The organism is Paenibacillus diazotrophicus, from assembly GCF_042610465.1.
Genome location: NZ_JBGJZN010000006.1, coordinates 346,029 through 403,699, shown reverse-complemented (window position 1 = coordinate 403,699; position 57,671 = coordinate 346,029). Strand labels below are relative to the sequence as shown.

The following is a 57,671-nucleotide window of genomic DNA, read 5'->3' as shown; positions in this document are numbered from 1 at the left end:
CGAATTTCTGGTGGAAGGTATCCAGCGAGTAGTTAACCGACAGGTCACCGGATTTCTCGGTTTTGAGGATTTCTTCCATTTCCTTAGGCATTTGCAGGTCAGGCATTGGAGCATCCTTGATTGGAGGGATTACCTTTGCCACTGTGGAGAACCAGTTCTTGCCGTATTCAGAAGTATACAGCCAGTTGAAGAATTCAATGGTTTCCTTAGCTACAGCGGAATCCTTGTTAATGCGAAGCGCCTGGTCAGCACCGGTAATGATCTGGGATTGTTCTGCTTTGTCACTGACTGGATATCCTGTGATTCCGAGATCAAAGTCAGGGGTAATTTTCTTGATGGCTTCTTCATCCCATGCGCCTTTACCCGTCATAAATGCCGCCTTGCCAAGAGCAAAGTCACTGACTTCCGCATTGCTGTCGCGTTCCAGCGGCTTGTCCGTTCCGTGTTTTACCGTGGTGTCGATGAAGCTAAAGAAATTGTTGTACAGTACAGGATGATCCTTGAAGGTAGTATCTCCGGCGATGAATTTGCCTACAAGTGTCTTAGCATCCATCCCGGCATCCGTAGCTGCTGCATCCACGAAGTGTTGGAAGATATGCTTCCAGACCCACCACTCTTTATAAGCATTGGCAAAAGGCGTAATTCCCTTGGCTTCGAGCTTGGTAATCGCATCATCCAGTTGGGCGGTGGTTTTTGGAACTTCGGTAATACCTGCATCAGCAAGCAGCTTTTTGTTATACATCAGTACGAACAGGTTGCCTTTGACCGGAAGTCCAAGAACCTTGCCGTCAGAGGAAGACATATTGGAGCGGACCGCATCGGTCATTGCAGATGCCAGCGGCTCATTGGTCAGATCGGCACTATATTCAGCAAAGGTGTCGATATCTCCGCCAGCCGTAGTCTGGAAGACGTCCGGAGTGCTGCCTGCGGCAATTTTGGATTTGAGGACCGTATTGTAGTCGGCCTGCATGATTTCCAGGTTGATGGTAACATTCGGCTTAACTTTTTTGTATTCAGCGATATAGGCATTAAAAGCATCCGTGTACTCGGGAGATGCGGTGAACATATTGATGGTCACAGGTTTGGATGAATCGGTTGCTGTATCAGCTCCCTTATTAGCTCCACCTGTGTTGTTAGCGGCATTATTGGTGTTATTCCCGCCACAACCGGCCAGCAGTCCCCCTGCGAGCAGCAGACTCGCGGATAGTGCCATAATTTTCTTTACCTTCATGATGTGTTGCCCCCTTTTCCTCATGTTTCTTGTGGTCTTGGTGTTATTTTAAATAAAAAGAAAAAGGATAAGAATGTACATAAGTGATCTTATGAGGGTAAAAAAGTGGGCTGATGTAACCGTTTCACTTTTCTCCCTCTGCGAGCAGCAGCCGGAATTCAGTAGGTGAACATTCATAGTAATTGCGGAACGCCTTGCTGAAATAGTTCTTGTCCTTATAGCCCAGCCTCTCGGAGATATCCTGGATTTTGAGAGCGGGGTCCGACAGCAGATCTTTGGCTTTGTCCATTCTCACCTTTTGCACATATTCATGAATGCCATATCCATACTGGCCTTTGAACAGCTTCATCAAGTATTCTCTGCTCAGGAAGTACTTATCCGTGAACATCGATATTTTAATATTCTCAAAGTAATGGTTATCAATGTATGCTTTAATATTTTCCAGCACACTGCTCCGGTCTCCGGCCAGCGATCTGCTGATTTCTCCGGCATAGACATCCAGAATACTGCTGAGGACTACCTCGAACTCTCCAAAAGAGGCGAAATCACTGCCAATGCCAAGCCCCCGCAGCCCTTGGCGCCTTCCACTGCGCAGACGTTCCGGGACAGCATCCAGCTCCAGGGCAATATCCCCCAGCAAAATAATAAACTCCTGTATGGTCCGGTCCGCTTCACCAAGGCTGAACTGCTCCGAGGATTTCCACCTGTGCGTAAAATCGCTGAGTATACTCTTGGCATGATTCACATTCCCGCTCTCCAGGCTGCTGCGGATCAGCGGCATCCGCCCTGTAAGAGAAGGGCTGTCCTTGGCGGCTGGCTTGGTATATCCCATATTCGAGACTACGCTGCCCTTCAGGCTCAGCAGATCGATCCCATCCAGTGCAGCTGTAGCCAGCTCATAGGACTGCGCAATCTCCAGACAATCGCTATAAGGCTGCCCAAGCCCGCCGGCACAGATTATCCCGAACAGTTCCTTCAGCGTGGAAGCCGCCTTCTTCATATGATGAAGCGAGAGAAATGCCGCATCTTCCGCATAACTGCCTTGTAAGGTGAAAATAGCGATAAACTCCCGCTCACTCCGGGGACTGGCAAAGCTGAAAGCCTCGAAATGACCGTCGCTATTCTCGTTAATCACATTGGTGACGGCAAAATGCAGCAGATCCCGGTCCTCATGGAACCGGTTATGGCGCACATGCTCCAGATTAAGCATCCGCAGAACCCCTACTGTAAAGTGATTACCGGGCTTGTCCGCACCGATTAGCGGCAGAAATGCCTCATTGGACTGGTTCTTGAAGCTGCGTTCAATGATCGACAGGTACATTTTCTCCTTCAGCTTCGGAAGGGACATATTTAAGGTGATGTTGCGGTTGATGAACTCGCTCTCCTTCTTGCGTTTGGCCTCAAGCACATCGACTGCCTTGCGCAGCGCACTGTTCAGATCCGCACGGTTGACCGGCTTCAGCAGATAATCCACAACCTTGGAGCGGATAGCCTGACGGGTATATTCAAAATCATTGTAGCCGCTAATGACAATCAGCAGCAGATCAGGGAATTCACTTTCAACAATTCTAAGCAGTTCGCTCCCGTTCAGCTCCGGCATTTTCATATCCACCAGGGCCAGATCAATCTTATGACTGCGAAGCATGTCCAGACCCATCTTCCCGTCCGTTGCCTCCAGTACCTGATCTACACCCAGGCCCTTCCAATCTCCAAGAATATTGATCGCTTCGCGCAGCGGCTCTTCATCATCAATAATCAGAACTTTATACATGTTGTCCCAGCCCTCCCCGCGGTAACCGCATATCCATTTGTGTTCCATGCTCATCACTGGCAATGCTAAGCCCGGCTTCTTCACCATATAAGAGCTTCAAGCGCGTATTTAGATTCTTAAGGCCTATGCTCTCCGCATAACCTTCCTCTGCTGACTCTACGCCGCTGTCATCCCACTGAACCTGCAGCGTGCTGATTACCTGCTGAAGGCGTTCTTCTGTTATACCCGGTCCGTTATCCAGTACGGAGATTATGCTGTACTCAGGCGTTATCCGGGCTTCAATCCGGATAGTAACCGTACTGGATACTTTCTCTAGCGCATGCTTGATACAGTTCTCCACCAGCGTCTGAATGGACAGCTTGGGAATTCTCAGTTCGAGCAGGCTGTCATTCCAGTCGTATTCCACCTGCATCCGGTTGCCGAATCGGGCTTTTTGCAGGGCCAGATAACGTTCGATATGCTTCAGCTCCTCCCGTGCCTGGACCACATCTCTGCCGCTGATGCAGTATCTTAAGGTCAGTGCCAGATTATCAACCATCTCAACAATGTCATCATTGTTGTTCTTGAGTGCCTTGGTGGAAATCGCCTGCAGGGCATTATAGAGGAAATGCGGATTGATCTCCGCCTCCAGCGCCTTGAGCACGGCGTTCTTCTCGACAATTTTCATTTTATAGCGTTCATTAATCAGCTCATTCGTGTTCTCTACCATCTTGTTGAAGTGGCGTGACAGGTAGGCGATCTCGTCACTGCCCTCCACAACTGCTTTGGCATCAAAGCTGCCGGTACTGAAGCGTTTCATCTGCAGCGAGAGGTGCTTCAGAGGACTGGTGATCTTGTTGGAAGTGAAGCTGACGAGAATGACGGACACGATCAAAAAGAGCAAGCCGATCGAATAACTCAACTGGCGCGTTGTCGTTGCCGCTTCATAGATCTGCTTGTAGGGAATCGGCTTGATGAGCTTCCAGCCTTCCTTTTGGCTGATGTCATAGATGACCAGATACTTCTGCCCGCTGTCCGACCAGGTCAAACGTCCGCCTTGGGCCGGAGTCAGCTTCTTAAGCAGCCCCGCCTTTTCAGACTTAAGAACAAATTCACGGTCATCCACCACAAACGGTTCATTGTCCGGACTGACATACATTAGATGCTCCCCTTCATTAAAGGGAATATCCTTCATAATCTCATCTGTGACACTGGAATTGAAATACAGGGACAGCACAGCCTGTGGCTCACGGGTCACAATCGAACGAAGCAGCCGGTGATAACCCATGAAGCTTTTCTCCGTATTGACAGGGTAATCGCCACTGCTCTCCTCAGCCGACCGCTTCATCACAAAGGACTGATAAGAGCGGTTAAAAGGGCTGTCCAGCGCACGGTTGTACCACGAAAGATTCTCGATTGACGGGTGCGGTGCCACCCGGACGGTAATATTGTAGTTCTCCTTGGTGACATAATAATATTTGTGCTCCTTGATCACGTACAGGTATATGGCTTCCAGATCATTTCTCGAAAAATAAAGATTCTTCAAATAAGCCTCTACATACATTTTGGACGCATAGTCCCCCGATTCATGCAGGATCGCGTAATTGAACTCATCATAGGAGATCTGCGGCAGTGACAGCTGGCCGATTCCGTCCAGATAACTCTCCAGATTGCGTCCGACCAGGAGCAGGTTGTTCCGGGTGCTGGAGATACTGCTGTTCACCGATTCTTTGCGCAGCATCCCGTAGGAGATGAACGTCAGTGAGGTCACAACGAGAATAATAATAATAGTGAAGAGCAGGATCAGCTTGTTCGCCAGACGGCGCGAAATCCGCTCCAGTAAAGGCTCAAGCAGTTTGTATAGGGTTCTTTTAATGATGCCTTCCTCCTTCTTGCACGGACTTTACGGGAAAATGTTCAGTTCACCTTTTTACCCCTAACTGTACTCTTAAATCCATTTTTGAGTATAGGGGTCTGCTCTATAATACACAATATAGCCTAACCGGAATGGTGATGTGTGGCAAGCCAGTTCAAGACTCCCACCCTATAAATCAAGAAGAGGTGCATCCATGTTAAAAACACTCGGCAGAAGATGGCGCGATAAATTAGACTTCGGGCTGTTCACGCTCCCTGTTCTAATCTGTATCGCTGTTGCGTTCTACATTCCTTTTATCATGACCATCCGGTATTCCATGACAAAATGGAACGGAATATCCAAACATCCCAAATTTGTCGGCCTGGACAATTTCAAAATGATCTTCTCAGGCGATACTAACTTTTCCAATGCAGCCTGGTTCACGGTAAAATATGCAATTCTCTATATTGTGATTGTCAACGTCCTGGCGATTCTGCTGGCCGTGCTGCTCGATATGAAGCTGAAGTCCACCTCATGGCTGAGAGCGGCCTTCTTCATTCCTTACATCCTCAGCCTTGTTATTGTCGGATTCATCTGGAAGTTTATCTTCATGCAGGGCTTCAACTCGCTGGGTGACAGTACAGGCTGGTCAATGTTTGGACTCAGTTGGCTGGGAACACCGGGGCTGGCATTTATCTCGATTCTAGGCGTTTCGATCTGGCAGTCGATCGGGTTCTACCTGGTAATCTATATTGCAGGCCTGCAGTCTGTCCCTGAAGATCTTAAGGAAGCCGCCACGGTTGACGGCGCCGGTCCATTGCGCAGATTCTTCAGCATTACACTGCCGCTGCTTGCACCATCCATCACGATCTCCGTGTTCATGGCACTAACCAACTCGATCAAGGTGTTCGATGTGATTCTGTCGCTGACCGGCGGCGGACCTGGCGGAACCACCTACAGTATCGCATATGATATTTACCGGGATACATTCCAGAACAATCTATACGGTTACGGCACAGCGAAAGCGCTTATCCTGTTCTTGGCAGTGCTTGTCGTGACGATCATCCAGCTGACAGTCTTCAAACGAAGAGAGGTTGAGGCATAATGAAAACTAACAACAGCAGAGCAGGCCGGATCATTCTCGAAGTGGTTCTGGTTATCCTCTCTCTTCTATTCCTTTATCCGCTGTTCCTGACGATTATCAACTCTTTAAAAAGCTTCAGCGAAGTCATGACCGATGTCATCGCGCTGCCGAAACATCTGACGTTCAGTAACTACTCGTATGTCTGGAAATTCATCAACTATCCGAGATTGTTCCTGAACAACTTCATCATTACCGGTCTTGGTCTGCTGGGTATCGTATTCGTCTCCTCCATCGCCGCCTATAAGCTGGCGCGGACGAAATCCAGAGTAAGCGGAATCATCTACTTCCTGTGCATCATGCCAATGCTGATTCCGTTCCAGTCGATCATGCTGACTGTACTGCAAACGGCCAAGAACCTGAACCTCTCCGAGAGCACCTGGGGACTGGGGCTGCTGTACTGGGGATTCGGCGCACCGCTGGCCGTGTTCATCTACCATGGTTTTGTAAAAGGCATTCCGCTGGAAATCGATGAGAGCGCCACAATCGACGGAGCCTCCAGCTTCCGGCTGTTCTTCAGTGTCATCTTCCCGCTTCTGAAATCGGTAACGACGACCATTGTTATTATTGACGTCATGTGGATCTGGAATGACTTCCTGCTCCCGCTCCTGATGGTTAATGGCTCACCGGATACCAAAACTTTGACGCTGGCTGCCTACACCTTCGTTGGACAATATACCTCCGACTGGCAGTATGCGATGACAGCAATGGTAATGGCCGTACTGCCTTCTATCATCGTGTTCATCTTCCTGCAGAAATATATCGTCAAAGGCGTTGTAGCCGGCGCGGTTAAGGGCTGATTAGGAAAAAGGCTGAAAGCAGCTGCTGATAGGTAAAATCAAAAAGCACCGCCAAGGAAGGAAAACCTGCCTTGGCGGTGCTTTTTTGATTCTTCTTGGTTGATATCCTGTAGCTACTTTCGCAATGCCACCCGGTACACCGGAACAGCCGTAACGCTGTGGAACACAGCGGTTGACTCTCCGCTATACTGCTTCTCGACTGCCATCGCGGCATCTGCCGCTATAGTCGTTACCCCCTTGCGCAGCGGTGTGGTCTCGAGAATGATCTCTCCGCTTCCCAGTACATCCCTGAAGCGGGATAAGCCGATCTCCCATGGCGCACCGTTATAGAAATGATCGTGAAAGAGTTGACCAGCCGTAAAGGCATATCCGACATTTCCTGTGTAATCGATATTTAGCAGCACCTCATCCACACCTTCCAGGAGATCCCGGGGAAGCTGAAGCGCTATTTTGTGGTCATGGATCCGGCGGAGGTCCAGCCGGATATCCTTAGCCGGCAGCTCCAGATCGAAGCTGTGAAACCATTCCCCGCTATGCTGCGCGATCGAGCAGTCTGTACGCGCCGTAGTCCACCGGGCAGGCGCAGCAGGGCTCCCGGTATATTCCCGGAAGGAGAAGCTGCTCTGGCCGCTGCTGAAGAATTCAATGCCATCCTGGGTCTGTACAGGCGGAACTTCCGAGAAAATGATCCGTTGCTGCCCCTCATCCTCCATCTCCCAGAGTGTAGCTGCTTCTTTGGCATGCATGGCATAAATCCGGATCTCCCGTGCGCCGTCCTGTGTAATCCGGATCATTCCTGAGCGATCATGCGGGATAACCACCATGTACTTATTATCAAGGCCTTTTTCGACTGTTCCGATATCTGCCGATAGGAATGTAATGCCCGATTGTGCATCAATCAGAAACTCCCCGTCCACACCCTCCGGCATGGAGAAAAAGTACGTAGCCGCTTCTGCAGACTCCACCAACGTCACCGGCTGGGCTGTAGCAAAACGCAGGTTCAGCCCGTCCAGCGCAAAGTTGAACGGAAAGATGAATGAGGCATTTTTACGGACGGTCAGTGAGCTCTTTCTTGGAAATTCAATCGTTTCGTCAGTCAGCAGGATAGCAAACCGGACATCCTCATGAGTCTCCATCACTACATGATCCTGATAGTTATTAACGAACAGGAACCCTGCTGTGCCATCCGTACGGACGGCATACCGCAGCGTATGTGAGTCTTCAGGAGTGATGGTCTCCGCACCTTCCGGCAGAACCGTCGCCATTGGCGCAAGGCGTTCTCCGAACCGGCGCAGGAAATAATGCAAAGGCCGCAGCAGATGTGCCGAATCACGGATCTGTCCGAACTCTCCGATAGGAGCCTGGAAATCATAAGTAATCCTTGGAGTGGTGCTCTCATTCAAGTAACCGGTTCTCCCTACCGGATTCGTGCCGCCATGGAACATATAATAGCCGACAAAATTGCACCCGCCCCCGATCTTCATCAGGCTCATCGCCATCACACTTTCCGGTTCCACCTGGAACCGTGACAGGTACCAGGTCTGCATCCCTCCGCCCATTTCACAACAGGCAAACGGATATTTAGTCTTGGGATAGGGAGGATTGAATTCACCGGTTCCGGCAGCTTCATTATGATAATTCACGAATACATACTCTGGAGTCGGCTTCTGATGCGGATTCTGTTCGCTGATACTCCATGGTGTATAAGCATATCCTCCATATAAAGGAAGTACCTCATCCTCCAAAAATGGTGCAGCTCCCCAGCCTGTACTGGTATAGACCGGTGCAACCATTCCTGCTTCAATGGCATACTGCTTAAGCAGACGCATATGCTCGGAGCCAGCTTCACCGCCAAGTCCGCCGCTGAGGTATTCATCACCTTGGTTCGCGGTCAGCTCCCACAGGGCTGCAGCGGCATTGAACTCGTTCTCCAGCTGAATGCCAATCACAGGCCCGCCGTCCTTGAACATCTGCCCCGCTGCCTGTGCTCCAATCTCATGGAACAGCCTCTGGACATAATTCAGGTAGCCTTCGTCATTGGAACGCACATCGAAGGAACGCCCGAACAACCAGTCCGGCAGTCCGCCGTTACGGACCTCCCCGTGACAGAACGGGCCCACGCGCAGGATAACATATATTTCATTCAGCGCGCACAGCTCTATGAATTTCCGCAAATTACGGTTACCCCGCCATTCAAAAACCCCTTCGATTTCTTCATGATGATTCCAGAAGATGTAGGTGGCGACAATGTTAATCCCGGAAACTTTCATCTTGCGGATTTCTGTCTCCCAGCAGTCTTCCGGGTAACGGGAATAATGGAATTCCCCGCAAATGGCAAAATACGGCTTGCCGTTCAGCTCCATATAGTAGTTCGTGAAGCTGATGCGGTCTCCCTGTGGATGGGTTCCCCCCAGCCGCAGGGTCGCCGGATAAATATCTTTCGGGGCAATGCCCGCTTGGATGGTGTATGCCATATTCAGCAGCTCCTTTTCAAAATAAATAAGAGCTGCTCCAAAGCTAATGCTTTGGAGCAGCCCGGAAGCCGTTACATAAGCTTCACTCTTATTCAGCTATTATTATTTCTGCGCAGCCAGGAAAGCATCGATCTGGGATTGCATTTCAGTCTGGACTTTGTCAATACCAGCAGCTTTCAACTGCTTGATTAGATCTGCCTGACCTTTTTCAACATCATCGATTAAACCATATTCCAATGGAATCGCATAACGCAGCATTACGTTTCCGATATTTGCTACTTCGTTCTTCACTTTAGCGGAATCGAAGACAAAGGTTTCCAGCGGGAAGTGATAGATACTGGACTGCCAAGTGTTGAACATATCATCAGCTTCTTTCGGATATGCAGCATCTTGACGGTTCAGCGGGGAATTCCAGCCCCAGTTGGAGAAGCCCGTATAATTCGCAGCCGCAGGACCAGCAGTGTACTTGTCATCGCCTTGAGGAACATAGTTGGTTCCGGCAATACCGTACATAGTCAAGTCATGAATTTCCTTGTCATTCTGCAGCAGATCAATCAGCATCAGGGAACGTTCAGCGTTCTTTGATGTGGCATGGATGGACATACCGTTCTGGGTGGAAATGGCAGCGATTTTCTTCTTATCCGGTGTAAGGTCGGCAATTCCCAGCTCTACATCCGGTTTGTCGCGGCGCATTTCGGCAAGGTTAGCCGCTACTGTACCCAAGTTATGGGCGTAAGAGGAAACCTTTTCTGCTTTAACATCCTGCCATACATCGTTTTTATTGCTAACTACGTTTTTGGACCATGCGCCATTGTCAGCCAGATCTTTATAGTATTTAAGCAATGATGTGAATTCTGGTGTGTCATAAATGTCGAATACTTTGCCGGTAGCATCATCCAGCTTGTACGCCAGTGGCAGCAGGTTTGCATCCACCAGGTTGAAGTTGTTGTTCTGCTCGAGCAGGGTTTGGTCTAATTCATGGAACTTCCAGCCATCTGCAGGCTTAGCTCCGAAAGCATTCATTCCTTTTTCGTTCTTGGCAATTGTCTTCAAGTAATTGGCATAGGTTTCTGGACTGTTGATTGCCGGGAGATTGTATTTCTTGCGCAGATCTTCACGGTACAACACAACTTTGTCAGTAACCTCAACATTGTTGTTCGGCACCATGTAGAGCTTGCCATCCACTTTCGCTTGTTCCCAGTTCACTTTAGGCATAGCTTCCCAAGTTTTTGGCATGTACTTGGACAGCATGTCATCCGTCAGCTCCAGAAATCCACCTTTGAGTGCCTGATCGTTATAAAATGCCCAGTTCGCTGTGTAGACAAGGTCGAAATCTTCATTGGCTGCGAATTTCAGCGGGTACTTCTGTGTCCAGTCGGACCAGTCAAGGAATTCTGTTTCTACGGTTGCATTGATTTTCTCTTTCAACTTGGTGTTGAGTTCTCCGAAGACTTTATCGTAATCGCCAGGCTGGCCGCCGACTAGAAGCATTTTGAGCTTAACCTCTTTAGAGGTATCCGGAGCGCCAGAATTTGTAGCTGCCCCTTCTGTAGCCTTTGCTCCGGCATTCGTGGCTTCCGCAGCTGTATTGCTGTTATTGCCGCCACCGCATGCGCTCAGGATTGTACCCAATGTCATCATGGTTGCTAGTGTAACGGTAAGTTTCTTTTTCTTGTTTGTCATGACAGATAGTGCCCCCTAAACTAATAATTGTGTGAAATATATTGATAACCGGGTTGCCCGGGTTTATCCTTTGACTGCACCGACAGTGAGTCCTTGCACAAAATACTTTTGAATAAATGGATAAGCGAGCAGGATAGGTCCTGTAGCCACAATGGTCATGGCCATCTTCAAGCTTTCTGTAGGCAGATCGGAATTCACCACGGCACCAGAAGCCATCATTGCTTTACGCATGCCATCCATGTTCCCCAGCATTTTGTACAGGTAGTATTGAAGCGGCATGAGCTCGGACTTAGAAATAAAGAGCAGCGCATTATACCAGTCATTCCAGTAGGCTAGTGCGATGAACAAGCCGATGGTAGCCAGCGCTGGCTTGGACAAAGGCACAATCAACTGCATGAAAATCCGGAAGTCACCCGCACCGTCAATTTTGGCAGATTCCGTAATCGCATCCGGGATACTGCTCATGAACGACTTCATGACGATAATGTAGAACACATTCATCATCATAGGCAGAATCAGCACGAGCAAAGTGTCTTTAAGATGCAGGAAGTTGACGATCATCAGATACCAGGGCACCAGACCCCCGCTGAACAGTGTAGTGAAGAAGAAGAAGAAGGAGAAGCGGCCACGCCATTTAAAGTCTCTCCGGGACAGCACATAGGCTGTCATAGAGGTTAGAAACAATCCGAATAGTGTACCAATGGCAGTAACGGATATCGTCACGCCATAAGCTCTGAGCATATCAGCCGGATATTTAAACAGCAAGCTGTAAGCATCCGTGGAAAAATCAGTCGGGATCAGCTGGAAGCCTTTCTCGATAATCGTGCTCTCCTCACTTAGAGAGGAGGACACCACCAGGATGAAGGGAAAGATACAGAATATAGCAAGTATAGTAAGTGACACATATCCGATAACCGACAGAAGCAGACGGTCTGTATTAACACGCTTGCGCACTTTTGTATTTTGTATTTTTGCAGTAGTGGTACTCATGGCATTACCTCCTTTTCCTAGAATAGGGCACGGTCTTTGTCGTATTTGCGTACAGCGTAGTTAGCCAGCATGATCGTTACAAAACCGAGCAGTGATTGATAGAAGCCTGCCGCAGCGGACATCCCAATCTCATTCGAGGTCGTGAGCGACCGGAATACGAAGGTATCAATAACGTCAGTGGACGAGAACAGCAGACCGTTATTACCGACCATGTTGTAGAACATCCCGAAATCACCGCGGAAGATATTTCCTATAGCCAGCAGAACCAGTATGATCACTGTCGGCATCAGGTTCGGAACGGTAATCTTCATAATTCGCTGGAAAATATTCGCACCGTCAATTTCGGCGGCTTCGTACATTTCTGTATCAATGCCTGTGATCGCCGCCAGATACATGATTGTACCATACCCCAGCGTCTTCCAGGCAGACACAACCACGAGTATAACCGGCCAATAAGCGGCGGTATTGTAAATATCAACCGGCTCCATGCCCAGGCCTTTCAGCAGTACATTAACGGTACCCACATCGAAGTTGAACAGGTTGTACGCGATGGCTCCAACTACAACCCAGGAAATGAAGTAAGGCAGGAACAGCATCGTTTGAGTAATCTTCCGGAACCATTTGCCAGCAACCTCAAACAGCAGGATACCCGCAAAGATTTGAAGCACGTTGTTCACAACAATAAATGCAATATTGTACAGCGCCGTGTTTCGTGTTACGCGCCAGGCGTCACCGGAATTAAAGAAGAAATTAAAGTTATCCAGTCCATTCCAAGGGCTGCCGAATATACCGCCTGTGTAATTGTATTGCTTAAACGCCAGTACAATACCCGCCATGGGCACGTAAGCGAATAACAGGAAAAACAATACCGCAGGAGTCAGCATGAGAAGCAAAGATTTGTGCTTCTTCACATCATCCCAGAATCCGTGTCGTTTCTCTTTCATCTCGAATCCCCTTTCCATGTCACTTTTCTCTATAGCTTTATTATAGAGAACCGCTTACCTGGTGTGGATTCAGCCCATCAACTAAAAGTAATACTTTTTCAACGATCAGTGGAAACATATGCTTTATTAAAAAACAAAAACGTTGCCCGGGGTCAGAAAACGGCCAGGGCAACGTTTTTACGGTTATATTTTATGCTTTTTACGGTATTCTCCCGGAGTCATCCCCGTGATCTGCTTGAATTGGCGGTTAAAATAGATAATGTTCTTGTAGCCCATGCGTTCGGCGATCTCATAGATTTTGAGGGTCGGGTCACTAAGCAGCTCAGATACCCGGTTCGTCTTGCGTTCATTCACGTATTCACTGAAGGGGAGCCCATATTCCTCCTTGAACAGATAGCCCAGATAATTAGGAGTGAAGTCGAAATGAGCAGCTACTTCTTTTAAGGTAATCTTCTTCTCCAGATTCTCCTCCACATAGCGCATGATCTCATCAATCAGCTTGCGCTTCTGCCGCTGCCGCTTCACATATAGCAGCTCCGATAGCTCGAAGAACCTGCGCCGCATCCAGGACAGGATATCGTGGATAGTCTCGAACTGGAACAGGATATCCGGCTGATGGGATTCCCATTGCAGCAGCTCGTACAGATTCTCGTTCTGCTGCTGAAGATCGGCATGAAGCTTCGAGGTAATGCGGATGATCAGCTCGTAGACTTCCTTCCTACCGGCACCGGGAAGATCCTTCGTGAACAATACCATGAGATGATCATCTATCGCAACGAGATCATACTGGACGATAGCCTCCAGCAGCAGATCTACCGTTTGTTCAATTTGCCCGCCGGCTGTTCCCCTTGGAGAAGATTGTATGGTATCGCGGATCAGACGGTTTTTGCCGAGCAGCCACTTTGCACTAAGCGCCGCTTGTGCTTGTTGGTATGACCCGTGCAACCCAGCCTCTTCTTCTGCATACTGTCCAATACCTACAGTCACCGTACATGGAGACGAATCGGCTACCTTGCGGATTAATTCCTCCAGCAGACTCAGAAAGCTCTCCTGCGGAAGTGAGGACAGAATGACAAACCGGGTATGATGTACAGCAATCCAGATCCCCAGCTTGGAAATCTCGACAAAGTCTTTAATCACCCCGGCAATTTGCCGCGTGATGCTCCGGGTATCTTCCTCGGACCAATCCCGCATTTTCCACTCCAGATCATCGATCTCCACGATGGCTGCGGCTGCCCCCTTCTGCAGCAAGGGAGTTAGAAGATTCCGAAGATGCGGCTCCACCGGTTCAGGAGATGCCTCATCGAACCAGCGCAGAAGCAGTTCCTTGTTCACCAGAGACAGGGCTTCAGTGAAAGACCGGTCCTGCTCCCTTTCCTGCTCCATTGTGCTGCACAGTGTGCCAAGCATTTCGTATAAGTCCTTATCCTGAACGGGCTTCAACAAATATCCCGAGGCATTAATCTCAATGGCTTCCTTGGCATAACTGAAATCCTCATGTCCGCTGATGAACACAATTTTGGTCTTAGGACTCAGTGCCTTTGCCTTGCGAGCAAATTCGGTTCCGGTCATAATCGGCATCCGGATATCTGATAAAATAATATCGACCTGTGCTTCCTCCATAATTTTCAGGGCGTTAAAACCGCTGCTCACCGTGCCCACTACAGTAATATTTAATCCGCTGGCAAGCACTCTTCGGCGCATCCACTCCAGATCAATAGCTTCGTCGTCCACCAGCAATACGTTAATGCTCATAGCTTAATGTTCCTCCTGTGTCAGTACAAGTTGCGGGTTGCAAGTTGCAAATTATGGGGTGAATTCATCATCCAGTTCCTCATTGTCCTTCATCCCGGCAGGAAGCAGGAGTTGAACGGTAGTGCCGGCCCCATAGTAGCTCGCAATGGTCACTCCGTAGTTATCTCCGTATCTGAGCTTGATCCGCTCATTCACGTTCTTCACTCCATAACCGCCGGCCTGGCTCGGCCCTTGCATCATACGTTTGATATCCGCAGGACGCATGCCAATTCCATTGTCGATGACTTTCAGTTCAATATTATCCCCGATCAGCCGGCCCGTCAGCCGGATCGCAATCGTCTCTCCAAACCATGCATGCTTAAAAATATTCTCCACAAAAGGCTGCAGTACCAGCTTGATGACCTGCATATGCAGAATCTCCTCGTCTACATCCAAATATACTGTGAACGCATCTGCATATTTGACCCGCTGGATCTCAAGATACGTAGCCACCTGCTCCAGCTCTTTCTCCAGTTCTATGTAGACATTGCCCTGATTCAGTGTTAACCGGTAAAAACGTGAGAGTCCCTGTACCATCCCGGTGACCTTATCAATCTCCCCGAGATTTGCCAGGCTGCTTATTGTAGAAAGGGTATTATACAGGAAGTGCGGATTAATCTGCGCCTGCAGTGCTTCCAGTTCCGCTTGCTTCTTTTGAATGCCCTGTACGTATACGCTGTTGATCAGCTCCTGGATATTGGTTGCCATCACATTGAAAGAGTCCGCAATCTGCACGAATTCATCATTGCCCGAGAAGCGGATCCGCTTCTGGAAGTTCCCTTCCTGGAAGGAACGCACCAGTCCCACGATCCTGCTCATCTTGCGTCCAGACAGCCGCGCTACCACATAACCGATCACCGTCATTACCAGGAAGCTGAGGGTGCATACTGCAATAATCACACGGCGCAGCCTGCCGGCATCCTTGGTCAGATACGTGTAAGGTACCAGAGATTCGATGACAAAGCTGCTGCCGGGGATCTTTTCATGCAGACTGAGAAAATCACTGCCAGGCTCATCGTAATTCGCCTTACCACGTTGGAACAGAATATCGCCGGTGGTCTCCTCCACAAGCCGGAGGGTAATTCCCTCCTCCAGCGGGAAGGTGTCGAAGCCGCCGAACAAATCCTCAAGAGATACGGTAATGCGCACATAGCCGATCACGGTTTTATAATCGCTGAAGTTGACCAGTCTGCGGACATGCGAAAGGTTATCCAGCTTCTGGTCTGTATCAATCTGCAGCCAGAGGTTGTCCTGTTTCGAATCCTTGAGGGACTGGTACCAACCGCTATCAGAGATATCTTTAAGCGGCAGAATGTAATAGTCGCTGCTGTAGATCGGCTCATCCAGATTATCACCGGATACAATATTCAGATCACTGTTCGGCGTATACAGCATGAACCGGATCTTGTTCCCGAACAGCTGCAGCGGCGCGGTGATCTGGGGTACGATCTGGTCGATCATAGCCAGGTAGATCTCAAACGGGGTTCCCTTGAGCTCAAGTGCGCGCTGGAACGGCTGACTGCCGAACAGATTGTCTGACATCCGCTGAATTTCATCCATCTGATAGCGGATATTGTTCCTGGACTGCTCCATTCCCGTCCGGATGTTGGACTCGGCCATCTCCGTCCGTGAATCGGTCAGCATGGAATAGGAGATATAGCCAATAGTCACATCGGTGAGAAGTACCAGCAACAGATAGGGAATCATCATTTTGTAGGTGAAAGGCATATATTTCTTCAGTTTGGGCATCAGGTGCAGAACATCCTTTGGTATGGATTTCGGTATGTCTATATTATCGTCCCCATGGCCAGAAATAAATAGGGAATGGAAAAAGCGCCGGAATTCCTTCCGGCGCTGGTTTTTTTCTCCATCTTCAAATCGTTAATCCTTGCAATACCACCTCTGCCGGTGCAAGTCCGGTGGCTACTGCCCGAACCGTAATGTGACCTGCTTCCGCGGAAGTCTGGATCAAGGCCAGGCACCAGCCATTGAACGCCCGGCGTACGGACGCCTTGTCCGGCTCATGGCTGCTAGGATTGCCGTTGCCTACTCCAAGAAGAATTCCGGAGCCCTCCACTTCGAACCGGATTTCATGATCTGCGGTTGGAACTATGTATCCGCGTTCGTCCACCACAGCCACACGGACCGGAATCGTATCCGAACCATCTGCATCACCCGTAAGCCGGTCCGGGTATAAGCGGATCTGATGCGGTTGGCTGGCCGTAACCACCGCTTTCTCAGCCACAGTCTGGCTATCGCGTTTTCCAACCGCTTTTAACTCCCCAGGTTCATAGATGACTTCCCACGACAAATATCCGGTCCGGTTCACCCGTTGTTCTCCCAGACTTGCGCCATTGAGCATCAGCTCCACTGTATCGGTATTGGAGAATACCCTCACTTCCACGGGCTGCCCCTCCGAACCTGGCCAATTCCAATGCGGCAGCAGATGCACCATCGGCTCATCCTTCCAGACGGCCTGCATGTAGTAATAGCTGTCTTTGGGGAAACCGCAGGTATCCATCAGCCCGAAGTGGGAATTCACACATGGCCACAGATAAGGCGTTGGCTCTCCGCGGTAATCGAACCCGGTCCACATGAATACACCGGTGAGAAAGCGGTTGTTAAGAGCATCACTCCATGCCTGCTGCGGGGTACAGCCCCATGAAGGAATATTCGTGCCGTATTCGGAGCAATAGCCGCGTACCGGGTCATCTTCGTAAATCCCTCTGGTCACTGTGTAGCTCGCGCATTCACTGCCGATCATCAGCCTCTCCGGATGCTGTTCATGGTCCCGGATATCCAGATGATCCCGGTGTCCGTAATTGTAGCCAGTAATATCAACAACCTCATTGTACCCATTCTCATACCAACCATGATTCATAGCCGCTGAGGTCGGGCGCGTGGGATCAATCCGGCGGACCGTATCCGCGAGCGTCTTCAGAATGCGTCTGCCGGTCACAGTTCCTTCCAGCACCTCTTCATTCTCCAGGTTCCAGATGATCACGCAGGGGTGGTTCCGGTCCCTGTAGAGCATCTGTTTCAGCTGCGATAGCCCATTCGGGCTGCTGTCGAGCTTGCGGTTCTCATCCATCACCAGCAGTCCCATCCGGTCGCAGAGATCGAGAAGCTCAGGCGTTGGCGGATGGTGCGCACTGCGGTAGGCATTAGACCCCATTTCCTTCAGCAGCTTCAGCTTATATTCAATCAGGCTGTCCGGCAGCGCCACACCTACTCCGGCAAAATCCTGGTGATTGCAGGTGCCCTTGATCAGCAGCGGTTTGCCATTGAGGAAAAAACCCTCCTCCGGATCAAAATAAATGCTGCGGATGCCAAACACGGTCTCATAGCGGTCAACCTCCGCATCCTCGTACTTCAGAATAGAGATAGCTTTATAGAGATAAGGGGTCTCAGGGGACCATAACTCCGGGTGCTCCAGCCTGAACCTCTGTTCCACTTCAGTCTCGCGGTACCAATCCACATCAGCCTGGACCGATTGGGTATCTATCTTCTTCCCGGCGAAGTCGTATATTTCTGTATGCAGCGAGACCGCCCGCTCTTCTGTGTATTCATTTTGAATACGGGTGCTGACATGCACCTGGGCCTGGTGCTCCCCTACTTCCGGTGTCGTAATATACGTTCCATACTCCGCCACATGCAGCCGGTCCGTCTCTTCAAGCCAGACATGGCGGTAGATCCCGCAGCCTTCATACCACCAGCCTTCATTCTCAGTAGCATCCACCTTGACCAGAATGACATTCAAGCCTTCCTCACCATAGCGGAGCACGTCCGTAAGATTATAAGTATAACCAGTGTATCCACCGCGATGTTCACCGATAAAATGTCCGTTAACCCACACCGTGCTCACCCCGGAGACTCCGTCGAAGGTGATTGTCCACTTGCGCTGTGCACCATCTGGAGGCAGCTTAAAGCTTTTACGGTAAAAGCCGATTCCTCCTGGCAAATACCCATGGCTGCCATCCCTCGAACCGAGCGATGCATCCTGAACATACTGCTGTTCCACGCACCAGTCATGCGGCAGGGATACAGAATTCCATTCCAGCTCCTGATGACTCATCCCTTTATCACTAAAGGCAATATCCAGCCATTCTCCTGCTTGCAGAGAACCATAGTCGGTTATGCCGCCTGTCATTCCTGCCTTCACAGCATATGGAATACGGATATCCCCTTTATAAAAACTCCAATCCTCATCAAACCGGCTTCTCCTTCTGCCCGTTGTCATACTCACTTTAATAACCGCCCCTTTACTAGACTATATTCTCATTGTAGATTAGATTATTAGAATATAGTTAGCACAATGCTAATATGAAACAGCACAAATTGAATGTGAGGGATATGTATGCTTCTGCCTTTTCGCCTATCCTCTGATCCTCTGAACTCAAGGTTACCGCTGGCTCTGTACAACGTAGGCTGCCACGCTCAGCATCCTATCTCCCGCCCGTCCGGTTATCTGGTGCCGCAGTGTTTTATCGCATTCAAAGGCAAAGGCCGGGTTCGCTTCAGGGACGGAAAAAGTCTGATTATGGAAGCCGGCCAGGCGTTGATCCTTCCGGCCGGGCAGCCTCATGAATACTATGCGGTCCCTGGGGAACCCTGGCTGATTGGTTACGTGGGGTTTAAGGGAAGAATCGCGGAAGAAATGCTAACCGGCTGCGGGTTGCCGTTCAGCACAGTGATCGACCTGAAAGACGCCGGAGCCTTAAAGAATCCGCTGAAACAGTTATGGGAGCTTGCGGACCAGTCCGAAGCCTCCCGTGCCGCATACATCTCCGTCAGACTCTATGAATTCTTCCTGCTGCTCTCGGAAACAGCTGATCTCTCCTCCGTTACTGATTCCCTTCCGGCAAACAGTACAGCACAGGAAGCCTTGCGCCGCGCCGCCGGGTATATGCAGGAACACTTCACAGAGAATCTGCAGATGTCCAACATCGCCCATGTTGTGGGTTACTCCGTACAGCATTTCATGCGGATATTCCGCGAGGCCTACGGCATAACGCCTCATGCATATTTACAAGGCCTGCGTCTGAACCAGGCTGTGAGGTGGATGGAGGAACACCCGGATATGCCAATCAAAGAAATCGCCGGCCGTCTGGGGCTGGAGCCCAATTATTTTATCCGCGCATTCAAAAAGATTTATGGGACTGCACCGGGAATGTACCGGGAGAATCTGTGGAATCACACAGGATCTGACACAAACCCAAGGCCGGGCTCTAACACAACCCAAGACACGTGAGGTTTGAGCTGGGGACCTGAATGGAATCACCTGAGCTCTCCTTCCTTGCACAGAAAAAAGCCTGAGCGATTATCCAGCTAATCGCTCAGGCTTAGGGCCGAATGTTCTATTTCGTTCACTAATGATACGTCTTCACAGCTTCTCGCTAACCGCTCCATTCGCCGCAACACGGGCATTGAAAGAGAGCTGGTTCAGCCGCTTAATGGTGTCTTTATTATAAGCCTCTCCCATAAAATTGGGCTGGCCGCCGATAATCTTAACCGGAGTGATTCTGCCGGTTACACCGCTACTACTTACCTCAAAATTAACCAGCATCGAATGGATCGTCTTGTCGCCGCCGCGTGTGGAACGGTTGAACACAAAATTGCCCAGCGAATAATAGATTGGCTTGTGCTTATAGTATTCAATCCCCATTAGGCAGTGGCTATGCGCGCCAATAATGATATCCGCACCGCTGTCGATCATCTGCTTCGCGAGCTTGCGGGCATAATCCTCCGGGTAGTCCTTGAATTCGTTGTTCCAGTGGATATATACAATTGTGTAGTCATTCTCTTTGGCCGATTTCTGGATGGCGCCCATCAGCGGTTCAGGCGTATAGGCTGAAGCTGCACCCGGACTGTTCTTCCCCGCATACCACGAAGGGCTGGAGAGCACACGGCTTACCCCGAGTATGGCGATCTTTTTCCCTTGTACCGTCTGGGTATATGGTTTATAGGCCTCGTTAATGTTCTTGCCTGCACCGGTATGCCCGATCTTGTATTTGTCGAGATGAATGAGTGTATCCAGCATAGCGACCTGCCCGAAATCCAGAATATGATTATTGGCAACGGTCACACCATCAATCCCTGCATAATTCAGTCCCGCAAGCGCTGTTGGCTTGGAACGGAACGCAAAGGTCTTCTCTGCCGCTTTCCCTCTCACCGATACCGGTGTCTCCAGGTTGGCAAAGGCAATATCCGCTTTCTTCAGAACAGGTGCTACCTTAGCAAAAGGAAAGTTCACACCGTACTTGGCGATCTGGTCGCCGACAAAACCATCCAGCAGAATATCTCCTGCAAAAACAAGATTAACCTTCTCCCCGGCGGGAGCAGCTTGACTGAAAGCAGCCGGGGCAGGAATCAGCAAAAGTAATATTATAGTTATGACTGCAAATCTGCGCAAAATCGTTGACCCCTCTCTATCTGTTAACCTCTCATTATTCTACTATATTAGGAGAGGTATAACCAAATAAAGGATAGGTGCTAGATTCTCGCTTTTTTAAGTACGGCCCGGAAACAGTTCAGTCCGCCCCCCTGATCTGTACGCACAGCATCTGCCGGAAGCTTGAAGTTTGTCTCCCCCCAGTACTCGAAACCGGCCTGAAGCAGCACTTCATTCATCCGCAGGAGATTAACGGTCGGATAGTCAAAAGTCAGCACCAGCAGCCCCTCACCATTCAGCGTACGGTGAAACTCTCTAACCGCCCGTACAGAATCCTCCAATGACAGGTGCTCCAGAGCCGAGATACAAAAAATCGTATCAAAGCACTCATTCTCATACGGCAGTGAGGTCAGACTCGCCTGGGCCAGATGGAGACGGTTCGTCCGCGCCGCTCCTGCCAGCTGCGCCGCCTCCTCCCCGACATCATCAGCAATTTCTGCGATAATAGCATCCCGGGACAGAATTCTTGCATCCATGTCACAGGCATGAACCTCCGCACTGTAGCTGGCAAGATAGAACTTGAGCGGATGGGATATTCCGCAGGCGGCATCCAGCACCACATCATGCGGGGATACGAAATTCGTACACCATTCGTATTCATAGGGCCGGCTCCACCAGGATTCCGGCAATTTGTAAACCAGCTTTTCGCGGCGGGCATCGGCATTCACAAAAAAACGGGAAACATACGGATGGGTAGGCATAGGCCAGGACTCCTTTTAGAGGAAATTCGGTAGTGAGAGTATATTCAGGAATCCCTGATTCATGCCTTAACCTTACACCAACCTGCACACTAAGCATTTGTGGACTACACAAACAAGGCCATCCCATCCTCTGAAGGATGGAACAGCCAATGATTCGGACCTGTTTAATATAGATAGAATTCACACATAAAAGGAGAGCGGCTTCGCTTCAACGCCATGCTTCGCAATCAGGTTATCCACCATGGTACCCCATTCCGTATCGATGGTGCACAGCTCCGGGTGCTGATCGAACCACTCCACAGACCGCTTGACCCCTTCGGCAAAAGGAACCGTTGCAGCAAAATCCGGCACCAGCCGCTTAATCTTGCTGTTGTCGAATACACTGCTCACCGCCTGATCACCGATCAGCCCGTCCGCCGTTCCCGGCGGAGTAAAGGCCGTGATGAAATCAGTGGACATATGCACCACCTGTGGTTCTCGCCCAGCCGCCTTCCCGATGGCCGCATAAATCTGGTTCCAGTTCAGCGACTCATCAGAAGTAATATGAACCGCTTCTCCGATCGTCTCCGGTTGTCCCAGCAGCCCCACAAAACCTTTGGCAAAATCCGTATTATGGGTCAGGGTCCATAGTGAGGTTCCGTCCCCGTGAATCACGATAGGTTGACCTTTGCGGATTCGGTCGACCAGCGACCATGGATGCGCCCAGCTGGTTAGGCCTGCCGGTATCGCCGTTACCCCGTAAGTATGGGAGGGGCGGACAATCGTAACTGGAAAACCGTTATTCGTATAGGCTTCCATCAGCAGCTGCTCACAGGCGATTTTGTCGCGGGAATACTGCCAATAAGGATTCGTAAGCGGGGTCTCCTCGGTAATCAGATAATTCTGCTGCGGCTTCTGATAAGCAGAGGCGGAGCTGATGAAGATATACTGCTTGGTCTTGCCCATGAACAGATCCAGATCATTCTGCACATGCTCAGGGGTAAAGGCGATCCAGTCTACCACTACGTCGAACTCGTAATCGCTCAATATCTTTGCGGCTTCCAGCGGGCTCCGGATATCGCCTTGAATTACATGGGCACCTTCCGGCACGAATTCATCCCGCTGGCCGCGGTTGAATAGATAGAGCTCTATACCGCGCTCTACTGCAAGCTTGGAAACCGCTTCGCTAATTAGTCCTGTACCGCCGATAAATAATACCTTCACCGGTAACCCTCCTTTTACTTAGCTGATTATGGCTTCAATCGCTGTCAGAACATCTTCCGAGAGTTCTATGCCGGAAGCCTGCACATTCTCTTCCACCTGCTCAGGACGGCTGGCGCCGACGAGGGCGCTCGCGACATTCGGCTGACGCAGAATCCAGGCCAGGGCCAGATTGCCGACAGAAATATTCAGGTCAGCAGCAATCGCGCTCAGCTCTTGGACCTTGGCGATTTTCTCCTCGGTAATCCCCTTACGCATCCACTCCAGCTTCGCTGCGCGGCTGTCCTCCGGAATATCTGCGACCGAGCTATATTTTCCGGTCAGCAGGCCTTGAGCCAGAGGGGAGAATACGACCTGTCCGATGCCCTTGCGCTGTCCCAGCGGAATAATCTCTTTTTCGATATAACGTTCGAACATGTTGTAGATCGGCTGATTAACGACAATATGGTCCAGCAGATACCGGTCGGCAACAGCCAGCGCTTCTGCCATTTGCGCCGCAGTCCATTCACTTACCCCCACATAGAGCACCTTGCCCTGACGGACCAGATCATCCAGCGCACGGAGGGTTTCCTCAATAGGTGTCTCAGGATCATAGCGGTGGCAATACAGCAGATCCACATAATCTTCTCCCAGACGTTTCAGACTGGCATGGCACTGCTCGGTAATGTGCTTGCGGGACAAGCCCCGGTCATTAGGACCGTCTCCCATTACGCCGTACACTTTAGTTGCCAGCACGTAGGATTCCCTTGGGAAACCGCGCAGGGTATCACCCAGGACCTTTTCGGCCGCCCCTTTTTCATAGACATTTGCCGTATCGAAGAAGTTAACACCCAGACCGTAAGCGGTCTCAATAGCTTTAACAGCATTGTCCCGCTCTACATAACCTCCATAAGTCAGCCAGCTTCCCAAACTGATCTCACTCACCTTAAGTCCGGTTCCACCCAATCTGCGGTATTTCATCTTGTACATGCTCCTCTCTGAATCCGGCCCATGCGCCGGCTGAATATCACTCAAACTCTGCTAAAATAGTTCGTCTATATTATATAGATTAAACGGGTGTTTTCCAAATCGATTTCATTCTCTCGATATTTTTGGGCCATGGGCATATGCCGTGATCATCCTAGGTTGAAGTCCATAGACTGTTGTCGAGATAAGATTAGAGGAGGCTATCCATGGATACAAATTACCAACAACTTGCTTGGAATTGTATGAACAAATATGTAGGTATGACTACGAATGACGGCCAGTCTTTTGACGGGTTTATTGCTCATGTGGATCAAGACTACGTCACACTAGCCATTCCTTCGAACGAAATGATGGGACAAATGAACGGAATGCCCGCCAGTGCATCTACTTACCGGCAATTCGGATATTATCCGGGTTTCTATCCGCGCCGACGTTTTTATCCGAGACGTATACCGTTTGGTGCTATCACTGCTTTGTACCTGCTTCCTTTTTTCATATATTGATGCTACGGGTATAGCTCCTATAGGGGTTATACCCTTACCGTTTGAAATGCAGCAACAATGCACTTTTTACCCTTAAAGGGTCTTGATCATGAGCACATGGGGGATTCCATCTTCCATAAAAACATCTGAGTTCGTCTCATACCCCAACTTCTGATAAAAGCCTTCGGCCTGCTTCTGGCCATGCAGCTTGGCTCGCCGGAGACCCTGTTCAGCCGCCATTTTCTCCAGTGTTGCGATAATAACCGACCCAAGTCCGCTATTGCGGTACGGGGCAAGAAGACAGATCCGCTCCAGCTTGGCCCATCCGTCTACAATCCGCAGTCTGGCCGTTCCCACAGCCGCCTCTTCCTGATAGATCAAGATATGCTCAGCATCCTGCTCATATTGATCAAATTCATCGGCAAGCGGCACACCCTGCTCCTCCACAAACACTTCCCGTCTAATCCTAAAAGATTCCTGAAGTCCTTCTTCGGTCGTAACCCGTTCTATCCGCATATTCTCATTCCTCTCCTTCATTGGTATGCTTAATGCCCGCCCAGAAAATCTCCCAGATATCCTTCAAACGTCGCTCGAATTCTTCCTGATTATAAAAAAACATCTGCATGGAAATCCCGTCTTGTAAACAATAATAAGCCGCGAGCAGACTGTCCGTGCGCTGCCGCCGAATCTCCCCGGCATTCATGCCTTCCTCAAAAATAGCCTGGTAAAAGGCGGAGGACCGCTTCTCCATCATTGAAATCTGCTGCTCTAGCATCTCCTGAAAGAAAGGCGCCGGAAATTGAACACTTCTTATGAAAAAAGAGGTCAGTACCGGATGCTCCACCCTGTAATAGTAGGTCCGGTACATAATCTCACGAAGCCTCACCTCCGCAGATGTGCCAAGGATTTCCTTGAACAACTGATCCAGAAACTCAATATAGTGCCGGGCCATTTCCTGAAAAGCCGCCAGAAACAAATCTTCTTTTTTAGGAAAATAGGTAGCAATCGACTGTTTTTTTATGCCTACCGCCTGGGCAATCCCAGCCAGTGATGCACCCTCAAAACCCTTTTCGGCAAATTGTGCTAAAGCGGCTTGCAGAATAGCATTAGCAGTCATAACAGCACACCTCCCTGACGATCGTCAGGAAATTATTACATGCTTTTTCTGTTTTGTCAACGAACAGAAACGCGGGATACGATGAATAATGGGATTCTAGGATTGTGACCGGGGGCAAACTATCGATTCCGTAATTTTATCAGATATGCTATAATTTCCCTGCCTCTAATCTATCTATTTAATAGGAGATGACCCATTTAATGTTTGCTATCCCGACCAATCGCCTTGTACTGCCGGCTGTCCAATCTATCCTAATTGAAATGACATCCATGCAGCAACGGGGAATCGATCCGGAAGAGTTAATCATCCTAGATAATGGACCTTCCCATGTAGTGAATAAAAACAAGGAAGACATTATGGCACTTCAGAAGACCACTTCCATTCCGATCATTCACCATGATCTCAATGACCAATTAGAGTGGATTCAAGACCTGGCTGAACATGGACAATGGGATCTCGCTGAATTAACCCGATTGCTCTATCCTCACCCGGAGGAAGTCGATTACGGTAAGGTTTTTAATATGCTCTATCTCGCTGCTGCCAGGTACGGGCGGAAGGTCATTCACCGCAGAGATTCGGATTGTTTTGCTCCCCTGGGTGATGAGGACTTGTATCCCGTTTCGGGGGAAATGCAGTTTATCGGCAAAACAGTTGCCGAGGTGCTTCCTATGATGGATACCTGCGAGAGCCTTACTGATGAATTACTGCCAGAAGAAATCTGGATCGCAGGCAGCGATTATATCGGGGATTGGAATGTGACTCTGGAGCTGCTTCAGCAGCATAACACACAGACACTAAATGAATTTCTGACCCTTCTAAGCATTCCTGAAGCCCGGATACCTGCTTATATCGACGCCAAATACAGTGATAGCGAGCTGAACTTCCGCACTCGGCCGTTATTGATCACTTGCGAGAAGCTTCCTGATATCCCTGAGATTGTCCCCACTTATCCTGAATGCGGCAATATTGCGATGATGGAGATTTTTAAGTGGATTCCCAATTTTATCGGCTCCCGCTGTATCGGATTCGATTATCACACTTATATATTGGGCTCGCTGCTAAAGGTTCCCGCGGTCTATCATACCCAGCGCATTATTCATGCCCATGAATACACCCGTAAACAGCAGGACGGGACCTTAAACTATTGGAAAGGTATCGCGAAGCTGGCCGATTACAATTTTTTCATAACGGAATTCCGCTGCAATTATTTGCATCGGCTGGCCCTGCCTGAAGAGAACGGTTTTCATATTCTCCGGGATACTGGCCCCTCCACTTTGGTGAATCTGCTATCCGAATGCCAGATGAACTTGGACAGGAAGACAAGGTTAGGCTTGGTTCACGATCTGGCACACAAAATTCTACTGCCCTCCAGGCTGGCCGAATATCGCTTGGTTGCTGAGGAACTGGAACGTGGTGCAAGCCGTCTGATTGACGAACTCGATGATGATTATACTAGAAGTATTAAGCTGCAAAATATCTGGAGAGAATTAATCCATCTTTCTGAGCAGATGGGAAGCGAATCCAGATGCAACGCATATTGAAACAACTACTGGCCGATTTAGCGGAATCGAAAGGTATCCCAACATATCTTCCTGCCTTAGCTTGCACCTTTCTGATGGGTGTCGGTTTCTCCTTGACCATGACATTCATGCCATTGTTCGGAATGCAGCAAATTGGAATGAGCTCATGGATGCTGGGAATATTTTTGACCGTCTCCTCTATGTTCGAGGTGGGGGTGTCCAGTTGGATCGGCAGGTTATCTGACAGACGGCTTAATCGAAAAATCATACTACTCGCCGCGTCATCAGCAGCAATCATCGGCTATACTCTTTTTGCTGTTTTTGAGAATTATTACACCTTACTGATCGTATCCATTACATTCATTGCTCTGGCGACTTCTGTATTCCCGCAAATATTCGCCTATGTAAGGGATGCAGCCACTGCGGTGAACAAGGACGCAGACATTGCGATATCTCTGCAAAGAACCTTATTTTCCCTTTCGTGGGTAGTAGGCCCGCTGCTTGCTCCCTTGTTGATCAGAAATCGGGATTATAGCCCGTTATTCCTATTTGTGTCAGGTCTCTATGCTGCAATAGCCTTGATTGTATTGGTATATCTGGTTAGATATGATCGTCCTTCCATGACTAGCACGGACCTGAATTTGGCGCAGACCAAGACTACCAAGCAAACGGGACGCTGGCTGCTGTGGGTCTCCGTCTCTGCCTTCATGATTTTCGAGACCAGTAATGCTATGTCAGGAATTGCCTTACCGTTGCTTACTACGGTTGATCTTCGGGCTACAGACCAAACGGTCGGTTGGCTGGTTGGGCTGGGCGCTCTGCTGCAAATCCCGTTTATGCTTGGATTCGGTCTATTGGCTAAACGGTACGGCAATACATATATAATGAAAGCCGCCGGTGTATTTGGCGTTCTTTATTTTGTTTTATCGTCTGGGGCGGATACAACCTGGCAGCTGGCAGCTTGCCAGATTCTGAATGCTGCCTACGTATCCATTGTACTGGGCGTTGGCCTCAATTATTGTCAGGAGCTAATTCCTGAATCCCCTGGAACTGCGACAACAATGTACTCCAATGCTACAACCATCGGACTTATGCTTGGCGGATTCATGGCCGGGAGCATTGGGGAGTGGATGGGGAACCGCGCGATCTTCATTGCCTGTGCCACATTGGCTGGGTTTGGACTCGTGCTTATTAACAGCACAAGCTTCCTAAGTAATAAGAAAGATTCCATGAAGAAGGCTGAAACGTTAGCATAATCCAGTAACTAACCACGAAACCTGCAGGTAAAAATACCGTACTACCGGGTAATTATAGAATAAGACCGCACCAAGCGGTCTATACAACCCTAGAGGAGGTAACATGATGCTAAAAAAAATTCTCGGCAAAGTCCTGCACTCCATGGAACACTCCCAACATGGAAGGCGGAGCAGATCTTCAAGCGGTCATAAAGGGAGGCCTGTGTACGGCAGACATTCTAGCAGTAGTCACGGATACAAGCGCCACTCATCTTCGGACTCGCACCATGGAGGAAATGGACATAAATATTATAAGAATCGCTACGGCAGCTCAAGCTAATGCTTCTTTGTTTGAACACTGTTCCAAAATCACAAGGCGCCTTTCATCTTTTGGATGAAGGCGCCTTTTTTGAAAATCAATATCATTGCAGGCTCTCATGCAAAGCTTCGGCCTCCCGGACAAATATGCCTGTATCCGGATAGGCTTCCTGCTCTCCGAGAAGCCGGGATACGATACGCAGCATTCCTGGCGACAAGTCCAGTTCTTCCCGCCAGCCCCGCTCCGCCTCTCCTGGTTTGGGAGTGAAACCTGAATACAGCATGAACAGCATTAATTGTCCTATGTCATACAGATCCGAGGCGATAACAGGCGGCATCCGTTTCGGCTTCTCCTTCGGCTCCCGTCTCCCAAGCACGGATTCCACCTCTCCGATCCGCCTTGCCAATCCGAAATCAATTAAGTACAATTCTTCATTCCGGAGAATCACATTGGGAATCCTCAGATCCAGGTGAACATATCCGCGCGAATGGACATGGGCTACCAGTTCCATCAGTCTCAAGATTGTGGCAAGACACTCCCGCTCGCCATAGATGATGTTCTCATCGAAGATCATATCCTCCAGCGTTTTACCCTCTATATAATCGGTTACCAGCCAGTTTGAACCCCTCTGCTCAAAGTAACCGCGGCACTTGGGAATGTGGGGATGATTCATGGCCTGTAAAATATCCCGTTCCTTGGTCAGCATACTCCGTCCCACCGCTTTCTTGCTCGGTCTGGACTGCTTGACGGCTAGAAGAGCTCCATTCCTGGTGTCACTGCACCGGTAAGTAAGCCCATAGCTCCCTTCCCCTAATAGGGATTCTATCGTATACCGATCACCGATCCGGCTCCCTTCCGGCAGCGGATAATCGTGCCAGGCCCGAACAAATCCCCGCCACCGTTCAAATGCCATTACTCTTTCACCTCTTCTGTCCTCATCTCGTATAGATTATACCAAGTTTCTGCGACTTGATCAGGATCAGAACTCAGACTGGGTCAATTAAAACGCTGTGATGATTGGATAGATTTGACTTCTTAGATTGAAGTCATAGTTCTGGTCAACAATACCTACCACATCGTTGCTATCATATAGCTCTACCATGAACTCCGCCATTTGTTCGGCAGTGTGGTACTTAGGCATGTTTGCTTTGTAATCAAATTCTTCAGCATCGATTGATTTCTTCACAAATTCCGTTTCGGTTATGGCTGGTGCTAACACTTTTGCTTTTAATTTCGCACCTTTAAGCTCCAGTTCTTTGGCAAGTCCTTCTGTGAAGGCACTGACATAGTATTTCGATGCAGAATAAGCCACACTCCCCACAGCAATCGCATATCCGAGTGCGGATGATACGTTAATTAACTGAGTTCCTTCTATATCAGCATAATCCCGCACAAATAGTGTAGAAAGGATCGTCAAGGATTCAACGTTAACCCGAAGCATAGTTTCAACTTTATCTAAATTCTGTCCTGCTACAAAAGAAGCTTCACCAAGCCCGGCATTATTAATCCATGTTTCAATTTGGTATTCCTTCAAAGTGTTATACAGGGTGTAGGCCTGCTCTGTAACAGACAGGTCACTTGTATGAACAATAACATTTACATTTGGATCCATTACCTGAATTGTTGATTTAAGCTCTTCTAATTTATCTAATCGTCTAGCTACCAAAATCAAATTTTTACCACGTGCAGCAAACGCCAATGCTGTTTTATATCCAATTCCTGAGCTTGCTCCTGTAATCACTGTGTACTTCATAATTATTCTCTCCCTTTTGTTTTGAATTAAATAATATTCTGAATGCATCCAACAGAGCTTTGCATACGATTTAGCTTGTAATTCATTCATCCTCCCTTATCAAATTCCTCTGGATCAATTGAGAACGATCATTCTAGTTAAAGCAAGCAAGACCCTGTTAGATCTGACTTGCACTAGTATAACAATTATAGAACGATTGGTAAAGAATTGTTTTGACAAGTAATGAGAAACACCTACATAAGCTCAAATAGATACTTTTACAAATTTACTTATGTGTGCGCTACCTATCTTCGTATTCATTTGCCTTAAGAATCATTCGTGCAAATTACCAGCATTATTGAAAATAATATCCAGTTTCGGATGGTATATAGCGAGTTCTTTGGCAAGCTGCTCAACGCTTGAGGGATCACTAACGTTTGCCACCAGCCCAATGAGACCGGGATTGTTTTTTACTGCCTGATCGATGCGCTCTTGTGAACGCCCCGTAATGATCACGGTATTTCCCATCTCAAGAAAACGTTTAGCAAAAGCAAAGCTAATCCCGGATGTCCCGCCTGTCATCAGTATCGTTCTATTTATTAATTTCATTGTTATGGTCTACTCTCCTTAAAACCGGATGATCACTTTTCCTTTGGGATGACCTGTAGCCACAAGATTCAATGCTTCGTTAATATCTTCAATGTGGAATTCTGTCGGGTCAACTGCTGGTACAATCCCGTTATCTTCAATGATTTTCGTGATTTTCTTTAATTGATCGCCATCACTGCGCACAAAAATAAAATGATATTGAATCTTCTTTTTCTTCGCTTTGTAATCATACTTAGCTCCGGCAATGGCGAAGAGCTTCTGCTTCCAGCCTGACAAGCCCATAGCTTCGGCGAAACGTTTGTTAGGACCAGTCCGCAGAGAAAGAAGTCGTCCGCCTGCTTTGATAATTGAGAGTTCATGATCAAATTCGCTGGGTCCCAAGGTATCCATCACATAATCTACATCACGAAGTTGTTCCCAATAGTTTTCAGTCGTGTAATCAATATATCGGTCTGCCCCAGACGCCATTGTCCGTTCACGTGCTTGCGGGTTTCCACTAACGATGACCTTGAGCCCCATGCTTTTGGCAATAGGAATAGCCATTTGTCCAAATGAACCAGAACCCCCGGGAATAAACAGGCTTTCGCCAGCTTTAGCAGCTAATTCCTCATGTAATCCTTGATAGGCAGTCAATCCTGTTAATGGTGCAGCAGCACCGGTCACAAAATCCAGATTAGCGGGTAAGTACCCGATGGCATCCGCACTAATCGCCGCATATTCCGCAAAGGCACCGATTTTGTGTAGTGGCAGGCGTGAATAAATGGTATCGCCAGCTTTGAAACCCTGTACATTCTTACCAACTTTTTCAATAACACCAGTCAGCTCGTTACCGAGTACCAGTGGAAACTCATAATCCTGGATCAGCTTCACGCTTCCGGTAGCGATAAGTAACTCCAAATGATTAACCGCCGCTGCTTTTACCTTGACCAAGACTTCATTATCACTTATTTCCGGGACTGGAATATCGGTGACTTCTACTTTGAACTTTTTTGAATATTTGGTGATCTGTGCTGCCTTCATAATTAATGGCCTCCTTTGGACTGAATAATAAGTAACATTTATTATTTTTTGTAACTTATACAGCAAGCATAAATCCAGAGGTTACAAAAGTCAATAATTGTTACTGGATATTGTATATGCTAAAATACATGCAAGTGTATAAACGATAATTCAGGAATTTATTGAAGAAGAAAGGGTTGGCAGCAAGATGGCTAAAATCACACAAGAGCTCATTATTGAAACAGCTGAGGCTTTAATGGAGCGCACAGACAAATCCGAAGTGACGCTCTCCCAAATTGCAGATGAATTAAGTATCACCCACGCCGCGCTCTATAAACACTTTAAAAATAAGCAAGAGCTCTGGGCAGCCGTGTCTAAGAGCTGGTTCAACCGGATGATTTCAGAACAAATCCAAATCGATATGACTAATGCGGCTAGTCCAAAGGAATTGCTACATGATTGGCTCTGGGCATTTGCTAACGCCAAAAAACGCGCCTATAACGAGAATCCCAAGATGTTCGCCCTGAATACGCAATACGTGGATAGCAATCCACTGGTATTACGAGACGTTCTCTGGGATTCCTACCAAATTATTGACGGATTCATGGACTATCACGATCCCCACTTAGAAAGGGCAGAGGCAATTCTATCCGCGTTTGCGGTATTTAGCCTCCCATCCTTCAAAGAATCCTGGAATTACCCAGACTACCAAGACAGGTTCGAACGTATCTGGAATTTGATCAAACAGGGGCTGTGAATCCAAAAAACCGCTCTCTTATAAAAGAGAACGGCAGTTTGAATACTATTTTCTTATTTCTCCTCAGAACACCCGCTTCTTCTCCCTATCCTCAATAATAATCTGCACAGACTCCTGGAACCTCAGCGCATGCACAATCTCCCGCTCCCTCAGGAACTTCAGGCTGTCCTGCAGGTCCACATCGTCCGTCATGTCGATCAGCCACTGATATGTAGCCCGGGCCTTTTCTTCGGCTGCGATGTCTTCGTACAGGTCGGCGAGCGGGTCACCCTTGGCCTGAATATATGTTGCTGTCCATGGAACTCCCGCTGCATTCTGGTAGAACAGCGCATGATCCCGCGTCGCGTAGTTCGGCCCGAGTCCGGCAGCTTCCAATTGATCAATAGTGGCGTCCTTGGTCAGCTTATAGATCATTGTGGCAATCATTTCAAGATGAGCAAATTCCTCAGTCGATATATCCGTCAGCACACCAATTACTTTGTCCGGAATGGCATACCGCTGATTCATGTACCTCAGCGCAGCTGCCAGCTCCCCGTCCGCTCCCCCATACTGCTCCATTAGGTAACGCGCCATCCGTACGTCGCATTTGCTTACACGTACCGGATATTGCAGTTTTTTCTCATATATCCACATTTGGGAACTATCCCTCCTAAAAGTTTTGTGAGCATAAGCATCCTTGAATAAGCATCGTACAAAACTTGCTTCGGAAGCATGCACTTAGTTTTGTGAGCATAAGCATCCTTGAATAAGCTTCGTACAAAACTCACTTTGGAAGCCTACGCTTAGTTATGTGAGCGTAGGCATCTGCCAGCTAGACCTGCCAAGGCCAGGGGGTCTGATTCCATTCCCATGGACATTTCGAATAGGCGCGGCCGAAGTTCTGAAGCGGACCATACAGCTCCTGGAACTGGTTCGCCAGCCGTGTGCGCTCCTGAGTCAACTGGTTGAATTGCTCGATGGCCTTTAGATCCTCAAGATGAGTATCCAGATACAAATTCAGCTCCACCAATGCAAAATCGAGAACCTGCAGCTGCTCCAGCATCTCATAGTAACGTGGTTCGCAAGGACTTGCTTCCATGTTTACTTGCCTCCTTTGCTCTTGGATTCATACGGGCTGAACAGGGCAGGCCATAGCGTACCCGCTTTTAGAGCCTCGGGTAAAGCAAACTGCGGCAAGTTAGGCGGCTGGAAATTAATAAATTGATTCGGGGGTACTACATACGTCTTGAATGGCACCGGCGGGCAAGGATCAAACGGGCCACGGTAAGGGGTCCATACGCGTTCCTGGGGATTCATACTTTTCTCCTCCTCTGATTACTTGCAGCTCATTACCGGAGTAAACACAGTACTTTGTAATCAATATATGACCTGCGGCTAGTCCATAGACCAAGGAAAGTACTGCTCCCTGCAAGCCGGAACAAGGATACATCAGCGTCCCAGGTGCATATGCTAGTCCCTAGATTGTTTGGCGTAAGGTGAAGGCCAACTCGCAAAAAAAAAGCGCCTCAAGAACCGTTATACGGTCTTGAGACGCTCATCTCCAACAAACACTGCAGTTTGGCAGCAAATATATAAAAACAGATTTAGAGTTCATACTTATATTTCGGTATCCGGTCTGTTTGCTTATTACAAGCCTTCCTCATCTTCCCCGGCCTCATCGTCATCCACTGGGAGCGGTGTTTCACGGTGGATATTGATCCTGGTAATACGCAGACGTGTAGATTCTTCCACCTCAAAGGTGACATCCCCAACGATTACCCGCTTGCCTTTGGATGGATTACCTTCCAGCTCCTTGAACAGCCAGCCCCCAATCGAATCCACCTCGTCGTCTTCGATCACAACGCCAGTGAGGTCATTGACATCCTCGATCAGCATCCGGCCTTCTACAGAGATGTAATCTCCGTTGCGTTCTACACTTGGACGTTCATCTTCGAACTCATCATGCAGGTCTCCCACGATCTCTTCAAGGATTTCTTCTGCTGTGAGCAGCCCGGCTGTCCCGCCGTATTCATCCACCACCAGCGTAAGCTGGGCCTTGTTCTTCTGCATAAGGCGCAGAGCGTGACTAATCTCCATGGATTCCGGCACATTGAGGATAGGACGGACCAGCGAAGCCAGATCATTCTGCTGCTCTATCGGAGCAAACAGCAGGTCGGTAATATGAATGAAGCCGATAATCCGGTCTTTATCCTCAAAAGCCACCGGATAACGGGAATGCTTCGTCTCCGTAATAATCCGCATATTTTCTTCCAGAGAAAGATTGCTGTATAACACATCCATATCTGTACGCGGAAGCATGACCTCACGGGCCAGCAGGTCGGAGAATTCGAAGATATTGTCCATCAGCTTCATTTCATCTTTATCAATGACCCCGCTTTTGGCACTTTGATTCATCAGAATGCGGATTTCTTCTTCCGAGTGGGCTGCCTCCGCCTCACTGGCCGGCTCCACGCCTACTAGCTTCAGGAGTGCATTGGCTGATGCGTTAAGCACCCAGATAAACGGCAGAAACACATTATAGAAGAACATCAGCGGCGCGGAGAGCAGCAGCGCGGAGCCTTCAGTTTTTTGAATGGCCAGGGATTTCGGTGCAAGCTCACCCAGCACAATATGTAAAAATGTAATAATCGAGAAACCAACAATCACGGACACCGTGGAGATCAGGGTATGGTCAGTAACACCAAGCTGAATCATCAGCGGTTCCACGAGCAATTCAGAAATAGCCGGTTCTCCGACCCAACCGAGCCCCAGCGAGGCTAGAGTAATCCCAAATTGGGTAGCTGACAGATAAGCGTCCAGTTTTTTGTTAACCTTCAGCGCATATCCAGCCATCTTGTTGCCTTCACTGACGAGCTGCGTAAGGCGGGACTGCCTCACCTTTACCAGCGAGAACTCCGCTGCCACAAAGATGCCGTTCAACAATACGAGCACCAGAACCAGCAAAAGATTGAGCAGCAATCTCCCTACTTCAAATTCCGTATGCACTATAACAACGCCTCATTTCTACAGAGTGATCGCTTTTCTTGTTTTGAAATCAACCTTCGGATAATACATATCGGCTACGAGAAGATTGGGACCACAGCAGCCGGCTTCATCACAGTGGCAATTCACCTTCTGATTGAGCGGATGCTTCAACTGCCATTCGGTAAAAATATCATCCAGCCTGCTGCTGCCAATGTTGCCAAAGGCGGAAATATCGGCAAAATCCGTCACAAACACATCCCCTGTGAACAAATTGACATTCACCCGGTTTCTGCCGTCCGGATCATTGCGCAGGGTAACGTTCTTCTCCTCCCGCAATCTGCGCAGAAGCTTCTGGTCTTCTTCCAGAAAGCTGCAGGCAAAGAAAGGAAGCGTACCGAATAGCATCCACATTTCAGGATTGCGATGATCCAGCAGATCATGGATCGCTGCGCTCATTTCCTTCAGGGACAGCACAGGAAGCTTCGATGCAAAGCTGGAAGCATACATTGGGTGCACCTCATGCCGGCCTGCCCCCATCTCGCCAATCAGCTTATGAATGGCCGGCAGCTTGTTATGCGTCCGGTAATTAATCATAGATTCTGCTGAGATCAGCATACCGTCGCTACTGAGGCGGCGGGAATTTTCCAGCATCGTGTCATAGAGCCGGTAAGCCGCTTCTTTCGAAACCGGGTGGCCGCTGTTCGCGAAGCCCACCTCGTGGAAGTCGTCTCCATTCACATAATTAAAAGAGATATGCATAACGTCCAGATACGGCAGCAACTGCTCGTAACGGGAATAAGGCATAGTGAGATTGGAATTAATCTGGGAACGGATACCCCGCTCGCGAGCATATTTCAGCAGTGGAACAATGGTATTCTCCACGGTACCGGCGCGGAACATGGGCTCGCCACCAGTAATACTGATCGTCTGCAGATGCTCAACCTCTTCCAGACGGTCCAGCATATTTTTTAGCGGCAGCATTTCTCCTTCTTTGGTAGTCAGGCTGTCGCCAACCGCACAATGCTCACAGCGCATATTGCACAGATTGGTAACCGTCATCTCGACACTGGTCAGCACATGACGCCCATGCTTGCGTAGTGAAGAAATCGGGTCCCAAGGATCGTAGCTTGGCGACAGCTCCCTTAGAGGTGTTGAGGATGGTTCTAATATACTCATTTTTAATGGTACTCCTTCGATGCGTATTCCTTATTATTAACCCAAAATCAATGAAAAAGAACGGTAACTTAACCTACATCATACCACGACTGGGCAAAAACTGCAGGGAGGGCACTTTATGTGCTTCGTTTCCGATAAAAGATCCTGCTCAGGGCTGCTCATACCGCTAAGATATGTATAACAAAAAAAACGGGACAGCCACGATGCTCCGCACTCATGCGGCTTGCCCGTTTCCTGTCCTCGCTTCGAACCGGGTATTAAGTGGTTCTGACCACAACCCCGTCATCATCGGTCACATCCACAATCACTACTGACAGCTTGCTGCCCAAATCCAGCTCATACGGAGCGGACGGTTCGCCTTCAGGTCCGTTCAGCACACGCACAACCGGTCTGTGCGGCGTTGACGGGTCTATTTTGACTACTACACCGCTCTCCCCCGTACTAAGCTTGACAGTTAATCCAAGCGGATAAATGGCTACACGGTCTCTGAACAGCTCCAGCTGCTTCTGCTCATACAGTGTTCCTGAACCAACATAGAGCGCTTCAACCGCCTGATGCGGCAACATGGCCTTCTTATAGATCCGGTTCGAGGTCATCGCATCATAGGAATCTGCAACGCCCAGCCATTTGGCATATTCATGAATTTGCGGACCCTTCAAGCCGCGCGGATACCCCGAGCCGTCGATGCGCTCATGATGCTGCAGTGCGCAGTGTGCTGCAAGCAGCGGGATATTCGGCTCATCCTTGAGAATACGGTAGCCAATCTCCGTATGAGCCTGCATATGCCGAAACTCCTCGTCGCTGAGCATGCCGGGTTTTTGTACAATTTTGAGAGGAATCTGCGTTTTGCCGATATCATGCAGCAGCGCACCCAGACCGATTACCCGCAACTCCTCCCTGCTGTAGCCGTGAGCAATTCCAAGCACCAGTGTGTACAGGCAAACATTAAGGGAGTGGGCATACAGGTAGTTGTCGGCTGTGTGCATATCCAGGAGCATTATCATGGGGTCATCCTGCGTAGCCAAATCATCCAGAATGGAATCCATCACCCCGGAGAATTTCTTGTCCAGATGATAAAAGCCCTTAGCAATACCGGATACTCCTGACATCTGCTGGAACTGGTTCCGGACAACCTTGAGCGCCTGATTGCGGGTCTCATCCTGCAGCATTCCGGTAATCTCGACATCTTCTGTGAGGGAATCCTCTATGTAGATATACCCGATGTCAATCTTGGCCAGCCGCTTGATCATTGCATCAGTAAGCTCAACCCCGTCCGCAAGGAGAACCAGTCCTTCATCATTATATATTTTTTTACCCAGCTTCATTCCGGCTTGAAGCCGGTTCACAGATACTAGACGCACCTTGGCTCACTCCTGCCTTTAACGGTAAATTGCTCTTCTGTTTCAAAATCCCCAGGTGACTCTATGTGTATATACCGTTACCTCGAGCGATTAGTCATGAGCTTGTAATTAACGCATAATAAACAGCCAGAATGCAGCTGCCAGAATAAAGCGGTAGATCGCGAAATGGGTCGGTCTGATCTTCTGGATCATTTTCATGAATGCCACCACAACTACATAAGCAACCACAAATGAAATCACAAAACCGATCGCGAAATCCATAATCGTATCTTTGGTAAAATATTGGTAGGAATCGAGCAGTTCATAGCCGGATGCCGCACACATAATCGGGATTGCAATCAGGAACGAAAAATCTGCCGAAGCCTTATAGCTGACCCCGCTCAGCATACCGCCTGAGATAGTCGAACCGGAGCGCGAAAATCCCGGCCACAGCACGGAAATAATCTGATAGAGTCCAATGGCAAGAGCCTGGCCGTACGTCAAATCATCCAGCTCATGAGCCGTCACCCGGATCTTCCGCCGGTTTACCCATTCCGCCACAATCATCAGAATACCGCCGGCGACAAGCGCCCAGAGTACGGTGGTGGCTCCAAACAGACTTTTAATGAAATCCCGGGCCAGAAAAGCAACTGCAAGCGCCGGTACAATCCCCAGAAGGACATGGATCAGATTCAGTCTGGAGGCCTTCATGACTCCGCCCCGGTCTGTACGGCCGCGCCCGATGCCCAGCAGGTTCAGAATCCGCTGGCGGTATACCAGTGCAATAGCCAGAATAGCTCCCAGCTGAATCACAATCTCATACGTCTTCATAATCGACGACTGGTCATCAAATCCGAGCAGCTTGGTCGTTAGAATCATGTGTCCCGTTGATGACACCGGGATAAATTCCGTTATTCCTTCTACAATTGCGAGAATAATTGCTGTAATAGTGTCCATATAATCCTCCTGATCTTAAATAAATTAAACCTAATGCGGCTAGAGCTCCTAATATTCATACAAAATAAAATTCAGTGTTTATACAGACTTCGTACCCCACCGCAGTACCTCACATTCATCAAGGCTTCCCGGCCGCTGCAGCTCCATCCGCAGCAAATCCCTCAGGAAATGAGGCAGCAGATACAACGGATCCGTTCCGTTCGCAAGGCTCTCATATCCTGTGCGGAACGTGAACATATCCAGTGTTCCAACCGAATATATGGCATAGTCTTCCAGCGGTTCTCCGTCAACAAAGACGGCAATACCGTTATCATAAGGCATGATCCCAGGATCGTACAGGATTTTCAATCCATCCACTGCAAGGCTGCCCAGAACCTTTCCGCGGAATCCGTAACCGTAAATAGCCTTGGTACGAAACTCTTCCGTAAGGCTCTGCTCAAGAGCTGTGCGGATATCCTTACCTTTCAGTTGAACAATACAGGCGTTAATCGGAGACGGACACAGCGCATGGAGCATCCCTGCAGTAATATTGCCTGCTGGCAGAGATTCAAGCAGTTGCCCGCTGTTGACCAGTGATAACGGTGCTCCAGTAAAGCGCCGGACAGCCTGGGCCAGAAGATTGCCGAAAGGGGATTCGCCCAGAGTATTCAGATCAAGCTCGCGGTCAGTGATGGCTACCGTCTCGTTAAGAACCTCCCGTCCATGCTTCAAATGCAGCGCCGCCGCAGGGAAGATTACATCCTCGGTAAGCGAAGGATCCACGGGGAAACATTGGCCGCTCACCAGCTCAAAGTCATGCCCGGCAGACTCCCGCTCAAAAATAAGCTGTCCGACATAACGGCCGAACTTGCCAGCACCGCAGACCGCAGTTCCGTTGATGATCTCCGGCGTCTCCAGCATATGATGGGTGTGGCCGCCCAGAATGGCATGAACCCCCTCCAGTTGCTCTGCCAGCCGTCTATCCGCCGGAAGCCCCAGATGGGATAAAATAATCAGGAGATCTACCTGCGGAGCTAGCAGTTCACATTGTTCCCGGAGCGCCATTTCCGGGTCCAGCGCCTCCCAGCCCAGCAGCGAATAAAAAGTGGCAAAAGCAGCTGTTGCTCCCGTAACCCCTATTTTGATGCCTTCTTTCTCCAGAATCGCATGCCGTTTCATCCAGACGGGGGGCTCACCGGTTGAGTTCTCCAGAATGTTGCAGCATACTACCGGGCACTGGATACCTGCATACAGGGCAGAGAGCATCTCATGCGGGAAGGTCAGTCCTTCATTGTTGCCAATTGTTACGGCATCATAACCGGTCAGGTTAATCATATCGATATTCGCCTGCCCCATAGTCCCCTCAGTCTCCACAGAGAACCGGTCCATATGATCGCCAATATCCATCAACAGCACAGGCTCGTCCCCTGCCATTGCCTTTAGCTTGGCTATTTCAGCAGCAACAGGGCTCATCATCTCAAAGTGGCTATGTATATCATTGGTGTGAATCAGAACCAACCTCTGCATGGCTCGCTCCATATGCTTCTCTTCCCTCCCACCTGTAAAGCCGTTTTAGAATTAGCGGCAGGCTTGTTATCTCATAGTGCTTAGCATAACATTTTCAGATTCAATATGGTATATTGGAATCATTATTGAAAGTTCAATAACCCTACATTCCGAGGTGAATCAAGCATGCATTTGACTATTCGTCTGTTCGCCGGCCTTGCCGAAATCATTGGCTCCTCTTCACTGCCCTTCCATTCGCATGAGGTTCCGCTTACTGCCGGAAGACTGAAAGAGCTGCTCTCTGCCTCCTATCCGGATGCCGCAATGCAGATCAAAGTGTCCCTGGTGGCCATTGACCATGAGTATGCACCGGACGACTCCTTCATTTCCGAAGCCTCCGAAGTAGCGCTCATTCCTCCCGTGTCCGGGGGAGAACCTTCTGAAGAGGACCAGGAGACCTCTGACGGAAGATTCATTATCACAGGCCAGCCCCTTAACGGAGAAGCTCTGCTGAATAAAGTGCTGGACGCAGGTCACGGCGCTTCGCTGATCTTCATAGGTACAACCCGTGAGATGACTGGCACCCAGCGCACCTCAGCACTATACTACGAAGCATATGTCCCCATGGCCCTCTCCAAGCTGCAGGAAATTGGCAGGGAGGTTGAAGAGAAATGGGATGCCCGCTGTGCCATTGCACACCGGACCGGGCTTGTCGGCCTCAAGGAAGCAAGCGTAATAATCGCCGTATCGGCCCCCCACCGTGATACCTGTTATGAAGCCAGCAGGTATGCTATTGAGCGGCTGAAGGCAATAGTGCCCGTATGGAAAAAAGATATCGGCGACTCCGGAGAACAGTGGCTTGGAGCAGATCCCCAAGCTATGAAATACCGCAGTCTGTAAATGTTAATAAATAGCTTTTCTTCCTATTGAATAATCTTACATTAGTTGCTATGCTGGAAAAAATCGCTATAGTAAGGTGGCATAGTCATTGAAAATACACGTCTCAGATCTGAAACCAGGGTATTCCCTACTGAGGGATACCTTTAGCTCAAGAGGGTTACATGTATTGCCCAAAGGAACAGTGCTTCAAATGGAAGAGATTGCAAAACTGATGCAGCTTGGAGTGGATTATGTTGATATAGAATCTACTCAGGAAGAACCAGCGTCTTCTAACAGACCCGCTATCATCCAGTCAGCTTCCCAACATTTCGATTCCATGATTGACGGCTTTGAATCTGTATATATGGAAGCGGTAACTAAGGGCAGCTTCAATCAGACGGTGGTGGATGATATCCTTCAGCCTTCGCTGGAGTCCTTGGACAAACACAAGGATGTGGTTTCCTTACTGTTACTGCTTGACCGGGAAGACAATTATACATATAACCACTCATTACAGGTGGGCATGCTTTCTTATTATATAGCAACCTGGCTGGGGTATTCCAAGAAAGAATGTTATGAAGTCGGCCGGGCCGGCTATCTGATTGATATCGGTAAATGCCGGATCTCCCCAGATATTCTGAATAAACCCGGCAAGCTGACTGCGGCAGAATTTGACGAAGTCAAACTACATACGATTTATGGATATGAAATTATCCGTAATTCCATGGATGACCCTACCGCAGCCCTGGTGGCACTTCAGCATCATGAACGTGAAGACGGTTCCGGGTACCCGCATCAGTTGACCAAAGTTGATATTCACCCGTATTCCCAGATCGCAGCTGTAGCCGATATCTACAGTGCTATGACCTCTCAACGGATCTATCAATCGAAGCAGGAGCTGATCTCCGTTCTTCGTGAGATCTACACACTCAGCTTCGGCAAGCTGGACGGCAAGACTGTACAAGCCTTAATCCAACATCTGATGCCGAATTTCATCGGCAAACACGTGCTTCTCAGCACGGGGGAAATGGGTGTAATCATTATGAACAATCCGCTCGATGTCTTCCGTCCACTTGTACAGAGCGAAGGCAAATTCCTGGACCTGGCCCGCGAACGCAAGATTACGATCGTGGAGATTTATATGGATTGATTTTCGATTCCTTCCAGACCCTCCCTTACCAAGGGAGGGTCCCAAGGGTCTACCCTCTGGACACCTGGAAGCTTGGCGGAACGCTGCGGCTGTGGCAGAGGAAATCTTCGGTGCATTTAGCCCGCCTTGAAGCTCTCTGCTTTGCTCCGTAAAGGACGGGTGCTTCAACTAATTCCACTTATTTCCCTGCAGTTCCCCACGTGCTCCCCACTTCTCCTCTGAGTCCGCCACCTCTCCTGCACAGCAGATCATGCAGGTCGAAACACATCTCTCCCTATTAGAAGACAATTATAATTTCCTGGGTAATAAGAAAAATAGGAGACTCCCTCACCGGACGGTTTGGGAATCTCCTATTTTGATGATATACCGGGTTTCTGCAGCCGCTTGTCCCCCCCTTCTACAGTTCTTCACACAGATATTCGTGCCTGGGTTTGGATCCCTTTTTCTATGGCGAGAATGATAATAGTATTTCACATTCGGATGATTATAGGAGGGAGAATATGCTATCCATTCATCAGCGGCTTGCGGAGTTATACATCTTAAGCCTACAGCGGACCCTGACGGGTTATGAATTAACCGAACAGCAGCATTGTCTCCAGGTTAATGCAGCGTATTGCTGGGAAATGGCACGGCTGAACAATGAAGCGAGGCTTGCCACGGATACAAATGATGCCCAGTGGCAGCAGGAGATCAGTGCCCAAATGTACGAGGTCATGTTAACCGGCAAAGTGGGCAACCGGAGTACATAAAGGCAGCCCCTTCCACACCTAGACGTGCCGGAAAGGGCTGCTGCTGTTAGACTCTACAGGAAGCGGAACTGTGCTTCGATCAGACCGTTATAGATTCCCTCATGCGCTGTAAGCTCGGCATGGGTTCCTTCTTCCTTGATCTCACCATGATCCAGTACGACAATCTTATCCGCATGACGGATAGTCGACAGCCGGTGGGCGACGATGAAGGAAGTACGACCCTGAAGAAGAATCTTCAGCGCCTCCTGAATCTTGATCTCCGTCTCGGTATCAATGCTGGCTGTCGCCTCATCCAGGATCAGAATCCGCGGATTGGCCAGCAGCGCACGGGCGAAGGACAACAGCTGGCGTTGTCCCATAGAGAGTGCGCTACCGCGTTCCTCGACCTCAGTCTCATAGCCGCCCGGCAGGCTGCTGATGAAGTCATGAGCGTCCACTGCCTTCGCCGCATCCTCCACCTCTTGATCCGTAGCATCCAGCCTACCGAAACGGATATTATCCCGGATAGTTCCTGAGAAAATAAATGTATCCTGCAGCACGATCCCGATCTGCTCGCGCAGACTCTGCAGTGTCACGTCACGTGTATCCCTGCCGTCGATAGTGATGCTACCGCTCTTGATATCATAGAACCGGCCAATCAGGTTGATGATTGTACTTTTACCTGAGCCGGTATGACCGACAAGCGCGATCGACTGGCCGGCCTTAACATCGAGATCAATACCTTTCAGCGCCGCCCGGCCTTTTTCATATTCAAACACTACCTTATTAAACTGAATGTCACCCTGAATTTTTGGCAGCGGTGTTGCCCCTGATTTGTCTTGCACAGCAGGCTGCTCATCCAGGTATTCAAAGATCCGCTCCGAGGAAGCCATCGCCACGAGCAGCTGGTTATACATCTGGCCCAGCCGGTTAATCGGGTCCCAGAAGTTGCTGACGTAAGTGCTGAACGCGACCAGAAAGCCTACCGTAAGATCCCCGGTCTGGATCAGATAGGCTCCGAACCAGAAGAGAATCATCGTGCCGAAGCCGCCTGTAATTTCAATAATCGGGCCAAACGCCTGGTTCATCGCCGAAGCCTTGTTCCATGATTTCCGGCTATCCATGTTCATCGCATCGAAGTAGTTCATGTTTTCCTGTTCCTGGGTGTAGGCCTGAGTGACTCTTATCCCTTGAATCGACTCATTCAGGTGAGAATTAATCCGAGAGTTCTTCATCCGCACATCCTGCCAGGCTATCCGGATCTTCTGGCGCAGCTTGGTAGAGACAAAGAACATAACTGGTACGGTGATCATCACCGCCAGTCCCAGCTTCCAGTTGATCAGCAGCAGAATCACCATAATTCCGAGCAGCTGTACACAGTCGATCATCAGATTGACGACCCCGTTAGTGAACAGATCCTGCAAAGAGTTAATATCATTGGTAACCCGAACGAGCACTGAACCTGCAGGACGTTTATCAAAAAAGTTGAAGGAAAGCTTTTGAATATGCCGGAAAAGGTCTGAACGCAGATCATAAATGACCCGCTGTCCTATCACATTTGTATATTTAATACGGTAGACTCCGGCAATCCACTGGATCAGATAAAGTACAATTACAGCAACCGTCAATGTGTACAATAGTGTCAGACTCGGATTCCCCGCCTTGGGAGCAATCGCCTTGTCGATAGCCATACTGGTCAGATAAGGGACCGTCAGCTTCGTAATCGTGCCAAGGATCATCATCACCGACACGAGCGGCAGCATCTGTCTTGCATAGGGCTTCATATAACTGAACAGCCGGGTGAACTGCTTCCAGTCAAACGCCTTGTCGATGATATCATCGTCTTTGTACACGAAACGTTCGTCTAACGCCTGCTCCTGGGCTGAACTTTGCTTCAGTTTTACAAATTCCCCTTGGTTAGCTTCTGGCTTCATGCCTGATCACCTGCCCCTCTTCCATGCTCCCTGTTCAGATAATCAGCATACTGAACCCGGTAGACATCCTGGTAAGGACCGGGAACCTCGATCAGCTCATGGTGGGTACCCTGCTGCACCATATTACCTTCGTTCATCACAATAATCTGATCGGCATGCCTCAGGGAGGATATCCGGTGGGCTATAATCAAAGTGGTCCGTCCGCGCATAACCTCCTGGAATCCCGCCTGAATCTCATGCTCAGTCTCCATATCAACGGCACTGGTGGCATCGTCCAGAATAAGGATCCGCGGATTCTTCAGAAGCGCTCTGGCAATGGCAATCCGCTGCTTCTGCCCGCCTGAGAGTCCCATTCCCCGTTCGCCAACCACCGTATCATACCCTTCAGGCATTTCCATAATAAAATCATGAGCCTTCGCCAACTGTGCGGCACGGATGATCTCTTCCATACTCACATCCTTCAAACCGTAAGCGATATTGTTGCGGATGGAGGAGGAGAACAGAAAAGTCTCCTGAAACACTGTGGCGATCTGCGTCCGAAGGCTGCGTACATTATATTCCCGGATATCCACACCATCCAGTGTAATGCTGCCTTTATTCACATCATAAGCCCGCATCATCAGCTGGATAATGGTAGACTTCCCGGAGCCGGTACCGCCTAGAAATCCAATGACTGCCCCTGGCTTGGCATGGAAATGAATGTCCTTGACTGCAGGCATTTTGTTGCCATAGGCAAAGGTCACGTGATCAAAGACGACTTCACCTTTCACTTCTGCCGCCACAAGCTCACGGGCATTCTCTTTATCTTTTACATCGATAGGCTGATTAAGTACTTCAAGTACACGTTCTCCGGAAGCTTTGGATTGCGTATAGTTGTTGATATGGAAGCCAAGACCCCATACAGGGCCGATAATATACCAGATTAAGCTGAAAAAGGCTACAAGCTCGCCAAGCGACATATGTCCCTTGATGACTAGCGTTCCGCCAACCCCTAGCAATATAGCTACACTGACCGAAGCCAAAAGCTCCATCACCGGGAAAAACTTACTCCACAGCTCCGCGGCAAAAATCTGGTTATCCTTGTATCGCTCATTACGGTGTGAGAACTTCTCTACCTCATAGGCTTCTCTGGCGAATGATTTGACAGTCCGCACACCGGTAACATTCTCTTGGACAGCCGTGGTAAGAGAGCTGAGCGCAAGCCGCATCTCCTGGAAGGCCGGGTGAATCTTGGATTCGAATCTGAATGCAACAGCAGCCAGAAATGGCATAGTGATCAGCGTAACAAGGGTAAGCTGCCAATTGATCGTGAACATCATAATGGAGCCGAACAACACCATAAAAAACACATTCAGCAGTTGGGCAAATCCGAACCCGATAAACAGCCGGATGGCCTCAAGATCCCCGGTCAGCCGGGACATCAGGTCACCTGTCTTCGCCGTGTCATAATAGCGGAAAGACAGGAATTGCAGCTTCTCATAACAGGCATTGCGCAGACGGTAGGCCAGAAAGTTGCCGAGCCGCCCTCCGAAAAAGCCATGGGCAAACTGAAGACAAGCCTTAACAAATACGACGGCCAATACGCTGAGCGCAAGGACGGGTACCTCAGTGAACTTCATGGGTACGATAACATCATCAATCAAACGTCTTAACAAGTTGGGGGTAATAAGCCCCACTGCAGTTGCGGCTGCCAAACAAACAATCGACAGAATCAGATAGTTCAGCTTCTCCCGATAAAAGCCCCGCAGTTGCCTGAGAACATCCATATCTCTCCTCCTTAGTGCGTGGATTTTTAGCGCTTCCATTTTAGTGACTTTATGCAGTTTATCACCCTTGATTTAATGCGGCAAAGGGGAGAAATCCTCATTTTCTCGGTTTTTCCCGAAAGATTCGGGCTTCCTCGCAAGGTAAAGGACAGCTTCAGCTTTAAATGCTTCCATTTCCTCCTGAATCCTATTGGATTAAGATAATCCATGATTCTGCCTGTTTTCCTGTCCGCAGAGCGCATACAAAAAGAAGACGAACATAAAGTTCGCCTTCTGCACCAGCATTTTATTTTTTTGTTACCCAATACTGCCTTCCATCTCGAACTTGATGAGACGGTTCATTTCTACCGCATACTCCATCGGCAGCTCTTTGGTGAATGGCTCGATGAAGCCCATGATGATCATCTGAGTCGCTTCGGCTTCGGTAAGGCCGCGGCTCATCAGATAGAACAGCTGCTCTTCGGAGACCTTGGAGACGGTCGCTTCATGCTCAAGCACGATGTTATCGTTCATGATCTCATTGTATGGAATCGTGTCCGAAGTGGACAAGTTATCCAGAATTAGCGTATCGCATTTGATGTTGGATTTCGCGCCTTCCGCCTTACGGCCGAAGGAAGCCAGACCACGGTATGTTACTTTACCGCCATGCTTGCTGATCGATTTGGAGACGATCGTCGAAGTCGTGTCCGGTGCCAAATGAATCATTTTGGCCCCTGCATCCTGATGCTGGTCCTTGCCCGCAACCGCGATGGACAATACCGAGCCTTTGGCTCCGCGGCCTTTGAGTACAACGGCAGGATATTTCATGGTCAGCTTGGAACCGATGTTGCCATCGACCCATTCCATCGTAGCGTTCTCTTCAGCAACGGCACGTTTGGTAACCAGATTGTAGATATTCGGTGCCCAGTTCTGAATCGTTGTGTAACGAACGCGAGCGTTCTTCATGCACAGGATCTCAACGACCGCACTGTGCAGAGAGTTCGTGCTGTAGATAGGAGCTGTACAGCCCTCTACATAATGCACGAAGCTGTCTTCATCGGCAAGAATCAGAGTACGCTCGAATTGGCCCATGTTCTCAGAGTTAATCCGGAAGTATGCCTGCAGAGGCACTTCACATTTCACACCCTTCGGAACATAGATGAAGCTTCCCCCAGACCATACAGCACTGTTCAATGCAGCAAACTTGTTATCCGCAGGCGGGATAATTGTACCAAAGAACTTTCTGAAGAGCTCGGGATGCTCACGTAGCGCAGTGTCGGTATCGGTAAAGATTACCCCTTGATCTTCAAGGTTCTTCTGCATGCTGTGGTAGACCACCTCGGATTCGTACTGCGCCGAGACACCGGCCAGGAACTTCTGCTCCGCTTCCGGAATCCCCAGCTTGTCGAAGGTCTCTTTAATCTCGGAAGGAACCTCCTCCCAAGTCTTCCCTTGCTTCTCGGACGGTCTTACATAATACTGGATTTCATCAAAATCCAATTCATCGAGATTACCGCCCCATTTAGGCATCGGCATTTTATAGAATTGCTCCAGAGATTTCAGGCGGAATTCCAGCATCCATTCCGGTTCATTCTTGATGGCAGAGATTTCTTTAACAATTTCGGCCGTAAGTCCCTTACCAGACTGGAATATCGACTTATGCTCGTCACGGAACCCGTATTGGTACTCTTCCATATCAGGCGCTTTCTTAGCCATGGTGTCAGCCTCCTTGTTTTTAGTGTTCTTGGTGATGCTCTTCTTCTTCCTCGTCTATACCTTTGCGCAGCGCGTTCCATGCCAGTGTCGCACATTTGATCCGCGCCGGAAATTTATTAACACCGGAAAGGGCTTCAATATCTTCATAGTCATCAAAATCCGCTGCTTCGCCCTTCATCAGGCAGGAGAAACGGTCAGCCAGGTCAAGCGCATGCTGGATCGTCTGGCCTTTGACCGCTTCCGTCATCATGGAAGCCGACGACATGCTGATCGAACAGCCTTCGCCGCTATAACGGGCATCCTTGACGATGCCGTCCTCCACCTTTAGCTGAAGTGTAATACGGTCGCCGCAGGTAGGGTTATTCAGTTCAATCTTCACGGCGTCATCTTCAAAAGAACCACGGTTCCGGGGATTTTTATAATGATCCATAATTACGCGTCTATATAAGTCATCCAAGTTCATAGGCGAAATACTCCTTTGCCTTGATTAAAGCTTGCACCAGTGCATCCACGTCCTGCTCCGAATTGTACAGATAGAAGCTTGCACGGGCGGTTGAACTGACCTGCAGCCACCGCATCAGCGGCTGGCAGCAGTGGTGTCCGGCACGGACAGCGACACCCTCAGCATCCAGCACAGTAGCTACATCATGAGGATGAACATCCCCGAGATTGAAGGTAACTACGCCGACCTGACGGCTGCGCGGTCCATAAATGGTGAGTCCGTCCACCCCTGAGAGACGCTCTTCCGCGTAAGCAGCAAGCTCCATCTCATGACGGTGAATTTCATCCATCCCGATTTCCTGAAGGAAATCAATCGCTGCCCCTAGGCCGACCGCTCCGGCAATAATCGGTGTACCCCCTTCGAATTTCCAGGGAAGCTCTTTCCACGTCGATTCATACAGGCCTACATCGTCGATCATTTCACCACCGAACTCGACAGGCTCCATAGCCTCTAGCAAAGCCTTCTTGCCATACAAGGCGCCAATGCCTGTAGGTGCAAGCATCTTGTGCCCGGACAATGCGTAGAAATCGCAGTCGAGATCCTGAACATCCACCTTCATATGAGGTGTGCTCTGAGCCCCGTCCACAACGATTACAGCACCGTGACGGTGAGCGATGGCAGCCAGCTCTTTTACCGGATGGGTAACACCCATTACATTCGATACATAAGCGATGGCGACGATCTTGGTCTTATCGGTTATCGTCTCCTCAGCATCCGCAAGTGTAATGGTTCCATCCTTCTGCAGCGGGAGGAATTTCAAGGTTGCCCCTGTCTTCTTCGCCAGCTGCTGCCATGGGATGAAGTTGCTATGGTGCTCCATCTGGGTAATGACAATTTCGTCGCCTTCACCCACATGGGCCGGGCCGTAAGACGAAGCTACAATATTCAGGGCGGTTGTTGTGCCGCGGGTAAAAATAATTTCCTTCGTACTCCGGGCGTGAAGGAATTTCGCCAGCTTCTCGCGGGCTCCTTCATAAGCGTCCGTAGCCCGGCTACCCAGTGTATGGACGCCGCGGTGTACGTTAGCGTTATCCCATTCATAATAGGACTTCACTGCCTCGATAACCTGGCGCGGTTTCTGTGAGGTTGCCGCGCTGTCCAGGTACACCAAAGGATGGCCGTTGATCTTCTGGTTCAGTATGGGAAATTGCTCCCGGATGGCGCTGTTAATCATTGGCCTAACTTCCTTTCCACAAGAGATTGGAGCTGATTGCGCAGTCCCTCCAGTGGAATTTGCGACACTACAGGAGCTAGGAAGCCGTATATGATCAGTGTTTCTGCATCATGCCGTGTAATCCCCCGGGACATCAGGTAGTATACCTGCTCATAATTGACCTGTCCTACGGAAGCGGCATGGCCTGCAGTAACATCGTCTTCATCAATAAGCAGAATCGGGTTAGCGTCTCCGCGTGCTTTGGGACTCAGCATCAGAACCTTCTCTGTCTGCTGGCCATCGGCCCGGGTTGCGCCTTTTTCGATTTTGGTAATCCCATTAATAATGGAGGTTGCGGAATCGCGCATAACCGCACGGGTAATCATATCACTTGGCGTGTTTTTGCCGAAATGCTGGGCCTGTGTGGTGTAGCTAAGCTTCTGTACACCTGAGCCCACTGCGATGACTTTGGCGTCGGAGCTTGATCCATTGCCTTTAAGCACGGACTTGGTATCGCTGGCGGTATCACCGTAGTTCATTTCGCCTACAATCCATTCAATCGTCCCATCGTTCTCCACAACAGCGCGCCGGTAAGTCACGTCAGTTGTGTCCTCACCCAGCTGATGAACCGTAGCATAACGCACCTTGGCGCCTGCTCCGACGAATACTTCCACCGCACCGTTGTGTAGTCCGGCTTCAGCTTTGTCCGATACATAGTTGTCAACGTATGTTAAAGAACTATTTGCTTCAGCAACAATCAGAATATGCGGAACAAAAGCAGCTTCAGCATCATCTGTGAGCAGAACCGCCTGTAGCGGTGTCTCAATAATGACGTTCTTCGGAACATAGAGGAATACCCCGCCGTTCCAAAGCGCTGCATGCAGCGCGGCAATAGAATGCTCATCAGGCAGTATTGCCTTGTGCAGATAACGCTGCACCAGATCTCCATGCTCTTTGACTGCCGTTTGCAGATCGGTAAAAATAACACCCTGAGCTGCCAGCTCCGGAGCAAGCCGTACATATATAGCGCTGGAGTTGCGCTGAATAATCAGGCTGCCTTCCTCCTGATCCTTGATCAGAGCTGTAACAGAAGCAGGAGCTTCACTAAGTGCAGTGATAGCTTGGCTTGCTTTATAACTTCCATAGGTGTTCACATTCCAGCGGTCAATCCGGGTCTTTTCCAGTTTCGGTAATGCCAGGCCTGCGGCCAGAGTAAGTGCGTTCAAACGGCTGTCCTTCAGCCAGCCCGGCTCGCCGCTGCTCTGCGACAATTCGCTGAGCAACTGTGCATCCACCGGAAGAATGGTTTGCGTCGTCATAAGTGGTTTCCTCCTTCCTGGCGTATCTTAAGCTTCCTGTCCTACAGTTTCATCTTCAATGCCAAGCTCTTCCTTCACCCATTCATAACCTTCTGCTTCCAGGCGTTCAGCCAGTTCAGAGCCGCCGGATTTAACGATCCGTCCTTGCATCATCACATGTACATAATCTGGCTTGATGTAATTCAAGAGGCGCTGATAATGGGTAATCACTAGGAAACCGCGTTCTGGGCTCCGCATGGAGTTAACGCCTTCAGCGACAATTTTGAGTGCATCAATATCAAGGCCGGAGTCAATTTCGTCAAGAATGACGATCTTGGGATCCAGCATCATCATTTGCAGAATTTCATTACGTTTCTTCTCGCCGCCGGAGAAACCTTCGTTCAGATAACGGTGCAGGAACTCAGGGTTCATATCCAGTTCTTTCATCTTGGCTTCCATTTGACGGATAAAGCGGATCAAGGAAATCTCGCTTCCCTCTTCACGGCGGGAATTGATCGCGCTGCGCAGGAAGTCGGAGTTCGTTACGCCGCTGATTTCACTTGGATACTGCATCGCCAGGAAAAGACCGGCACGTGCGCGTTCATCCACAGCCATTTCGAGCAGGTCTTCACCCTCCAGAATAGCTGTACCCTCAGTAACTACGTACTTGGGATGACCCATCAGTGCCGAAGCCAGGGTGCTTTTACCGGTACCGTTCGGTCCCATGATGGCGTGAATTTCGCCGCCCTTCATTTGAAGGTTGATTCCCTTCAGAATTTCTTTTCCCTCAATTGTTGCTTTCAGTCCCTCAATGACAAATTCTGCTGCCATAATAATGTTTCCCCCCATTGTTGGATTTGCGAAATCAGAAAGCTGTATTGTAACAGGTTATCCCTGATGCCAGCAAAAATTAGATTTTATATCATATTATAATAATTATAAAGTGTATTGGAGTGATTATCAATGATTCTCACTAATTTTATTACAAACCATGTTTTTTTACAAATATCTATTTTTGAGTAAAGCTCATCATGCAAGGTCTAAGATATGAACAAAAATCAAAAAAGAAAGCCCCCACACTGGAGGCTTTACTTCTATTGTAGATTTAATTATCTGCAAGGTACGATCAGCCCAGGAAAGAGCGAAGCATCCATTGGTTTTTCTCCAAATCACTGCGGATTTTGATGAACAAATCAGCTGTAGGCTGATCGCTTCCCTGCTCGGCCAGCTCAATACCTTCTGTAAGCTCTTCAGCCACGGTGGCGAAGTCTTCAATGAGTGTCTGAACCATGCTGCGTGTATCTTCCTTGCCTGTTGCTTCCTGGATAGTAGACAATTCAAGATATTCTTTCATGGTTGCTGCCGGGCTGCCTTTGATGCTCAGCAGTCGTTCAGCCACCTCATCCATTTTGAGGGTAATATCATCATACAGCTCTTCAAACTTCACATGGAGGGAGAAAAATTGCTCTCCTTTCACATACCAGTGATAATTGTGAATTTTCACATACAGCACGTTCAGGTTTGCAACCTCACGATTGAGTACTTGTTCAAGTGAAGTAGTGTTTACTTTACCAGATGCTTTAGCCATTGTAAGATCCCTTCCTTATCCATAATTTAGCCGGCTGCCTGTCCATGGTCCGGCGTGCAGTTGTCTATACTGAATTTACCCTTCCCTGAAGAGGACGAAACATGAAATATCCCTCCGGTGAAGACACCAATGTCCGAACTTCTCCGTTGTTGGATGGTTTATGCTTGTAGGATGAACCAAGCCTGCCCCGCTTATGCTTCTCCAGATAAATCAACCTTGGACGAAAGCTAAAGGGCAGCAAAAAGAGGCCCGAAGGCCTCTCTTTTGAAGCACCCAACTGCCAGAAAGTCTTTTAGAGCATAAGAAGCAAAGCTTCCGCCCCACTCATTCCAGGCACAATCCCCAGCTTCTCTGCTTCTAAGGTTACGGACTCCAAAGGTGCAGCCAGAAGCTGCGGCAATGTACGAACTCCAACAGCCCGGGCTGCTATAATGCCGCGGTCACTAAGCTTGTCATTGAGCAGGCCCACATCTAGCGCTCCGCACATGATATACCCTTTATCCGTGCTGATTGACAGCAGTGTTGTCTTCGGAAGCTTCACTTCAACACCAATCATTACATGACCACCAACGACCATAGGTTCCATTGTAACCAACCCGCCTAACCTCCTTGTTCTTGATCCTCCATCACGATGTATGTGTATGCTATATTTGGGATCAGTGTGTGGACGGAGGACTATATCCTCTGTTAAAATATGGTCAATAGTCCTAATTTCTCAATAACGAGGTATATGCTTATTCATGAATTAATGGTATAGTTTATATACTTTTAAATTAATATTTTGAATAGTGTCTACTGACAAAGCTGGGGGATTTATGGACAAGAAACTACAACACACGGACGGCAACTATTTATTTAATGTCGACATCCTGATCAACGCCCGTACTAACCCGCTTGCCCTGCAATACTTGCTTGAAATGTTGAACGGCAACGGGAAAATAACAGATTTCAACATTAACTCAGGTCTTGAGCTTGGAAGAACGATTGACTCTCTTCTCCGGTCCGCAAAGCTAGCACTGAAGCAGGAACCCGCAGCTGTTGCCCAAGAACCTTTAAAATTGCCAGTGAAGCAAACAGGTAAACAAGCGGAGAAGCCCCAATCCAAGAATGTTCCCGCAGACAAACCTGCAGCAACCCCTGCGGATGCGTACGGTAAAATCAGACTATACATTCAAAATAACCAACTGGTTCGGCTCCGTGCTAACCGGCACGGCAAACAAGTGTCCATGCCCTGCCGTATACTGAATTTTGATGAAACCGCTAATACACTCAGTGTGTATCATGTGGATGAAAAGCAAGTGTATACTTTCCAGCTCAATGAGATTGACGAATTTTCGTAATAAATCATTGGCTGTGACACCAGACAAACAAGCACCTAACCTAGAAGATAACCTTCGGGTCAGGTGCTTGTTTGTTGATGTGGGTTCTTACACTTTGAATGTTCTTCAATCTTTTCGGGAAAAAGCTTCCCAGGCCAGACAAATCCATCCGGCAATAAAGCATACCCCGCCGATAGGAGTGATCGCTCCAAGCACCTTAATACCGGTAATGCTCAGGACATACAAGCTGCCGGAGAAGAAAAGGATTCCCAGCGTCAGCAGTCTTCCCGCCCAGCGCAGACGCGAGCTCTCCCCCCATTGTCCCGCGACCAGCCCAATTAAAATTAGCCCCAGTGCATGAATCATGTGATAATGTACGCCCGTCTCGTAGACCTTCAGGTAGTCCTCACTAATTGAATTTTTAAGCAGATGCGCTCCGAACGCTCCTATGCCGACAGACAGCATAACCAGCAAGGCTCCAAAGGCGATAAATCTTCGTTGCATGGATTCACAGCTCCTTCAATTGAACTTGTCCCTATCTTACCGTAACCAGGCTGTTTATTTCCAGCAGCAGCAACATTGGAAGGGTATACAAACAAGACTTGCTTTTGCCGCCATCTTATGGAAAAGTGGGTATGAAGCATCTTTTATATCAAATAGGATACAAGGAGTGCCGTGCATGGACGATTATTCTCTGCCAAAAGAAGAAAAAGCCTTGGATGAAGCAAGTTATCGGGATCTCAAACATTCCGGCCCGGGAATCGCCTCGTTTATTATCGCCCTCATTACGTTTGCCGGCTACATTATCACCTTCGTTGTTGTAGGTGTTAACGCCTCTTCTGTCACAGGAGGAAGCGACTCTTTTATTACCAATTCTGCAGAGTCTATCTTTTATCTGGGGATGTCTGTCCTCGTACTGGCTGCGGTTAATGTGATCGGGACTGTCATTGGCATAATCGGACTCACCCTCCGTAAGCGCCGCAAAGTTTATGCTGTTATCGGGACTATTATTAATGGAGTTATTCTGCTGCTGTTCATGCTGATGATTGCCACAGTACTCGTTAATGCCGGTTCATCCTAAGGCTTCAATATTTTGAGACCGCCGCCCATTCCAAAGAAGAAGCCGCTCCGATCTAACGGAAGCGGCCTTTTTAGTATATCGCCTACTGCAAACTGCAACCCGGAACAGGATTACCGGCTAACCAGACTATCCAGCGAAGCGTAGACATGCGGTCCGAAACCCTCGGAAGCTTCACGCTGCGGGATGTTCAGCTTGATGATATATCCCTGCCCGTCCATTTCCTTCACCACATACTCGCGGGTCAGACCCGACCCCATGGCAGTTAGATAGAGCCGGATGCCGGTCATCCGCCGGTCACGTTCCTGTTGATCGAGAGCAGTTACTTTGCCAGTAGAGGAGAGTTCCTTTTCCCCCTCCTTTTGAAGAGCATCGAGATTGAAGTCAGAGGGCAGCTTGGTGATCTCAGCGTAATATCCGGGATCGACTTTCATTGCCAATTTGCCGGTCTTCGCATCAAAAGTGAAGATATCGAATACATAGAGCGAGTAGCCCGCTCCAGTAGCCAGGGTTGCCGTCTTTTCTTCCTCCATACCCTCCAGCGTCAGCTTGAATGTCCTCGTCTTGGGGAGTTCACTGGTAGAAGGCGCTGTGCTTCCGCTCTCCGCAGACTTCTCCAGCTTCGACAGCACGCGCTGCGAAATGGATGAATCCCCTTCTACACTGCGCTCCACATATTCGAAGACTACAGGATCATCCATATTCAAAGACTCCAGAGACTTTTCCAGCCCCGCGCCAAGCTCAAATGATGTTGCCCCTTCTTCTGTCTTGATCTCTACCGAATGATTGTCGATCTGTCCGACGTAGATCCCTGTACCGTGAATCGTCTGCGCGTCCCCTACAGGAGATGAAACAGGTTCAGTTGCGGGAGATGAACTGGGTTCAGCCACAGGGCTTGGCGACGGTGATGCCGTGTTCTGTTCCGGAGAGGCAGAAGCAGTGGCCGATGGCGCTACCGGAGCCTCAGCCGGGGTATTGTCACTGCATGCGGTTATCGCCAGTAATAATACAGCAGTTGCCGCCAGAACAGGTAGTGCACGTGGTGATTTCATGTTGACTGCCTCCTCTTTGGTGAATCGGTAATCGAATCGCCTGGCAAGGCTTACTCTTATAAACGAATAACCCTTCCCCCGGGTTGCATAAACTTAACGGCCGTTCCATTCACATATCCCTAAGCCTCATGAATATACTTTAGTTACAACCTGCCCTTCAGTTACCGCTTGTGCCTGTACCGATTATATTCTATGGGAGGTGGTCATCCTGCCGCATTCATCCGGTCATTACACGTTTGTCGTATCCAAAGAAGACTGGTCCCTTCACCGCAAAGGCCATCAGGATCAGGAACGTCATCAGCAGAAGGTCCGGGAAGCCATTAAGGATAATCTGCCCGATCTCGTGACGGAAGAAAATATTATTATGTCCGACGGCAAACAAATCGTAAAGGTTCCTATCCGCAGCCTGGATGAATACCGGATTATTTACAACTTCCGCAAGCAAAAGCACGTCGGCCAAGGCGACGGCGAAAGTCAAGTCGGTGACGTGCTTGGCCGCGATTCCCAATCCGCCCAGCCGGGCAAAGGCGACAAAGCGGGCGATCAGCCCGGTCAGGATACGGTTGAAGCGGAAGTCGATCTGGAAGATCTGGAAGACATCTTGTTCGAGGATATGGAACTTCCTCATCTTGCCCCCAAGACACAAGAAGAGATTGAGGTCAAATCCATCGTCTTCAACGATATCCGCAAAAAAGGCATGATGTCCAACATAGACAAAAAACGCACCCTGCTTGAGAACCTGCGCCGCAATGCCAGCCGTGGCAAACCTGGCATCCACAGCATCAGCCCAGACGATCTGCGCTACAAAACCTGGGACGATATCACGGTGCCTCACTCCAATGCCGTTATTATTGCGA

General features: G+C 49.1%; 52 protein-coding genes (2 of these 52 cut by a window edge). 13 read left to right on the top strand and 39 right to left on the bottom strand.

Annotated elements, in window-relative coordinates; genetic code table 11:
• From ACAN54_RS22635 to ACAN54_RS22625, 3 genes are all read right to left on the bottom strand, one after another.
• Positions 1-1,231, bottom strand: the 5' portion of a protein-coding gene (locus ACAN54_RS22635) for an ABC transporter substrate-binding protein (RefSeq protein ID WP_379160856.1). The gene continues 101 nt to the left of window position 1, outside the view; the window shows 1,231 of its 1,332 coding nt (coding positions 1-1,231); its start codon is at positions 1,229-1,231; its stop codon lies off the left edge, out of view.
• Positions 1,232-1,355: 124 nt separating this feature from the next.
• Positions 1,356-3,002, bottom strand: coding sequence for a response regulator transcription factor (locus tag ACAN54_RS22630; RefSeq protein WP_379160853.1), 1,647 nt, complete (start codon positions 3,000-3,002; stop codon positions 1,356-1,358).
• Entirely contained in the window at positions 2,995-4,752 is a 1,758-nt protein-coding gene (locus tag ACAN54_RS22625) for a sensor histidine kinase (RefSeq protein ID WP_379160850.1), read from the bottom strand. Before ACAN54_RS22625 ends, ACAN54_RS22630 begins: the two co-directional genes overlap by 8 nt.
• A 298-nt stretch (positions 4,753-5,050) precedes the next feature.
• Between ACAN54_RS22625 and ACAN54_RS22620 the strand changes: the two genes are divergently transcribed.
• Both ACAN54_RS22620 and ACAN54_RS22615 read left to right on the top strand, forming a co-directional pair.
• A complete protein-coding gene (locus ACAN54_RS22620) occupies positions 5,051-5,941 on the top strand; it encodes a carbohydrate ABC transporter permease (RefSeq protein WP_379160847.1) in 891 nt (296 codons plus the stop codon).
• Complete coding sequence (locus ACAN54_RS22615; protein WP_379160844.1) at positions 5,941-6,777, top strand: carbohydrate ABC transporter permease; 837 nt, start codon at positions 5,941-5,943, stop codon at positions 6,775-6,777. Before ACAN54_RS22620 ends, ACAN54_RS22615 begins: the two co-directional genes overlap by 1 nt.
• A 113-nt stretch (positions 6,778-6,890) precedes the next feature.
• Here ACAN54_RS22615 and ACAN54_RS22610 read toward each other — a convergent pair whose 3' ends face one another.
• From ACAN54_RS22610 to galA, 7 genes are all read right to left on the bottom strand, one after another.
• Entirely contained in the window at positions 6,891-9,251 is a 2,361-nt protein-coding gene (locus ACAN54_RS22610) for a beta-galactosidase (protein WP_379160841.1), read from the bottom strand.
• 102 nt (positions 9,252-9,353) lie between these two features.
• Positions 9,354-10,934: an ABC transporter substrate-binding protein gene (locus tag ACAN54_RS22605; RefSeq protein WP_379160838.1), complete on the bottom strand. Its 1,581-nt coding sequence runs from the start codon at positions 10,932-10,934 to the stop codon at positions 9,354-9,356.
• A gap of 63 nt (positions 10,935-10,997) precedes the next feature.
• Positions 10,998-11,924: a carbohydrate ABC transporter permease gene (locus ACAN54_RS22600; RefSeq protein WP_379160835.1), complete on the bottom strand. Its 927-nt coding sequence runs from the start codon at positions 11,922-11,924 to the stop codon at positions 10,998-11,000.
• A 17-nt stretch (positions 11,925-11,941) separates the two neighbouring features.
• Positions 11,942-12,868, bottom strand: coding sequence for an ABC transporter permease (locus tag ACAN54_RS22595; protein WP_379160832.1), 927 nt, complete (start codon positions 12,866-12,868; stop codon positions 11,942-11,944).
• Positions 12,869-13,051: 183 nt separating this feature from the next.
• Positions 13,052-14,623, bottom strand: a complete 1,572-nt coding sequence (locus tag ACAN54_RS22590; protein ID WP_379160829.1) for a response regulator — start codon at positions 14,621-14,623, stop codon at positions 13,052-13,054.
• 51 nt (positions 14,624-14,674) lie between these two features.
• A complete protein-coding gene (locus tag ACAN54_RS22585; RefSeq protein ID WP_379160825.1) occupies positions 14,675-16,411 on the bottom strand; it encodes a sensor histidine kinase in 1,737 nt (578 codons plus the stop codon).
• A gap of 124 nt (positions 16,412-16,535) precedes the next feature.
• Positions 16,536-18,902, bottom strand: a complete 2,367-nt coding sequence (galA, locus tag ACAN54_RS22580) for a beta-galactosidase GalA (RefSeq protein ID WP_379160937.1) — start codon at positions 18,900-18,902, stop codon at positions 16,536-16,538.
• A 117-nt stretch (positions 18,903-19,019) separates the two neighbouring features.
• Between galA and ACAN54_RS22575 the strand changes: the two genes are divergently transcribed.
• On the top strand, positions 19,020-19,913 hold the full coding sequence (locus ACAN54_RS22575; protein WP_379160822.1) for an AraC family transcriptional regulator: 894 nt from the start codon (positions 19,020-19,022) through the stop codon (positions 19,911-19,913).
• Between the two features lie 132 nt (positions 19,914-20,045).
• Here ACAN54_RS22575 and ACAN54_RS22570 read toward each other — a convergent pair whose 3' ends face one another.
• From ACAN54_RS22570 to ACAN54_RS22555, 4 genes are all read right to left on the bottom strand, one after another.
• On the bottom strand, positions 20,046-21,038 hold the full coding sequence (locus ACAN54_RS22570; protein WP_474655989.1) for a CapA family protein: 993 nt from the start codon (positions 21,036-21,038) through the stop codon (positions 20,046-20,048).
• A 116-nt stretch (positions 21,039-21,154) separates the two neighbouring features.
• Positions 21,155-21,814, bottom strand: a complete 660-nt coding sequence (locus ACAN54_RS22565) for a class I SAM-dependent methyltransferase (RefSeq protein WP_379160815.1) — start codon at positions 21,812-21,814, stop codon at positions 21,155-21,157.
• A gap of 180 nt (positions 21,815-21,994) precedes the next feature.
• A complete protein-coding gene (locus tag ACAN54_RS22560) occupies positions 21,995-23,017 on the bottom strand; it encodes an SDR family oxidoreductase (RefSeq protein ID WP_379160812.1) in 1,023 nt (340 codons plus the stop codon).
• Between the two features lie 18 nt (positions 23,018-23,035).
• Positions 23,036-23,974 carry an aldo/keto reductase family protein gene (locus ACAN54_RS22555; protein WP_379160809.1) on the bottom strand — a complete coding sequence of 313 codons (939 nt, stop codon included), beginning with the start codon at positions 23,972-23,974 and terminating at the stop codon, positions 23,036-23,038.
• Positions 23,975-24,186: 212 nt separating this feature from the next.
• Here ACAN54_RS22555 and ACAN54_RS22550 point away from each other — a divergent pair, with 212 nt between their 5' ends.
• Positions 24,187-24,483 (top strand): phosphatidylinositol kinase, encoded by a 297-nt coding sequence (locus ACAN54_RS22550; protein WP_379160806.1) that lies wholly within the window; start codon positions 24,187-24,189, stop codon positions 24,481-24,483.
• Between the two features lie 72 nt (positions 24,484-24,555).
• On the opposite strand, the gene ACAN54_RS22545 is transcribed toward ACAN54_RS22550, so the two are convergent.
• Together ACAN54_RS22545 and ACAN54_RS22540 are read right to left on the bottom strand one after the other, a co-directional pair.
• Positions 24,556-24,978, bottom strand: coding sequence for a GNAT family N-acetyltransferase (locus tag ACAN54_RS22545; protein WP_379160803.1), 423 nt, complete (start codon positions 24,976-24,978; stop codon positions 24,556-24,558).
• Positions 24,979-24,982: 4 nt separating this feature from the next.
• Entirely contained in the window at positions 24,983-25,579 is a 597-nt protein-coding gene (locus ACAN54_RS22540) for a TetR/AcrR family transcriptional regulator (protein WP_379160800.1), read from the bottom strand.
• Between the two features lie 200 nt (positions 25,580-25,779).
• On the opposite strand from ACAN54_RS22540, the gene ACAN54_RS22535 reads away from it, so the two are divergent.
• Positions 25,780-27,120 (top strand): DUF6271 family protein, encoded by a 1,341-nt coding sequence (locus tag ACAN54_RS22535; RefSeq protein ID WP_379160797.1) that lies wholly within the window; start codon positions 25,780-25,782, stop codon positions 27,118-27,120.
• The gene (locus ACAN54_RS22530) at positions 27,105-28,355 is read left to right on the top strand and encodes a sugar efflux transporter (protein WP_379160794.1); all 1,251 of its coding nucleotides are present in this window, start codon (positions 27,105-27,107) and stop codon (positions 28,353-28,355) included. Before ACAN54_RS22535 ends, ACAN54_RS22530 begins: the two co-directional genes overlap by 16 nt.
• A 401-nt stretch (positions 28,356-28,756) precedes the next feature.
• Here the strand turns inward: ACAN54_RS22530 and ACAN54_RS22525 are convergent, their stop codons facing one another.
• From ACAN54_RS22525 to ACAN54_RS22510, 4 genes are all read right to left on the bottom strand, one after another.
• Positions 28,757-29,566, bottom strand: a complete 810-nt coding sequence (locus ACAN54_RS22525; RefSeq protein WP_379160790.1) for a serine/threonine protein kinase — start codon at positions 29,564-29,566, stop codon at positions 28,757-28,759.
• Positions 29,567-29,653: 87 nt separating this feature from the next.
• Complete coding sequence (locus tag ACAN54_RS22520; RefSeq protein ID WP_379160935.1) at positions 29,654-30,406, bottom strand: SDR family NAD(P)-dependent oxidoreductase; 753 nt, start codon at positions 30,404-30,406, stop codon at positions 29,654-29,656.
• Positions 30,407-30,718: 312 nt separating this feature from the next.
• On the bottom strand, positions 30,719-30,994 hold the full coding sequence (locus ACAN54_RS22515; protein ID WP_379160787.1) for an SDR family NAD(P)-dependent oxidoreductase: 276 nt from the start codon (positions 30,992-30,994) through the stop codon (positions 30,719-30,721).
• Positions 30,995-31,012: 18 nt separating this feature from the next.
• Positions 31,013-32,014, bottom strand: coding sequence for an NADP-dependent oxidoreductase (locus tag ACAN54_RS22510; protein WP_379160784.1), 1,002 nt, complete (start codon positions 32,012-32,014; stop codon positions 31,013-31,015).
• Between the two features lie 187 nt (positions 32,015-32,201).
• On the opposite strand from ACAN54_RS22510, the gene ACAN54_RS22505 reads away from it, so the two are divergent.
• On the top strand, positions 32,202-32,750 hold the full coding sequence (locus ACAN54_RS22505) for a TetR/AcrR family transcriptional regulator (protein ID WP_379160781.1): 549 nt from the start codon (positions 32,202-32,204) through the stop codon (positions 32,748-32,750).
• A gap of 63 nt (positions 32,751-32,813) precedes the next feature.
• Here ACAN54_RS22505 and ACAN54_RS22500 read toward each other — a convergent pair whose 3' ends face one another.
• The 8 genes from ACAN54_RS22500 to ACAN54_RS22465 form a co-directional block, all read right to left on the bottom strand.
• Entirely contained in the window at positions 32,814-33,383 is a 570-nt protein-coding gene (locus ACAN54_RS22500; RefSeq protein ID WP_379160779.1) for a manganese catalase family protein, read from the bottom strand.
• 178 nt (positions 33,384-33,561) lie between these two features.
• Complete coding sequence (locus ACAN54_RS22495) at positions 33,562-33,828, bottom strand: spore coat protein CotJB (RefSeq protein WP_074109765.1); 267 nt, start codon at positions 33,826-33,828, stop codon at positions 33,562-33,564.
• A gap of 2 nt (positions 33,829-33,830) precedes the next feature.
• A complete protein-coding gene (locus ACAN54_RS22490; RefSeq protein WP_379160775.1) occupies positions 33,831-34,046 on the bottom strand; it encodes a spore coat associated protein CotJA in 216 nt (71 codons plus the stop codon).
• 330 nt (positions 34,047-34,376) lie between these two features.
• Complete coding sequence (locus ACAN54_RS22485) at positions 34,377-35,735, bottom strand: hemolysin family protein (protein WP_379160772.1); 1,359 nt, start codon at positions 35,733-35,735, stop codon at positions 34,377-34,379.
• 18 nt (positions 35,736-35,753) lie between these two features.
• Positions 35,754-36,890 (bottom strand): radical SAM/CxCxxxxC motif protein YfkAB, encoded by a 1,137-nt coding sequence (gene yfkAB, locus ACAN54_RS22480; RefSeq protein WP_379160769.1) that lies wholly within the window; start codon positions 36,888-36,890, stop codon positions 35,754-35,756.
• Between the two features lie 257 nt (positions 36,891-37,147).
• The gene (locus ACAN54_RS22475) at positions 37,148-38,251 is read right to left on the bottom strand and encodes an HD-GYP domain-containing protein (protein WP_379160766.1); all 1,104 of its coding nucleotides are present in this window, start codon (positions 38,249-38,251) and stop codon (positions 37,148-37,150) included.
• Positions 38,252-38,359: 108 nt separating this feature from the next.
• Positions 38,360-39,187: an undecaprenyl-diphosphate phosphatase gene (locus ACAN54_RS22470; protein ID WP_379160763.1), complete on the bottom strand. Its 828-nt coding sequence runs from the start codon at positions 39,185-39,187 to the stop codon at positions 38,360-38,362.
• Between the two features lie 78 nt (positions 39,188-39,265).
• On the bottom strand, positions 39,266-40,705 hold the full coding sequence (locus tag ACAN54_RS22465; protein WP_379160760.1) for a bifunctional metallophosphatase/5'-nucleotidase: 1,440 nt from the start codon (positions 40,703-40,705) through the stop codon (positions 39,266-39,268).
• Positions 40,706-40,858: 153 nt separating this feature from the next.
• Here ACAN54_RS22465 and ACAN54_RS22460 point away from each other — a divergent pair, with 153 nt between their 5' ends.
• The 3 genes from ACAN54_RS22460 to ACAN54_RS22450 all read left to right on the top strand — a co-directional run bounded on the left by ACAN54_RS22460 (position 40,859) and on the right by ACAN54_RS22450 (position 43,450).
• Positions 40,859-41,572, top strand: coding sequence for a molybdenum cofactor biosynthesis protein (locus tag ACAN54_RS22460; RefSeq protein WP_379160757.1), 714 nt, complete (start codon positions 40,859-40,861; stop codon positions 41,570-41,572).
• 88 nt (positions 41,573-41,660) lie between these two features.
• Positions 41,661-42,701, top strand: coding sequence for an HD-GYP domain-containing protein (locus tag ACAN54_RS22455; RefSeq protein WP_379160754.1), 1,041 nt, complete (start codon positions 41,661-41,663; stop codon positions 42,699-42,701).
• Between the two features lie 500 nt (positions 42,702-43,201).
• Positions 43,202-43,450, top strand: a complete 249-nt coding sequence (locus ACAN54_RS22450; protein ID WP_379160751.1) for a DUF7667 family protein — start codon at positions 43,202-43,204, stop codon at positions 43,448-43,450.
• 53 nt (positions 43,451-43,503) lie between these two features.
• Here ACAN54_RS22450 and ACAN54_RS22445 read toward each other — a convergent pair whose 3' ends face one another.
• From ACAN54_RS22445 to ACAN54_RS22405, 9 genes are all read right to left on the bottom strand, one after another.
• Positions 43,504-45,363 carry an ABC transporter ATP-binding protein gene (locus tag ACAN54_RS22445; protein WP_379160749.1) on the bottom strand — a complete coding sequence of 620 codons (1,860 nt, stop codon included), beginning with the start codon at positions 45,361-45,363 and terminating at the stop codon, positions 43,504-43,506.
• Positions 45,360-47,129 carry an ABC transporter ATP-binding protein gene (locus tag ACAN54_RS22440; protein WP_379160746.1) on the bottom strand — a complete coding sequence of 590 codons (1,770 nt, stop codon included), beginning with the start codon at positions 47,127-47,129 and terminating at the stop codon, positions 45,360-45,362. The genes ACAN54_RS22445 and ACAN54_RS22440 overlap by 4 nt, the downstream gene beginning before the upstream one ends.
• 297 nt (positions 47,130-47,426) lie before the next feature.
• A complete protein-coding gene (sufB, locus tag ACAN54_RS22435) occupies positions 47,427-48,824 on the bottom strand; it encodes a Fe-S cluster assembly protein SufB (protein ID WP_379160743.1) in 1,398 nt (465 codons plus the stop codon).
• 19 nt (positions 48,825-48,843) lie between these two features.
• Positions 48,844-49,287, bottom strand: coding sequence for a Fe-S cluster assembly sulfur transfer protein SufU (gene sufU, locus ACAN54_RS22430; RefSeq protein WP_379160739.1), 444 nt, complete (start codon positions 49,285-49,287; stop codon positions 48,844-48,846).
• Complete coding sequence (locus ACAN54_RS22425) at positions 49,274-50,500, bottom strand: cysteine desulfurase (protein ID WP_379160735.1); 1,227 nt, start codon at positions 50,498-50,500, stop codon at positions 49,274-49,276. The genes sufU and ACAN54_RS22425 overlap by 14 nt, the downstream gene beginning before the upstream one ends.
• Entirely contained in the window at positions 50,497-51,798 is a 1,302-nt protein-coding gene (gene sufD / locus ACAN54_RS22420) for a Fe-S cluster assembly protein SufD (protein WP_379160732.1), read from the bottom strand. The genes ACAN54_RS22425 and sufD overlap by 4 nt, the downstream gene beginning before the upstream one ends.
• 27 nt (positions 51,799-51,825) lie before the next feature.
• Complete coding sequence (sufC, locus tag ACAN54_RS22415) at positions 51,826-52,608, bottom strand: Fe-S cluster assembly ATPase SufC (RefSeq protein ID WP_379160729.1); 783 nt, start codon at positions 52,606-52,608, stop codon at positions 51,826-51,828.
• Between the two features lie 295 nt (positions 52,609-52,903).
• Positions 52,904-53,365: a Dps family protein gene (locus tag ACAN54_RS22410; RefSeq protein ID WP_379160726.1), complete on the bottom strand. Its 462-nt coding sequence runs from the start codon at positions 53,363-53,365 to the stop codon at positions 52,904-52,906.
• Between the two features lie 292 nt (positions 53,366-53,657).
• Positions 53,658-53,960: a YunC family protein gene (locus ACAN54_RS22405; RefSeq protein ID WP_379160723.1), complete on the bottom strand. Its 303-nt coding sequence runs from the start codon at positions 53,958-53,960 to the stop codon at positions 53,658-53,660.
• Positions 53,961-54,180: 220 nt separating this feature from the next.
• Between ACAN54_RS22405 and ACAN54_RS22400 the strand changes: the two genes are divergently transcribed.
• Positions 54,181-54,705, top strand: coding sequence for a hypothetical protein (locus tag ACAN54_RS22400; protein WP_379160720.1), 525 nt, complete (start codon positions 54,181-54,183; stop codon positions 54,703-54,705).
• 105 nt (positions 54,706-54,810) lie between these two features.
• Here the strand turns inward: ACAN54_RS22400 and ACAN54_RS22395 are convergent, their stop codons facing one another.
• Positions 54,811-55,188 (bottom strand): DUF423 domain-containing protein, encoded by a 378-nt coding sequence (locus ACAN54_RS22395; RefSeq protein ID WP_379160717.1) that lies wholly within the window; start codon positions 55,186-55,188, stop codon positions 54,811-54,813.
• Between the two features lie 175 nt (positions 55,189-55,363).
• On the opposite strand from ACAN54_RS22395, the gene ACAN54_RS22390 reads away from it, so the two are divergent.
• Positions 55,364-55,765, top strand: a complete 402-nt coding sequence (locus ACAN54_RS22390; protein WP_379160714.1) for a hypothetical protein — start codon at positions 55,364-55,366, stop codon at positions 55,763-55,765.
• Between the two features lie 110 nt (positions 55,766-55,875).
• On the opposite strand, the gene ACAN54_RS22385 is transcribed toward ACAN54_RS22390, so the two are convergent.
• Entirely contained in the window at positions 55,876-56,814 is a 939-nt protein-coding gene (locus ACAN54_RS22385) for an RAD23 family protein (RefSeq protein WP_379160711.1), read from the bottom strand.
• Between the two features lie 208 nt (positions 56,815-57,022).
• On the opposite strand from ACAN54_RS22385, the gene yhbH reads away from it, so the two are divergent.
• On the top strand, positions 57,023-57,671 hold the 5' portion of the coding sequence (yhbH, locus tag ACAN54_RS22380; protein ID WP_379160934.1) for a sporulation protein YhbH. Its footprint extends 512 nt past the window's final position; 649 of the gene's 1,161 nt are visible here — the first part of the coding sequence; the start codon lies at positions 57,023-57,025; the stop codon falls past the right edge of the window.

What these genes read in the sequence shown, in the direction of transcription:
- ACAN54_RS22385 (WP_379160711.1), bottom strand. Translation starts at nt 56,814, where the DNA reads ATGAAATCACCACGTGCACTACCTGTTCTGGCGGCAACTGCTGTATTA.
- ACAN54_RS22555 (WP_379160809.1), bottom strand. Translation starts at nt 23,974, where the DNA reads ATGAAATACCGCAGATTGGGTGGAACCGGACTTAAGGTGAGTGAGATC.
- ACAN54_RS22565 (WP_379160815.1), bottom strand. Translation starts at nt 21,814, where the DNA reads ATGCCTACCCATCCGTATGTTTCCCGTTTTTTTGTGAATGCCGATGCC.
- ACAN54_RS22630 (WP_379160853.1), bottom strand. Translation starts at nt 3,002, where the DNA reads ATGTATAAAGTTCTGATTATTGATGATGAAGAGCCGCTGCGCGAAGCG.
- ACAN54_RS22595 (WP_379160832.1), bottom strand. Translation starts at nt 12,868, where the DNA reads ATGAAAGAGAAACGACACGGATTCTGGGATGATGTGAAGAAGCACAAA.
- ACAN54_RS22535 (WP_379160797.1), top strand. Translation starts at nt 25,780, where the DNA reads ATGTTTGCTATCCCGACCAATCGCCTTGTACTGCCGGCTGTCCAATCT.
- ACAN54_RS22520 (WP_379160935.1), bottom strand. Translation starts at nt 30,406, where the DNA reads ATGAAGTACACAGTGATTACAGGAGCAAGCTCAGGAATTGGATATAAA.
- yfkAB (WP_379160769.1), bottom strand. Translation starts at nt 36,890, where the DNA reads ATGAGTATATTAGAACCATCCTCAACACCTCTAAGGGAGCTGTCGCCA.
- ACAN54_RS22470 (WP_379160763.1), bottom strand. Translation starts at nt 39,187, where the DNA reads ATGGACACTATTACAGCAATTATTCTCGCAATTGTAGAAGGAATAACG.
- ACAN54_RS22440 (WP_379160746.1), bottom strand. Translation starts at nt 47,129, where the DNA reads ATGGATGTTCTCAGGCAACTGCGGGGCTTTTATCGGGAGAAGCTGAAC.
- ACAN54_RS22550 (WP_379160806.1), top strand. Translation starts at nt 24,187, where the DNA reads ATGGATACAAATTACCAACAACTTGCTTGGAATTGTATGAACAAATAT.
- ACAN54_RS22465 (WP_379160760.1), bottom strand. Translation starts at nt 40,705, where the DNA reads ATGGAGCGAGCCATGCAGAGGTTGGTTCTGATTCACACCAATGATATA.
- ACAN54_RS22445 (WP_379160749.1), bottom strand. Translation starts at nt 45,363, where the DNA reads ATGAAGCCAGAAGCTAACCAAGGGGAATTTGTAAAACTGAAGCAAAGT.
- ACAN54_RS22590 (WP_379160829.1), bottom strand. Translation starts at nt 14,623, where the DNA reads ATGAGCATTAACGTATTGCTGGTGGACGACGAAGCTATTGATCTGGAG.
- ACAN54_RS22410 (WP_379160726.1), bottom strand. Translation starts at nt 53,365, where the DNA reads ATGGCTAAAGCATCTGGTAAAGTAAACACTACTTCACTTGAACAAGTA.
- sufB (WP_379160743.1), bottom strand. Translation starts at nt 48,824, where the DNA reads ATGGCTAAGAAAGCGCCTGATATGGAAGAGTACCAATACGGGTTCCGT.
- ACAN54_RS22540 (WP_379160800.1), bottom strand. Translation starts at nt 25,579, where the DNA reads ATGACTGCTAATGCTATTCTGCAAGCCGCTTTAGCACAATTTGCCGAA.
- ACAN54_RS22500 (WP_379160779.1), bottom strand. Translation starts at nt 33,383, where the DNA reads ATGTGGATATATGAGAAAAAACTGCAATATCCGGTACGTGTAAGCAAA.
- ACAN54_RS22495 (WP_074109765.1), bottom strand. Translation starts at nt 33,828, where the DNA reads ATGGAAGCAAGTCCTTGCGAACCACGTTACTATGAGATGCTGGAGCAG.
- ACAN54_RS22545 (WP_379160803.1), bottom strand. Translation starts at nt 24,978, where the DNA reads ATGCGGATAGAACGGGTTACGACCGAAGAAGGACTTCAGGAATCTTTT.
- ACAN54_RS22515 (WP_379160787.1), bottom strand. Translation starts at nt 30,994, where the DNA reads ATGAAATTAATAAATAGAACGATACTGATGACAGGCGGGACATCCGGG.
- ACAN54_RS22510 (WP_379160784.1), bottom strand. Translation starts at nt 32,014, where the DNA reads ATGAAGGCAGCACAGATCACCAAATATTCAAAAAAGTTCAAAGTAGAA.
- ACAN54_RS22615 (WP_379160844.1), top strand. Translation starts at nt 5,941, where the DNA reads ATGAAAACTAACAACAGCAGAGCAGGCCGGATCATTCTCGAAGTGGTT.
- ACAN54_RS22600 (WP_379160835.1), bottom strand. Translation starts at nt 11,924, where the DNA reads ATGAGTACCACTACTGCAAAAATACAAAATACAAAAGTGCGCAAGCGT.
- ACAN54_RS22460 (WP_379160757.1), top strand. Translation starts at nt 40,859, where the DNA reads ATGCATTTGACTATTCGTCTGTTCGCCGGCCTTGCCGAAATCATTGGC.
- ACAN54_RS22390 (WP_379160714.1), top strand. Translation starts at nt 55,364, where the DNA reads ATGGACGATTATTCTCTGCCAAAAGAAGAAAAAGCCTTGGATGAAGCA.
- ACAN54_RS22400 (WP_379160720.1), top strand. Translation starts at nt 54,181, where the DNA reads ATGGACAAGAAACTACAACACACGGACGGCAACTATTTATTTAATGTC.
- ACAN54_RS22605 (WP_379160838.1), bottom strand. Translation starts at nt 10,934, where the DNA reads ATGACAAACAAGAAAAAGAAACTTACCGTTACACTAGCAACCATGATG.
- ACAN54_RS22575 (WP_379160822.1), top strand. Translation starts at nt 19,020, where the DNA reads ATGCTTCTGCCTTTTCGCCTATCCTCTGATCCTCTGAACTCAAGGTTA.
- ACAN54_RS22425 (WP_379160735.1), bottom strand. Translation starts at nt 50,500, where the DNA reads ATGATTAACAGCGCCATCCGGGAGCAATTTCCCATACTGAACCAGAAG.
- ACAN54_RS22490 (WP_379160775.1), bottom strand. Translation starts at nt 34,046, where the DNA reads ATGAATCCCCAGGAACGCGTATGGACCCCTTACCGTGGCCCGTTTGAT.
- sufD (WP_379160732.1), bottom strand. Translation starts at nt 51,798, where the DNA reads ATGACGACGCAAACCATTCTTCCGGTGGATGCACAGTTGCTCAGCGAA.
- ACAN54_RS22620 (WP_379160847.1), top strand. Translation starts at nt 5,051, where the DNA reads ATGTTAAAAACACTCGGCAGAAGATGGCGCGATAAATTAGACTTCGGG.
- sufC (WP_379160729.1), bottom strand. Translation starts at nt 52,608, where the DNA reads ATGGCAGCAGAATTTGTCATTGAGGGACTGAAAGCAACAATTGAGGGA.
- ACAN54_RS22585 (WP_379160825.1), bottom strand. Translation starts at nt 16,411, where the DNA reads ATGCCCAAACTGAAGAAATATATGCCTTTCACCTACAAAATGATGATT.
- ACAN54_RS22395 (WP_379160717.1), bottom strand. Translation starts at nt 55,188, where the DNA reads ATGCAACGAAGATTTATCGCCTTTGGAGCCTTGCTGGTTATGCTGTCT.
- ACAN54_RS22450 (WP_379160751.1), top strand. Translation starts at nt 43,202, where the DNA reads ATGCTATCCATTCATCAGCGGCTTGCGGAGTTATACATCTTAAGCCTA.
- ACAN54_RS22525 (WP_379160790.1), bottom strand. Translation starts at nt 29,566, where the DNA reads ATGGCATTTGAACGGTGGCGGGGATTTGTTCGGGCCTGGCACGATTAT.
- ACAN54_RS22530 (WP_379160794.1), top strand. Translation starts at nt 27,105, where the DNA reads ATGCAACGCATATTGAAACAACTACTGGCCGATTTAGCGGAATCGAAA.
- ACAN54_RS22610 (WP_379160841.1), bottom strand. Translation starts at nt 9,251, where the DNA reads ATGGCATACACCATCCAAGCGGGCATTGCCCCGAAAGATATTTATCCG.
- sufU (WP_379160739.1), bottom strand. Translation starts at nt 49,287, where the DNA reads ATGAACTTGGATGACTTATATAGACGCGTAATTATGGATCATTATAAA.
- galA (WP_379160937.1), bottom strand. Translation starts at nt 18,902, where the DNA reads ATGACAACGGGCAGAAGGAGAAGCCGGTTTGATGAGGATTGGAGTTTT.
- ACAN54_RS22505 (WP_379160781.1), top strand. Translation starts at nt 32,202, where the DNA reads ATGGCTAAAATCACACAAGAGCTCATTATTGAAACAGCTGAGGCTTTA.